Annotated in this window: 55 protein-coding genes (2 of these 55 running past the window's edge); 20 read left to right on the top strand and 35 right to left on the bottom strand. The window is 63.8% G+C overall.

Features of this window, described 5'->3' with window-relative positions; translation table 11 throughout:
• From HD842_RS17570 to HD842_RS17520, 11 genes are all read right to left on the bottom strand, one after another.
• Positions 1-1,996 carry the 5' portion of an HDOD domain-containing protein gene (locus tag HD842_RS17570; protein ID WP_183556053.1) on the bottom strand. Its footprint begins 176 nt before the window's first position, so 1,996 of the gene's 2,172 nt are visible here — the first part of the coding sequence; the start codon lies at positions 1,994-1,996; its stop codon lies beyond the left edge, outside the window.
• 287 nt (positions 1,997-2,283) lie between these two features.
• A complete protein-coding gene (locus tag HD842_RS17565) occupies positions 2,284-3,567 on the bottom strand; it encodes a multidrug effflux MFS transporter (protein ID WP_183556052.1) in 1,284 nt (427 codons plus the stop codon).
• Between the two features lie 14 nt (positions 3,568-3,581).
• The gene (locus HD842_RS17560) at positions 3,582-4,784 is read right to left on the bottom strand and encodes a THUMP domain-containing class I SAM-dependent RNA methyltransferase (protein WP_379730857.1); all 1,203 of its coding nucleotides are present in this window, start codon (positions 4,782-4,784) and stop codon (positions 3,582-3,584) included.
• Between the two features lie 241 nt (positions 4,785-5,025).
• Positions 5,026-5,439: a CopD family protein gene (locus HD842_RS17555; RefSeq protein ID WP_183556051.1), complete on the bottom strand. Its 414-nt coding sequence runs from the start codon at positions 5,437-5,439 to the stop codon at positions 5,026-5,028.
• Between the two features lie 25 nt (positions 5,440-5,464).
• Positions 5,465-6,730, bottom strand: coding sequence for a glutamate-5-semialdehyde dehydrogenase (locus HD842_RS17550; protein WP_183556050.1), 1,266 nt, complete (start codon positions 6,728-6,730; stop codon positions 5,465-5,467).
• A gap of 81 nt (positions 6,731-6,811) precedes the next feature.
• On the bottom strand, positions 6,812-7,825 hold the full coding sequence (gene holA, locus HD842_RS17545) for a DNA polymerase III subunit delta (RefSeq protein WP_183556049.1): 1,014 nt from the start codon (positions 7,823-7,825) through the stop codon (positions 6,812-6,814).
• 3 nt (positions 7,826-7,828) lie between these two features.
• Positions 7,829-8,398, bottom strand: coding sequence for an LPS-assembly lipoprotein LptE (locus HD842_RS17540; RefSeq protein ID WP_370660848.1), 570 nt, complete (start codon positions 8,396-8,398; stop codon positions 7,829-7,831).
• The gene (gene leuS, locus HD842_RS17535) at positions 8,398-11,040 is read right to left on the bottom strand and encodes a leucine--tRNA ligase (protein WP_183556047.1); all 2,643 of its coding nucleotides are present in this window, start codon (positions 11,038-11,040) and stop codon (positions 8,398-8,400) included. Before leuS ends, HD842_RS17540 begins: the two co-directional genes overlap by 1 nt.
• Positions 11,041-11,168: 128 nt before the next feature.
• Complete coding sequence (locus tag HD842_RS17530; protein ID WP_183556046.1) at positions 11,169-11,495, bottom strand: barstar family protein; 327 nt, start codon at positions 11,493-11,495, stop codon at positions 11,169-11,171.
• Position 11,496: 1 nt separating this feature from the next.
• The gene (gene dapB / locus HD842_RS17525; RefSeq protein ID WP_183556045.1) at positions 11,497-12,306 is read right to left on the bottom strand and encodes a 4-hydroxy-tetrahydrodipicolinate reductase; all 810 of its coding nucleotides are present in this window, start codon (positions 12,304-12,306) and stop codon (positions 11,497-11,499) included.
• An 8-nt stretch (positions 12,307-12,314) separates the two neighbouring features.
• Entirely contained in the window at positions 12,315-12,926 is a 612-nt protein-coding gene (locus tag HD842_RS17520) for an outer membrane protein assembly factor BamE (RefSeq protein WP_229424818.1), read from the bottom strand.
• Between the two features lie 79 nt (positions 12,927-13,005).
• Between HD842_RS17520 and fur the strand changes: the two genes are divergently transcribed.
• Positions 13,006-13,437 (top strand): ferric iron uptake transcriptional regulator, encoded by a 432-nt coding sequence (gene fur, locus HD842_RS17515; RefSeq protein WP_183556044.1) that lies wholly within the window; start codon positions 13,006-13,008, stop codon positions 13,435-13,437.
• A gap of 90 nt (positions 13,438-13,527) precedes the next feature.
• Here fur and hrcA read toward each other — a convergent pair whose 3' ends face one another.
• Positions 13,528-14,544 carry a heat-inducible transcriptional repressor HrcA gene (gene hrcA, locus HD842_RS17510; protein WP_183556043.1) on the bottom strand — a complete coding sequence of 339 codons (1,017 nt, stop codon included), beginning with the start codon at positions 14,542-14,544 and terminating at the stop codon, positions 13,528-13,530.
• 91 nt (positions 14,545-14,635) lie between these two features.
• Positions 14,636-15,397, bottom strand: a complete 762-nt coding sequence (locus HD842_RS17505) for an HAD family hydrolase (protein WP_183556042.1) — start codon at positions 15,395-15,397, stop codon at positions 14,636-14,638.
• A 19-nt stretch (positions 15,398-15,416) separates the two neighbouring features.
• On the opposite strand from HD842_RS17505, the gene HD842_RS17500 reads away from it, so the two are divergent.
• From HD842_RS17500 to HD842_RS17490, 3 genes are all read left to right on the top strand, one after another.
• Positions 15,417-15,557, top strand: coding sequence for a hypothetical protein (locus tag HD842_RS17500; protein WP_183556041.1), 141 nt, complete (start codon positions 15,417-15,419; stop codon positions 15,555-15,557).
• A 73-nt stretch (positions 15,558-15,630) separates the two neighbouring features.
• Positions 15,631-16,218: a hypothetical protein gene (locus HD842_RS17495; RefSeq protein ID WP_183556040.1), complete on the top strand. Its 588-nt coding sequence runs from the start codon at positions 15,631-15,633 to the stop codon at positions 16,216-16,218.
• Positions 16,219-16,238: 20 nt separating this feature from the next.
• On the top strand, positions 16,239-16,883 hold the full coding sequence (locus HD842_RS17490; RefSeq protein ID WP_183556039.1) for a hypothetical protein: 645 nt from the start codon (positions 16,239-16,241) through the stop codon (positions 16,881-16,883).
• Between the two features lie 377 nt (positions 16,884-17,260).
• Here the strand turns inward: HD842_RS17490 and rsmA are convergent, their stop codons facing one another.
• The 4 genes from rsmA to HD842_RS17470 form a co-directional block, all read right to left on the bottom strand.
• Entirely contained in the window at positions 17,261-18,037 is a 777-nt protein-coding gene (gene rsmA / locus HD842_RS17485; RefSeq protein ID WP_183556038.1) for a 16S rRNA (adenine(1518)-N(6)/adenine(1519)-N(6))-dimethyltransferase RsmA, read from the bottom strand.
• 10 nt (positions 18,038-18,047) lie between these two features.
• Positions 18,048-19,142 carry a 4-hydroxythreonine-4-phosphate dehydrogenase PdxA gene (pdxA, locus tag HD842_RS17480; protein ID WP_183556037.1) on the bottom strand — a complete coding sequence of 365 codons (1,095 nt, stop codon included), beginning with the start codon at positions 19,140-19,142 and terminating at the stop codon, positions 18,048-18,050.
• 3 nt (positions 19,143-19,145) lie between these two features.
• Positions 19,146-20,573, bottom strand: a complete 1,428-nt coding sequence (locus HD842_RS17475; protein ID WP_183556036.1) for a peptidylprolyl isomerase — start codon at positions 20,571-20,573, stop codon at positions 19,146-19,148.
• A gap of 75 nt (positions 20,574-20,648) precedes the next feature.
• Positions 20,649-22,925: an LPS-assembly protein LptD gene (locus HD842_RS17470; RefSeq protein WP_183556035.1), complete on the bottom strand. Its 2,277-nt coding sequence runs from the start codon at positions 22,923-22,925 to the stop codon at positions 20,649-20,651.
• 113 nt (positions 22,926-23,038) lie between these two features.
• Here HD842_RS17470 and HD842_RS17465 point away from each other — a divergent pair, with 113 nt between their 5' ends.
• From HD842_RS17465 to HD842_RS17450, 4 genes are read left to right on the top strand one after another with little or no spacing between them, the layout of a single operon-like run.
• The gene (locus HD842_RS17465) at positions 23,039-24,103 is read left to right on the top strand and encodes an aminoglycoside phosphotransferase family protein (protein ID WP_183556034.1); all 1,065 of its coding nucleotides are present in this window, start codon (positions 23,039-23,041) and stop codon (positions 24,101-24,103) included.
• A 10-nt stretch (positions 24,104-24,113) separates the two neighbouring features.
• The gene (murU, locus tag HD842_RS17460) at positions 24,114-24,836 is read left to right on the top strand and encodes an N-acetylmuramate alpha-1-phosphate uridylyltransferase MurU (protein ID WP_183556033.1); all 723 of its coding nucleotides are present in this window, start codon (positions 24,114-24,116) and stop codon (positions 24,834-24,836) included.
• Positions 24,833-26,179 (top strand): Xaa-Pro aminopeptidase, encoded by a 1,347-nt coding sequence (pepP, locus tag HD842_RS17455; protein ID WP_183556032.1) that lies wholly within the window; start codon positions 24,833-24,835, stop codon positions 26,177-26,179. The genes murU and pepP overlap by 4 nt, the downstream gene beginning before the upstream one ends.
• Complete coding sequence (locus HD842_RS17450; protein ID WP_183556031.1) at positions 26,176-27,324, top strand: FAD-dependent monooxygenase; 1,149 nt, start codon at positions 26,176-26,178, stop codon at positions 27,322-27,324. Before pepP ends, HD842_RS17450 begins: the two co-directional genes overlap by 4 nt.
• A 224-nt stretch (positions 27,325-27,548) precedes the next feature.
• On the opposite strand, the gene HD842_RS17445 is transcribed toward HD842_RS17450, so the two are convergent.
• The 5 genes from HD842_RS17445 to HD842_RS17425 all read right to left on the bottom strand — a co-directional run bounded on the left by HD842_RS17445 (position 27,549) and on the right by HD842_RS17425 (position 31,988).
• Positions 27,549-28,235, bottom strand: a complete 687-nt coding sequence (locus HD842_RS17445; protein ID WP_183556030.1) for a type 1 glutamine amidotransferase domain-containing protein — start codon at positions 28,233-28,235, stop codon at positions 27,549-27,551.
• 89 nt (positions 28,236-28,324) lie between these two features.
• Positions 28,325-28,918, bottom strand: a complete 594-nt coding sequence (locus tag HD842_RS17440) for a TetR/AcrR family transcriptional regulator (RefSeq protein ID WP_221290732.1) — start codon at positions 28,916-28,918, stop codon at positions 28,325-28,327.
• A gap of 144 nt (positions 28,919-29,062) precedes the next feature.
• On the bottom strand, positions 29,063-30,520 hold the full coding sequence (locus HD842_RS17435; protein ID WP_183556028.1) for an NAD(P)(+) transhydrogenase (Re/Si-specific) subunit beta: 1,458 nt from the start codon (positions 30,518-30,520) through the stop codon (positions 29,063-29,065).
• Positions 30,517-30,837, bottom strand: a complete 321-nt coding sequence (locus HD842_RS17430) for an NAD(P) transhydrogenase subunit alpha (protein ID WP_183556027.1) — start codon at positions 30,835-30,837, stop codon at positions 30,517-30,519. Before HD842_RS17430 ends, HD842_RS17435 begins: the two co-directional genes overlap by 4 nt.
• A gap of 38 nt (positions 30,838-30,875) precedes the next feature.
• Positions 30,876-31,988, bottom strand: a complete 1,113-nt coding sequence (locus HD842_RS17425; protein ID WP_183556026.1) for a Re/Si-specific NAD(P)(+) transhydrogenase subunit alpha — start codon at positions 31,986-31,988, stop codon at positions 30,876-30,878.
• A gap of 248 nt (positions 31,989-32,236) precedes the next feature.
• Here HD842_RS17425 and HD842_RS17420 point away from each other — a divergent pair, with 248 nt between their 5' ends.
• Positions 32,237-32,719, top strand: coding sequence for an NUDIX hydrolase (locus tag HD842_RS17420; protein WP_183556025.1), 483 nt, complete (start codon positions 32,237-32,239; stop codon positions 32,717-32,719).
• Positions 32,720-32,740: 21 nt separating this feature from the next.
• Positions 32,741-33,853 carry a tRNA 2-thiouridine(34) synthase MnmA gene (mnmA, locus tag HD842_RS17415; protein WP_183556024.1) on the top strand — a complete coding sequence of 371 codons (1,113 nt, stop codon included), beginning with the start codon at positions 32,741-32,743 and terminating at the stop codon, positions 33,851-33,853.
• A 7-nt stretch (positions 33,854-33,860) separates the two neighbouring features.
• Here mnmA and HD842_RS17410 read toward each other — a convergent pair whose 3' ends face one another.
• Positions 33,861-35,639 (bottom strand): sensor domain-containing phosphodiesterase, encoded by a 1,779-nt coding sequence (locus tag HD842_RS17410; RefSeq protein WP_183556023.1) that lies wholly within the window; start codon positions 35,637-35,639, stop codon positions 33,861-33,863.
• Between the two features lie 167 nt (positions 35,640-35,806).
• On the opposite strand from HD842_RS17410, the gene HD842_RS17405 reads away from it, so the two are divergent.
• The gene (locus tag HD842_RS17405) at positions 35,807-36,553 is read left to right on the top strand and encodes a GAF domain-containing protein (RefSeq protein ID WP_183556022.1); all 747 of its coding nucleotides are present in this window, start codon (positions 35,807-35,809) and stop codon (positions 36,551-36,553) included.
• Positions 36,554-36,559: 6 nt separating this feature from the next.
• Here HD842_RS17405 and HD842_RS17400 read toward each other — a convergent pair whose 3' ends face one another.
• From HD842_RS17400 to HD842_RS17375, 6 genes are all read right to left on the bottom strand, one after another.
• On the bottom strand, positions 36,560-36,958 hold the full coding sequence (locus HD842_RS17400; protein WP_183556021.1) for an ANTAR domain-containing response regulator: 399 nt from the start codon (positions 36,956-36,958) through the stop codon (positions 36,560-36,562).
• A gap of 33 nt (positions 36,959-36,991) precedes the next feature.
• A complete protein-coding gene (locus tag HD842_RS17395; protein WP_183556020.1) occupies positions 36,992-37,774 on the bottom strand; it encodes a 5'-3' exonuclease in 783 nt (260 codons plus the stop codon).
• 89 nt (positions 37,775-37,863) lie between these two features.
• A complete protein-coding gene (locus HD842_RS17390; protein ID WP_183556019.1) occupies positions 37,864-38,544 on the bottom strand; it encodes a glutathione S-transferase in 681 nt (226 codons plus the stop codon).
• 76 nt (positions 38,545-38,620) lie between these two features.
• Positions 38,621-38,881, bottom strand: coding sequence for a DUF6587 family protein (locus HD842_RS17385; RefSeq protein ID WP_183556018.1), 261 nt, complete (start codon positions 38,879-38,881; stop codon positions 38,621-38,623).
• 2 nt (positions 38,882-38,883) lie between these two features.
• Positions 38,884-40,764 (bottom strand): ferrous iron transporter B, encoded by a 1,881-nt coding sequence (gene feoB / locus HD842_RS17380; protein ID WP_183556017.1) that lies wholly within the window; start codon positions 40,762-40,764, stop codon positions 38,884-38,886.
• A 4-nt stretch (positions 40,765-40,768) separates the two neighbouring features.
• Complete coding sequence (locus HD842_RS17375; RefSeq protein ID WP_183556016.1) at positions 40,769-41,023, bottom strand: FeoA family protein; 255 nt, start codon at positions 41,021-41,023, stop codon at positions 40,769-40,771.
• Between the two features lie 248 nt (positions 41,024-41,271).
• Here HD842_RS17375 and HD842_RS17370 point away from each other — a divergent pair, with 248 nt between their 5' ends.
• Positions 41,272-41,481 carry a (2Fe-2S)-binding protein gene (locus tag HD842_RS17370; RefSeq protein ID WP_183556015.1) on the top strand — a complete coding sequence of 70 codons (210 nt, stop codon included), beginning with the start codon at positions 41,272-41,274 and terminating at the stop codon, positions 41,479-41,481.
• 251 nt (positions 41,482-41,732) lie between these two features.
• Positions 41,733-42,203, top strand: coding sequence for a bacterioferritin (gene bfr, locus HD842_RS17365; protein WP_183556014.1), 471 nt, complete (start codon positions 41,733-41,735; stop codon positions 42,201-42,203).
• 56 nt (positions 42,204-42,259) lie between these two features.
• On the opposite strand, the gene HD842_RS17360 is transcribed toward bfr, so the two are convergent.
• Both HD842_RS17360 and HD842_RS17355 read right to left on the bottom strand, forming a co-directional pair.
• Positions 42,260-43,195, bottom strand: coding sequence for a PfkB family carbohydrate kinase (locus HD842_RS17360; protein WP_229424817.1), 936 nt, complete (start codon positions 43,193-43,195; stop codon positions 42,260-42,262).
• Positions 43,192-43,809 (bottom strand): glutathione S-transferase N-terminal domain-containing protein, encoded by a 618-nt coding sequence (locus HD842_RS17355; protein ID WP_183556013.1) that lies wholly within the window; start codon positions 43,807-43,809, stop codon positions 43,192-43,194. The genes HD842_RS17360 and HD842_RS17355 overlap by 4 nt, the downstream gene beginning before the upstream one ends.
• 157 nt (positions 43,810-43,966) lie before the next feature.
• On the opposite strand from HD842_RS17355, the gene purB reads away from it, so the two are divergent.
• On the top strand, positions 43,967-45,346 hold the full coding sequence (gene purB, locus HD842_RS17350) for an adenylosuccinate lyase (RefSeq protein ID WP_183556012.1): 1,380 nt from the start codon (positions 43,967-43,969) through the stop codon (positions 45,344-45,346).
• An 84-nt stretch (positions 45,347-45,430) separates the two neighbouring features.
• Here purB and HD842_RS17345 read toward each other — a convergent pair whose 3' ends face one another.
• On the bottom strand, positions 45,431-47,413 hold the full coding sequence (locus HD842_RS17345) for a TonB-dependent receptor plug domain-containing protein (protein WP_229424816.1): 1,983 nt from the start codon (positions 47,411-47,413) through the stop codon (positions 45,431-45,433).
• Positions 47,414-47,560: 147 nt separating this feature from the next.
• Between HD842_RS17345 and HD842_RS17340 the strand changes: the two genes are divergently transcribed.
• From HD842_RS17340 to HD842_RS17330, 3 genes are all read left to right on the top strand, one after another.
• Entirely contained in the window at positions 47,561-48,109 is a 549-nt protein-coding gene (locus HD842_RS17340) for a cytochrome b (protein ID WP_183556011.1), read from the top strand.
• Complete coding sequence (locus HD842_RS17335) at positions 48,106-48,678, top strand: YceI family protein (protein WP_183556010.1); 573 nt, start codon at positions 48,106-48,108, stop codon at positions 48,676-48,678. The genes HD842_RS17340 and HD842_RS17335 overlap by 4 nt, the downstream gene beginning before the upstream one ends.
• A 144-nt stretch (positions 48,679-48,822) precedes the next feature.
• Entirely contained in the window at positions 48,823-49,392 is a 570-nt protein-coding gene (locus tag HD842_RS17330) for a YceI family protein (protein WP_183556009.1), read from the top strand.
• A gap of 102 nt (positions 49,393-49,494) precedes the next feature.
• Here HD842_RS17330 and HD842_RS17325 read toward each other — a convergent pair whose 3' ends face one another.
• Entirely contained in the window at positions 49,495-50,817 is a 1,323-nt protein-coding gene (locus HD842_RS17325; protein WP_183556008.1) for a hypothetical protein, read from the bottom strand.
• Positions 50,818-51,097: 280 nt separating this feature from the next.
• Between HD842_RS17325 and HD842_RS17320 the strand changes: the two genes are divergently transcribed.
• The 3 genes from HD842_RS17320 (at position 51,098) to HD842_RS17310 (ending at position 55,037) form a co-directional block, all read left to right on the top strand.
• Positions 51,098-51,367: a GlsB/YeaQ/YmgE family stress response membrane protein gene (locus HD842_RS17320; protein WP_123067791.1), complete on the top strand. Its 270-nt coding sequence runs from the start codon at positions 51,098-51,100 to the stop codon at positions 51,365-51,367.
• A 70-nt stretch (positions 51,368-51,437) separates the two neighbouring features.
• Positions 51,438-52,715, top strand: a complete 1,278-nt coding sequence (locus HD842_RS17315; RefSeq protein ID WP_183556007.1) for a phospholipase D-like domain-containing protein — start codon at positions 51,438-51,440, stop codon at positions 52,713-52,715.
• A gap of 162 nt (positions 52,716-52,877) precedes the next feature.
• Positions 52,878-55,037: a S46 family peptidase gene (locus tag HD842_RS17310; RefSeq protein WP_183556006.1), complete on the top strand. Its 2,160-nt coding sequence runs from the start codon at positions 52,878-52,880 to the stop codon at positions 55,035-55,037.
• A 399-nt stretch (positions 55,038-55,436) separates the two neighbouring features.
• Here the strand turns inward: HD842_RS17310 and HD842_RS17305 are convergent, their stop codons facing one another.
• Together HD842_RS17305 and HD842_RS17300 are read right to left on the bottom strand one after the other, a co-directional pair.
• On the bottom strand, positions 55,437-56,087 hold the full coding sequence (locus tag HD842_RS17305; RefSeq protein WP_183556005.1) for a CatA-like O-acetyltransferase: 651 nt from the start codon (positions 56,085-56,087) through the stop codon (positions 55,437-55,439).
• A 16-nt stretch (positions 56,088-56,103) separates the two neighbouring features.
• Positions 56,104-56,313, bottom strand: the final stretch of a protein-coding gene (locus HD842_RS17300; RefSeq protein WP_183556004.1) for an APC family permease. Its footprint extends 1,275 nt past the window's final position; 210 of the gene's 1,485 nt are visible here — the last part of the coding sequence; its start codon lies beyond the right edge, outside the window; the stop codon is at positions 56,104-56,106.

Below are 56,313 nucleotides of genomic sequence, written 5' to 3'. Positions count from 1 at the left end.
CGGGCGCGCCTTCCTTGCTGCTCTTGACGGGCATGAACAGGTTGGCCAGCACCTCGCGCGACAGGCCCGGGCCGTTGTCACTCACGCCCAGCTCCACGTACAGGTGGCGCTCGCGGTTGACGTGGCCGCGGTTGACGACCTCGATCCGGCCGCCGCTCTTGTGCTGCGGCCCGAATGCTTCGACCGCGTTCTTGACCAGGTTCACCAGGATCTGCTTGAGCACATCGGGGTCGCCCTCGATCGCGCTGTCGCCGTCCATGTGCGCCACGATCTGCACGCCGCCCGGCACGAAGCCGCTGGTGCGGAACAGGCGCAGCACATCGTCGACGACGCGGGCGGCATCGACCGGCCGCGGACCGGTCTCCGGCACCTGCGGTTCAGCCAGGGAGCCGATCAACTGGCCCACGCGGTCGATCTCTTCGTTCAGGATCGACAGCTCGCCGCCCACCGGTTCCTGGCGTGCCAGCTTGCCGTCCAGGATGCTCAGGTAATTCTTGATGATCGCCAGCGGGTTGTTCACTTCGTGCACCACGCGGCGCGACGCGTCGCGGAATTCTTCGGCCACGTTGGCCAGCTGGCGCCGTGCGTGACCACGTTCGAGCAGCAGGTTCTCGAGAGCGCCGGCGGCCTGCGCGCCGAAGGCCTGCATGAACCGCTCGCGGCGCTGGCAATGCGGCAGCTGCCAGGCCGGCACGCCGCCAACCAGCACGCCCAGGCAGCGCGCGCCGGCCACCAGCGGGACCACCACCAGGCTGTCGGTGCCCAGGATGCGCAGCAGCTGCTCTTCGGCCAGACCAAGCTGCTGGCGTTCACCGCCCACAAACGCGGGGCGGCGTTCCAGCGCGCTGCGCGCCACGGGACCGCCCTTGGCCAGCGACACCGAAAAATCGGCGATGCGCGCCACGCCCGGCGCCGGGGCGCCCGACAACAGGTGGCCGGTGGGGTTCTCGAGCAGCACGACGGCGCTTTCGAAATCGAACAGGATGCGGGCGGTGCGCGTCATCGCGTCGAGCAGGCCCGACTCGCCCTGCTGGCGCGCCAGGGTCTGGCCGACTTCGGACACCAGCACCATATTGCGCACTTCTTCATTCAGGCGCTTTTGCACCGGGTCGACCGCCGGCGGCGGCGCATAGGCCGATGGCTGCGGAATGTCGTCGGCGCCTGCCAGATCGATGCCCAGATGCGCGGCGGCCTGCTCGACCTGGCGCGCGGCGCCATCCATCAGGTGCGCCGTGCGCACGGCGTCGATCCCGCACAGCGCGCAGGCGTCGAGCACCATCGCCTCGTCGTGCGCGTGGCAGGTCAGCACATGCGCCAGGCGCACGATGCGGATCAGGGGATGGCTGCCTTCCAGGCGGTCGCCCGGCTCGTGGTGGTACAGCACCGCGTCGGCCAGGAACGAATCGAGCTGCCAGCGTTCGATCAGCCAGGCGCCTGCTTCGGCGTGGGTGATCTGGAGGGTGCGCTGCTCGACCGCGCACAGGTCTTCGTCATCGAGCGCGGTGAAGTTGAATGCGTATTCCTTGGGCGCGGCGGCCAGCAGCGCCAGGCGGCCGACATTGTGCAGCAGGCCCGCCAGATAAGCTTCTTCGGGATGCACGTAGTCGAGCATGCGCGCTGCATCGCGCGCGATCACGGCGGCGGTCAGGGAGTTTTTCCAGAACGCGCGCAGGTCGATGCTGCCGGCATGCGGGAAGCTGTTGAAGGTCTGGAATACCGAATCGCTGATCACCAACGTCTTGATCATGTCGGTGCCCAGCGCCACCAGCGACTGTTCGAGATTCGCGCTGCGCGTGCTGCGGTGGTAGGCGGAGCTGTTGGCGACGGCCAGCAGCTTGGCCGTCATGCCGGCGTCCTTCGCAATCAGCGCGGCGAGTTCCGGCATGCCGAGATCGTCGGCCTGCAGGTGCTCGATCAGCTTGACCAGGATCTGCGGCATGGCCGGCAGCCGGGCGATCAGCAAGCGATTGCGAATATCCTGATCGGATAGGAGCATATTATCAAGCACGGCCGCCACTTGTCGAAGGGTTCTGGTAGGTGGCGATCGCGCCCGAACAGGCATGCCACGTCGCCCTGCACTTCAGTGCATGGAACAGGCGAGAGGTTTGCCCACTGCTCCAGGAGATAAAAACGTATCGTAACATATATACATTTCTGATCAGGAACAATAGTTACGGGAATACTCGTTGCAATGGGCGTGCCTGGGGCGTAAACACGGGCACGCTCTAAAACTTGTTGTAACGATACGACTGTTTCCTCGATTCACACTCATCCGATGCAACGTCAGGGCGTCGCTTCGCCCCGGGCGCGCAGCTTGCGGCGATGGCGTCGCGCGGTATCCCAGCACAAGAGCGACAACAGCACGAAGAATGCCTGGCCGAGCGCCAGCGCCAGCACCGAATGCGACAGCGCCGGCGCGACGGCGCCGGCCACGACCGCGCCGAGCAGCGTCAGAATGAACGACTGGCACGACGCCACCGTGCCACGGATGCGCGGGAACAGGTCGAGCGCCAGCAGCGTCGCGCCAGGCGCGATCAGCGAACTGCCAAAGGTGAAGAAGAACATCGGCGCCACGGTCCACGGCAGGGCCGGCGGAAGGAACGCATGGTAGATCACGTTGAAGGTCACGGCGCCCAGCATGAAGAAAAAGCCCATGCGGATCTGGCGCGCAAAATCCATCTTGCCGGCCAGCCGGTTGGCAACGAGCGAACCAAAGAAAATGCCGCTCACGGTCGGCACGAACAGCCACGCGAATTGGGACGGGCCCAGGCCCAGGCTTTCGGGCAGCATGACGGGCGCCGCGGCGATGTACAAAAACAGGCCGGCGAAGTTCAGCGCCGTCACGCCGGCCATCGTCAGAAACAGGAACGAGCTGAAGATGGCGCCGTAGCTCTGCGCCAAAAAACGCGGATTGAACGGCTGGCGCTCGGTCGGGGGCACCGTCTCGGGCAGGTGCTTCCAGCAGAACCAGAACAGCAGTACGGTGTAGACGGATAGCGCCAGAAAGATCGCGCGCCAGTCGAGCAGCGTGACGATCCAGCCGCCCACCACCGGCGCGATGGCCGGGGCGATCGAGAAGATCATCGTGACCATCGACAGCAGACGCGCCGCCGCCGTATCCGAATACAGGTCGCGGATGATCGCGCGCCCCACCACCACGCCGGCCCCGGCCGACACGCCCTGCAGCACGCGAAACACCCACAGGTATTCCACCGACGACGCCGAGGCGCAGCCGAAGCTGCCAATGGCGAATACCACCAGCGCCACCAGGATCACGTTGCGGCGCCCGAACGCATCGGACAGCGCGCCATGCCACAGCACCATGACGGCAAAGGCCAGCATATAGGCGGTGAGGGTTTGCTGGACCTGCAGCGGCGTGGCGGCAAGCTGGGCCTGTATCTGCGGGAAGGCCGGCAGGTAGGCGTCGATCGAGAATGGCCCCAGCATCGACAGCGCTGCCAGCAGCGTTGCCAGCCCGCCTGCCGAGAGCATCGCGATCTTGTGCGGCGGCGGCGGCGGCACGGGGGTGACGGGGTCCTTAGGCAGATCGGATGGTTCTGGCAGCATCGGGCGGTTCCGGGTCAGTCCTGCTTTGGTTTGGCTTCCTCGCGGCGGTTGAAGCCCGCCACCATGTCGAAACGGAACAGGCGGCATTCGAGCGCGCCATTGAAGAACGGGGTCTTGCGCGACTCTTTCAGGCGCAGCATCTTCGGCAGGCCCAGGTCGGCCGTGAACAGATAGGCGGTCCAGCCGGCAAAGCGCTGCTTGAGCGTCGTGGAAAACGCGGCGTAGAAGCCGGCCGCCATGTCGTCCTGCGGCACGGTGCTGTCGCCGCGCACGCCGATCCGCTCGCCGTACGGCGGGTTGGTGAGCAGGATGCCCGGCTCGGTCGTCGGCGCCGACACGTGCTGCGCTTCGATCTGCTTGAGCGGCACGTCGAACAGGATGCCGGCGATCTTCAGGTTATGGCGCGTCATTTCGACCATGTCGCCCGAGATGTCCGAGCCGAAGATGGTCGGCTCCTGCGGCAGCACGTTCGGCTTGACCGCCGCTTTCATCGCGGCCCAGGCCTGGCGGTCGTGGTCGGCAAATTTTTCGAAGGCGAAGCTGCGGCGCGCGCCGGATGGAATCCCTTGCAGCATCTGGGCGGCTTCGACGAGGATCGTGCCCGAACCGCACATCGGGTCGAACAGCGGCACGCCTGGCTTCCAGCCCGAGACGCGCAGCAGGCCCGCAGCGAGATTCTCGCGCAGCGGCGCGTCGCCGGTTTCTTCACGCCAGCCGCGCTTGAACAGCGCTTCGCCCGAGGTGTCGAGGTAGACGATGAAATTGCGGGCGTCGAGGAAGCCGACGATGCGCATGTCGGGTTCGCGCGTGTTGACCGACGGGCGCTTGTCGTACTGGTCGCGGAAGCGGTCGCAGATGGCGTCCTTGATCTTGAGCGTGGTGAATTCGAGGCTGCGCAGCGGCGACTTGACGGCCGTGACGTCGACGCGGATCGTGTGATCGGGGCCGAACCAGTCTTCCCAGGTTTGCTCGAGCACCAGGTCGTAGATGTCGTTTTCGGTGGTGTAGCTGCGCTGGGCCATGCGCATCAGCACACGCGAGGCGATGCGCGAATGCAGGTTGAGCAGCCAGGCGTCCTGCATCGTTCCCGAGCAGTGCACGCCGCCCGGTACCTGGTTGTGCACCTTCAGCGTGGTGCTTTGTGCGGCGATTTCGCCGATTTCTTCGGCCAGTGCCGCTTCCATGCCGCGTGGGCATGGGCAAAAATAGGAAGCCATGAGGGGTACCCTTTGTCCGTTGATGATTCTGTGGAGATAACGCGTCAACCTTGAAGCTGGATGACCGTGAATTGTTTAAACCGCAAACTTCAAAACCGTCATTCCCGCGTAGGCGGGAATCCAAGTCATTAGCGCAGCCACAAGAGCATGCTTTTGGCTATGCAAGCACCTTGGATTCCCGCCTTCGCGGGAATGACGTTTGTCGGGCGCGGGCCGATGCAAGGCCCGCATCCTGCCCTGCTTAGAACGGCTTGACGGTCACCAGGATGACAATCGCCAGCATCAGCACGACCGGCACTTCATTGAACCAGCGATACCACTTGTGGCTGCGCGTATTGACGCCACGCTCGAATTTCTTGAGGATGCCGCCGCACATATGATGGTAGCCGATGGTCAGGAACACGAGCAGCAGCTTGGCATGCAGCCAGCCGCCCTGGATGCCGTAACCCATCCACAACCACGCGCCCAGCAGCACCGCCGGCACCGACAGGATCATCGAGAAGCGGTACAGCCGGCGCGCCATGCCCAGCAGGCGGTCACGCGCCGCAGGGTTGGTTTCCTCGGCCAGGTTGACGAACAGGCGCGGCAGGTAGAACAGGCCGGCGAACCAGGATGCAATGAAGACGATGTGCAGTGCTTTGATCCAGAGGTACATGCTTTCCTTGTGGTGAACGTTGAATTCAGTTGCGGACTTCGCCGTGCCCGAACACGACATACTTGAGCGACGTGAGGCCTTCCAGACCCACCGGCCCGCGTGCGTGCAGCTTGTCGTTCGAGATGCCGATCTCGGCGCCCAGGCCATATTCGAAACCATCGGCAAAGCGCGTCGACGCATTGATCATGACCGACGCCGAGTCGACTTCGCGCAAGAAACGCATGGCGCCGCTATGGTCTTCGGTGATGATCGATTCGGTGTGCTTCGACGAATACGCGTCGATATGGTCCATCGCCTCGTCGATGCCGGCTACCACCTTGATCGCCAGGATCGGGGCCAGGTATTCGGTCGACCAGTCTTCTTCCGTCGCCGCCACCAGATGCGGATAACCGGCCAGGATCGCGAACGCTTCCGGATCGGCGCGCAGCTCGACGTCCTTGGTCGCATACAGTTCGGCCAGGCGCGGCAGCACGGTCGGCGCGATGCCGCGCGCAACCAGCAGCGTTTCCATCGTGTTGCAGGTGCCGTAGCGGTGGCACTTGGCGTTGAATGCGATGGCCAGCGCCTTGTCGATATCGGCCTTGTCGTCGATGTAGACGTGGCAGATGCCATCGAGGTGCTTGATCATCGGAACCGTGGCTTCGGCCATCAGGCGCGCAATCAACCCCTTGCCGCCGCGCGGGACGATCACGTCCACGTACTGCGGCATCGTGATCAGCGCGCCGACGGCGGCGCGGTCGACCGTGTCGACCACCTGCACTGCCGCCTGCGGCAGGCCGGCGCCCACCAGGCCTTCGGCCACCAGCGTGGCCAGCGCGCGGTTGCAGTGGATCGCTTCCGAGCCACCGCGCAGGATCGCGGCATTGCCGCTCTTGATGCACAGGCCCGCCGCATCGACCGTCACGTTCGGGCGTGCTTCGTAGATGATGCCGATCACGCCCAGCGGCACGCGCATCTGGCCGACCTGGATGCCGCTCGGGCGTACCTTCATGTTCGAGATTTCGCCGACCGGATCGGGCAAGGCGACGATCTGGCGCAGGCCGGCGACCATCGTCGCGATCGCGGCGCTTGACAACGCCAGGCGGTCCATCAGTGCCGGTGCCAGGCCTGCCGCCTGGGCGGCCTCCAGGTCACGGGCATTGGCGGCGCGCAGCAGGTCGGCATCGCGCTCGATCGCATCGGCGATCAGGCTCAGGGCGCGGTTGCGGGTGGCGGTGTCGGCGCGTGCCATGGCGCGCGCGGCGGCGCGGGCCTGCTGGCCCAGCTGGTGCATGTGTGCGGTGATGTCCATCGTGTTTTCCATTGCATTAACCTGGCGCGCGCAAGGCGGTGCTGTCCAGCGGCGTCGAGCTAATGCTCTACTGCGGAAGGCTTACCGCGCCACCCGCAACGCCAGCTGCAACATCGCATCCCACGCGTCGCCCGCAAATTGTTTGGCGCGCAGACCCTTGACCATGCGGTCGACCTGCGCCGCTTGTTGCAGCGCCGCTTCGAGCGTCGCAAGCGACACGCGGCGCAGCGCCGGCTCCATCATCCGCTCGCGCGGCCCCCAGATCCGGTATTCCTTGAGCAGGGCATTCAGTGGCCTGCCCTGACTCATCCCGCTCTTCAATTTTAGCAGCGTGCGGATTTCCTCGGCCACCGCCCACAAGACCAGCGGCAGCGCCTCGCCTTCGCCCTTCAAGCCTTCGAGCATGCGCACCAGGCGCGCCGTGTCGCCCGTCAGCATCGCCTCGGATAGCTTGAACACGTCGTAGCGCGCCACGTTCAGCACCGCGTCATGCACCTGCTCGAACGTCAGCTTGCCCGGCTCGTGCAGCAGGCCGAGCTTTTGAATCTCCTGGTGCGCCGCCAGCAGATTGCCTTCGACGCGGTCGGCGATGAAGTCCAGGCTCTGGCGCTCGGCGCTCTGGCCCTGGCTTGCTAACCGGTTGCCGATCCAGGCCGGGAGCTGCGCGCGCTCGATGTTCGGGATGTCGATGTAGACCGCGGCCTGCTGCAGCGCCGTGACCCACGACGCCTTGGCCGTCTGCCAGTCAAGCTTGGGCAGCGTGATCAGGGTCAGGTTGTCGGGGCTGAGGTCTTTCGCATACGCCTGCAGTGCGGCGCTGCCATCCTTGCCCGGTTTGCCTGTCGGGATGCGCAGCTCGATCAGCTTCTTGTCGCCGAACAGCGACAGCGCCTGGTTCGCTGCCAGCAGCTCGCCCCATTTAAAAGTGCGCTCCACACTGAGCACATCGCGCTCGGTGTAGCCCTGCGCGCGCGCCGCCTTGCGGATGCGGTCGGCCGCTTCCAGCGCCAGCAGATGCTCGTCGCTGGCGATCACGTACAGCTGCGCCAGGTTCTTGGCCAGATGGCCGTCGAGCGCTTCGAGCCGCAGTTGCATCGTTTACGGCGTCGGCAAGGCGGCTGCCGGCGTCGCTGGCGCCGTCACGGGCGCCAGCGGCTTGATCGCCACCAGGCGGCGCAGGATCTGCTGCACCAGGTCGGACTGCATGTCGCGGTACAGCAGCGCTTCTTCGGATTCCTTGGCCAGCACCTGCGATTCATCGAACGCGATATTGCGGCGCAGGGTGATCTCGGTCGGCGCCAGCAGCTGGCGGTTGTTGGCGTCGCGTACCTGGAACACCAGCGTGTAGCTCAGCGAGTATTCACGCACGCGACCCAGGCTGTTGAGCGACAGGATCGACTTGCCACGCGACTCGCTGATCACATCGAACAACGCCTCGGCCTTGGACGCATCCGACTCGATGCGCAGGTTGTCGCCCGCGCGCAGATTGCGCTTGAGCTCCGTGCCCAGCGGCGAGGCTTCGTTGAACGACAGCCAGATGCTCTGGAACGGCACGTTGTACTGGCCGTCGCTGCCGCGCAGCTTGAAGCCGCAGCCTGCCAGCATCGCCACCAGCAGGACGGCACCGAGGGCACGCGCGAGGTAGTTGTTGTTCGAAGTGTTCATCATCAGACCACGATATTGACAAGTTTACCCGGCACGACGATGACCTTCTTCGGCGTGCCTTCGATGAACTTCTGCACCGCTTCGCTGGCCAGGGCAGCCGCTTCGATGGTCGCCTTGTCGGCATCCTTTGCGACCTTGACCGAACCACGCAGCTTGCCGTTCACCTGGATCATCATGTCGATCTCGGATTGTTCGAGCGCCTGTGGATCGACTTCCGGCCATGGGGCGTTGAGCAGGTCGCCGTGCACGTCCGCAAAGCCAAGTTCCTGCCACAGTGCGTGCGTGATGTGCGGCGCGACCGGGTTCAGCAAACGCAGGAAGATCGAGAAGCCTTCGGCGATGATGGCGTTGGACGCTGCGCTGTCATCGAGCTTGCCCGATTCGAGCGTGTTGAGCATCTTCATGCACGCCGAGACCACCGTGTTGTACTGGATGCGTTTCAGGTCGTAATCGGCCTGCTGCAGGATCTTGTGCACTTCGCGGCGCAGGGTTTTCTGTGCGTCGGTGTGCGTGCCCTGCACTTCACCGGTCAGTGCGGCGGCAATGCGCGCGCGCTGCGCGTAGCCGAAGGCCCACACGCGGCGCAGGAAGCGGCTGGCGCCTTCGACGCCGCTGTTCGACCACTCGAGCGTCTGCTCCGGTGGCGACGCGAACATCGTAAACAGACGCGCGGTATCGGCGCCGTACTGCTCGATCTGCGCTTGCGGATCGATGCCGTTGTTTTTGGACTTCGACATCTTTTCGGTGCCGCCGATTTCCACCGGCTGGCCGTCGGCCTTCAGCACGGCGCTTTGCGGGCGGCCCTTGTCGTCGAAGGTCAGCTCGACATCGGCCGGGTTGAACCAGGTCTTCTTGGTCGATGCGTCTTCGCGGTAGTAGGTTTCGTTCAGCACCATGCCCTGCGTGAGCAGGTTCACGAACGGCTCGTCGAATTTGACCAGCCCGAAGTCGCGCATCACCTTGGTCCAGAAGCGCGCGTACAGCAGGTGCATGACGGCGTGTTCGATGCCGCCGATGTACTGGTCCATCGGCATCCAGTAATCGTTGCGCTCGTCGACCATCGCGTCGTTGGAACCCGGCGACGTATAGCGCATGTAGTACCACGACGAATCGATGAACGTGTCCATCGTGTCGGTCTCGCGGCGCGCAGGTTTACCGCAGGTCGGGCAGTCACACTTGAGGAACGCTTCATCCTTGTTCAGTGGATTGCCGGTACCGTCCGGGACCAGGTGCTCGGGCAGCACGACCGGCAGGTCGGCTTCGGGTACCGGCACGATGCCGCACTCGGCGCAGTGGATCATCGGGATCGGCGTGCCCCAGTAGCGCTGGCGCGAGATACCCCAGTCGCGCAGGCGGAACGTGACCTTCTTGGCGCCCAGATCCTGGCTCGCCAGTTCACCCGATACCGCGTTGACGGCCGAGGTGTAATCGAGGCCGTCGTACTTGCCCGAGTTGATCGTGCGGCCGTTGTCCTTGTCGCCGTACCACTCCTGCCAGGCGTCGAGCGAGAATTCCTGGCCTTCGACGGCCACGACCTGCTTGATCGGCAGATTGTATTTTTTGGCGAAGCCGAAATCGCGTTCGTCATGCGCCGGCACGCCCATCACGGCGCCATCGCCGTAGGTGATCAGGACGTAGTTGCCGACCCAGACCGGGATCTGTTCTTGCGTGACCGGATGGGTGACGAACAGGCCGGTCGGCATGCCCTTCTTTTCCATCGTCGCCATGTCGGCTTCGATGACGGAACCGAGCTTGCATTCGGCGATGAATTGCTGGAGCGCCGGGTTGTTCTTTGCCGCGTGCTGGGACAGCGCGTGCTCTGGCGCCACGGCGCAGAAGGTCACGCCCATGATCGTGTCGGCGCGCGTGGTGAACACGTACAGCTTGCCGTCGTCGATCGGTGTGCCGGTGTCATCCTGGATCGTGTGCGGGAATGCGAAGCGCACACCCGTCGACTTGCCGATCCAGTTGGCCTGCATCGTGCGCACGCGCTCGGGCCAGCCCGGCAGCTTGTTGTCGACATGGTCGAGCAGTTCGTCGGCGTATTCGGTGATGCGCACGTAGTACATCGGGATTTCGCGCTTTTCAATGAGCGCGCCCGAACGCCAGCCGCGGCCATCGACAACCTGCTCGTTGGCCAGCACGGTCTGGTCGACCGGGTCCCAGTTCACGGTACCGGTCTTCTGGTAGATGATGCCCTTTTCGAGCATCTTGAGGAACATCCACTGGTTCCACTTGTAGTAGTCCGGCTTGCAGGCGGTCATCTCGCGCGACCAGTCGATCGCCAGGCCCATCGACTCCATCTGGCCACGCATGTGGGCGATGTTCGAATAGGTCCATTCGGCCGGCGGCACGTTGTTGGCCATGGCCGCGTTTTCTGCCGGCATGCCGAACGCATCCCAGCCCATCGGCATCAGGACGTTGTAGCCGTTCATCCGCAGGTAGCGGTACATCACGTCATTGATCGTATAGTTGCGCACGTGGCCCATGTGCAGCTTGCCCGATGGGTAAGGCAGCATCGAGCAGGCGTAGTACTTGCCCTTCGGGAAACGCGGATCGTGTTCGACGGCTTTATAGGCGTCGATCGATTTCCAGTAGGCCTGGGCGGCCTGTTCGACTTCGGCTGGACTATATTTTTCTTGCATGATTTCTGCAGACGTAATGTGGGAGATGGAACCGGTCATTATAACCTGTTGATTTTGCACTACGGCGTGGCGTGGTGCAGGAAGGATGGTGCAATGAGACAGCGTCCGCTGAACGCTGCCCGGGTAATTCAGCGCAGCACGAGTTTCAGTGCCGGCGTCTCGCCGTAATCCTCATACCGCTCGTTGATGCCACCAATACAAAAGGCCAGCTCCTCGAACAGATCCGGCGCGGCGGCCTTCATGGCGGCAGCGTCGCGGATGACGATCTCGAGCACTTCGTCCGGCGCCAGCTGGAAGCTGGTCATGTTTTCGTCGTCGCGCAGGTAGCTCAGGCAATCCACCCAGGCGTCGATGCTGTTCGCGTACGATGCCGGGAAGCCGAAGGCGGCCCGGCTTTGCGCATGAAACGACGCCTCGTCGACGATCCCGGCGCCGTTCAGTTGTGCAACGGCCATATCAGGCGCTCAAGCCCAGCACGTCCTGCATGTCGTACAGGCCGTGGGATTTGTCTGCCAGGAAGCGTGCGGCGCGCAGCGCGCCGTGTGCGTAGGTCACGCGGCTGCTGGATTTGTGGCTGATCTCGATGCGCTCGCCCGTGCCCAGGAACATGACAGTGTGGTCGCCCACGACGTCGCCACCGCGCACGGTGGCAAAGCCGATCGTCGACGGATCGCGCTCGCCGGTCACGCCTTCACGCCCGTACACGGCGCATTCCTTGAGGTCGCGGCCGATGGCGTCGGCAATCACTTCGCCCATCTTGAGCGCGGTGCCCGATGGTGCATCGACCTTGTGCCGGTGGTGTGCTTCGACGATTTCGATGTCGTAGCCTTCGGCAAAACTTTTTGCCGCCATTTCGAGCAGCTTGAGCGTGACGTTGACGCCCACACTCATGTTCGGCGCGACCACCAGGCCGATTTTCTCGGCGGCGGCGGCGATCTGCGCCTTGCCGGCGTCATCGAAACCGGTGGTGCCGATCACCATCTGTTTGCCGTTGGCGGCGCAATACGCGAGGTGCGCGAGCGTGCCTTCGGGGCGGGTGAAGTCGATCAGCACGTCGGCGTTGTGCAGGCCGTGCTTGATGCTGTCTTCGATCATCACGCCAGTGAGGAAGCCCCCGAAGGCGCCGGCATCCTGGCCGATGAACGGCGAACCGGGCATGTCGAGGGCGCCGGCCAGGCGGGCGTCGGGTGCGTACTGGATGGCTTCGATCAGCATGCGGCCCATGCGGCCGCTGGCGCCGGCTACGGCAATATTCAACATCGTCATGGCAATCCTTACTGCTGGGTTGCCGGGGCGGTCACCGTGATCGGTGCGACCGGACGGCTTTCCGGCTTTTCTTTCTTGCTCGGCACCTTGGCGGGGCCGGCGATACGGTCGATGTAATCGCGCTCGCTTGGCAGGTTGCCGCCTTCGAAGCGCTCGACCACGTCATCCTTGAAGAACACCGTGACGCGGCTGGTGGTCAGTTCGCCATTGCCGCGGGCCAGGTAGAACGGGTAGTCCCAGCGGTCGGCATGGAAGGCATCGAGCAACAGAGGCGAACCGAGCAGGAAACGCACCTGGTCGCGCGTCTGGCCGGCTTTCAGCTGGTTCAGCATCTCTTGCGAGACGAAGTTGCCTTGCTGAATATCCGGGCGGTAAGGCGAGAAGATCCACAGGAACTTTTGCAGGCGCGAAGCCTGCACGGTCTGCGCGCCGGCATTGGCGATGGCGGCCGATTTGTCGGCGTCGGCCGCGGTGGCCGCCGAGTCCGTTGCCACCGGTGGCGCCGGACGGGTCTGGTTGCGCCAGGACGCGCAGCCGGACAGCGTCAGCGTGCAGACGAGACCTGCCGCCAGCACCGCCTTGGCGGAAAATCGATGGGATACGGCTTGTTTGACGCGCATAGGTAACCTCAAATCGTTCGAGCGGGAGCTTTCAAAACGCTATATCATAAAGCACTCCGCCAATATGCGAGTAACAAACATGAGTAACAATCCGACCGACCTGAAGGCAAGCGGCCTGAAGGCCACGCTCCCGCGCCTGAAAATCCTGGAAATCTTCCAGAACAGCGCCGTGCGTCACCTGACTGCCGAAGATGTCTACAAGATCCTGTTGGCTGAAAACATGGACGTCGGCCTGGCTACCGTCTACCGCGTCCTGACGCAATTTGAGCAGGCCGGCCTGCTCAACCGCAACCACTTCGAAACCGGCAAGGCCATCTACGAACTCAACGCCGGCTCGCACCACGATCACCTCGTCTGCGTCACCTGCGGCCGGGTTGAAGAATTCTACGACGACGAAATCGAGCAGCGCCAGAAGATGATTGCCGAAACCCACGGCTACACGATCGTTGACCACGCGCTGGCGATCTATGGCAGCTGCCCGCAGTGCCAGGCGGCGCGTAAAGCAAGCTGACCATCAGCTGCCCGCAGGGCTGGCCAACAAAAAAGGGCGCACCGGAATTTCCTGTGCGCCCTTTTTGCATCTGGTAAGAGTAAAAAACTGTTAAGGCTGGCTCAGTGCGTTCGACAGCAGCTTGGCGGTGATGTCCACGATCGGAATCACCCGCTCGTACGCCATCCTCGTGGGACCGATGACGCCGAGCGTGCCGACGATACGGCCATCGACGGCGTACGGCGCAGTGACCACGCTCATCTCGTCCATCGGCACCAGATTCGATTCGCCGCCAATGAAGATCTGCACGCCCCCGGCCTTGCTCGACATGTCGAGCAATTGCATCAGGCCCGTCTTTTGCTCGAACATCTCGAACATCTGGCGCAGCGAACTCATATTCGACGACAGGTCGGTTACCGACAGCAGGTTGCGCTCACCGGAAATGACCACGTCGTCGCTCTCGGCCATCGCCTCGCTGCCGGCCTCGACCGCGGCATGCATCAGGCGTCCCATATCGTCGCTCAGCTGGCGCAGTTCGCCACTAAGGCGCTGGCGCACGCCGTCGAATGACTGGCCGGCAAAATTCTGGTTCAGGTAATTCGCCGACTGCGACAATTGCGTCGGCGTGTAGTCGACATCGGTCAGCAGCAGGCGGTTTTGCACATCGCCACGGGGATCAACGATCACGAGCAGGATGCGCTTTTCGGACAGGCGCAAGAATTCGATCTGCTGGAACACCGATTCGCGGCGCGGGCTTTGCACCACACCGGCAAACTGCGACAGAGACGAGAGCATCTGGGCCGCGTTGGCGATCAGCTTTTGCGGATGCTGCAGCGGCAGGCGCATGCGCTCGGCACCGACCGTCGTTTCATCGAGCTGCTTGACGGTCAACAGGGTATCGACAAACACGCGGTAGCCGCGCGGCGTTGGGATCCGACCGGCCGAGGTGTGGGGACTGGCGACGAACCCCATGTCCTCGAGGTCGGCCATGATGTTGCGGATCGTCGCGGGCGACAATTCCAGGCCCGACAGCTTGGACAGCGCGCGCGAGCCGACCGGCTGGCCGTCGGCAATATAGCGTTCGACAAGCGCTTTGAGCAGGGTTTGGGCACGGTGATCGAGTTGCATGGTTCCGGGAAGCGTCTTTTTCTGTGGTGCTGGGATGAGAATCAAATTGGGGCGCGGCACGGCAGCGCAAGGCCTGCAGTCCGTCCCAGTGTTATACGCGCATCCGCGCAGATCCGTGTGGCAACTCGTGCGGTGGCTCCTGTGGCGGCTCGTGCCCGGCATCGAGCCAGTCGAGCAGCGCATCGATGCTGTTCACCTCGACATCGGGCCGTACCTGGTCGGCCAGCTCGTTGATCTTGCCGCTACGGTTCATCCAGGCGGCGCGCAGGCCTGCCTGCTGGGCGCCCTGGACGTCGAGCAGCAAATCATCACCCACATACAGGGTGTCGGCCGGTAGCACCCCGAGTGCGGCGCAGCCGGCCAGGAAAATCCCCGGATCGGGCTTGGCCGCGCCAAAGTCGCGCGCCGCCACCGATGCCTGGAACTGGTCGGCCAGGCCGATCGTGGCCAGGTCGGCCACGCCGTTTGTGACCGAGCCCAGCAGCGCGCGCTGCCGGAGCCGCGCGAGGCCCGGTGCCACATCGTCATACAGCGTTACGGCATTGCGCGCAGCGACAAAGATGACCATGGCCTCGTCCACCCGGGCAACGTCCTCCCCTGCCTGCTCGAACGCGGCGATCAGGCCGGCGTGGCGCAGTGCGCTCAGGTCGATCCCATACTGGGGCTCGCGGGCCAGCAGTTCCAGGCGCGCCTGCCGCAGACTGTCGATCGTGAACCGCTCGGCCACGCGCGGCGCATGCTGCTGTAGCCATGTATACAGAACGGTTTCGGCAGCCCGGATCACGGGCACGATCGGCCACAGGGTATCGTCGAGGTCGAACAGTACGGCTTTGGGCCAGGGATGGCGGGTCATCGGCTTCCAGAGAACAGGCATGAAAAAACGCTACGCCAGCATAGCGATGCATACGCCCAAAAGCAAACCGCACGGCTTGCGCGTTGCTTATATGACATTGTGCTTACAACCTGATACACATGGAAATGGGACGCAAATGGACCGGTTGCCTAATAAATGAACTAAAATGTTGAGCGATTTTTTGATTCCAACCGCGCAGCCTGCGCTTTCCCGCTAGATTATTTGGAGAATATATGAAGAGTTCCTACCTGCGCGCAAGCGCAGCGCTGGCATGCGCGGTCGTGTTGACTGCTTGCGGTGGTGACGATGGCCAACTGCTGCTGAGTGGCACGATTTCCGGCGTCACCAAGCCGGGCATGATTTTGACCAATAACGGCGGCTCTGACTTTGAAGTCCCGGTGCCGGCGAACGGCACGGGCTTGACGCGGTTCATTTTCCCAAACCGGATTTCGTCCGACGACAAGTATGACGTGCGGGTCAAGAGCACCCCGACGAACGTCCAGGAGTGCAAGTTGTTCCAGAACACGGGCCGCGCTGGCTTCGATGTCACGACCATCGAGATCGTCTGCACCTTCAAGACCCAGGCCTTGGGCGGCACCGTGAGCAACCTCAAGAATGACCTGATTCTGGTCAACGGTTCGGACCGCGTCATCGTTCCGGCCGGCGCGACCGCGTTCACCATGGCCCGCGTGGCACAAGACGCACCGTATGGCGTCTCGATCCTCGCGAACCCTGCCGGCCAGAGCTGCACCGTCGCCAATGGCGTCGGCACCATGGGCCCGGCCGATGTGAACAACGTGACCGTCACGTGCGCACCTTAATTTTTTCTGGAGTCAAACGCATGAAGTCTTCCCTGATCCGCCCGGCGCTTGCGCTGGCACTGGCTGCAAGCCTGGCCGCCTGTGGCGGCAGCGACAAAGCCGAGTTCACCGTTGCCGGTTCGGTGACCGGCCTCGTTTATGATGGCCTGGTCCTGACCAATGCCGGCGTGCCATTGAAGGTTACACCGCCAACCGCGGCCGGCGCAGCGGTGCGCTTTGCCTTCCCCGACAAGCTGGAATACGGCGATACCTATGCCGTCACCGTCGCCACGCCGCCAGCGCACCAGAACTGCGAGCCGGGCGTTCCGGCAGGCGGCATTTATGCCAACAACGCCGACACGGCGGGCCGTCTGGTGACCATTGACATTGCCATTGTTTGCCGGATCAACACGCGTTCCATCGGTGGCACGATCACGGGCCTGACCGGCGCCGGCCTGGTACTGGCCAACGGCAGTACTGGGGGCTCCTACTCGGCCGCGACGCCGGAAACGCCGCCATCCACGACCCCGATCACCTATGCGCTGCCTGAAGTGCCATTCAACACGACCTATGGCGTCACGGTCAGCAAGCAGCCAGCCGGCCAGATCTGCACGGTCGCAAACCCGACCGGTACGATGGGGGACGTCGCGATCACCAACATCAACGTGACCTGCGTCGCTGCCTAGTCCTGGAGAGTTATACGTAATTCTTATGTCGAGTATGCGAAAGGAAAATTGGACTTATATGCTGTAACGCAGCATACTGATCCTGTCTCCTCCAACTCTCCTCAGAAAAGAATTGGATTTCGGCCCGCTCTTGTAGCGGGCCTTTTTTTTGGCTGTTGCTAGCTGCCTCACAATGAAAACTGTGATCGAATTTGCAATCGTAGGGTGGACGGCTTGCCGTCCGCGCGTTCAACCTAACATGGCATCACCCCGTTGCGAAATTGGTTTGAACGCGTGGGCGGGAAACCCGCCCACCCTACGGCTGATCGTGCATCCATAAAAAAAGCGCCCCGGAAGGCGCTTTGATCGGTGAAAGGCGGGCATGATGCCCGCAGCAACTAGGTCTGGCTTGGCAGATTGGCCAGCGCCACATACTGCGCCAGGCTCACGGCTTCGGGCCGTACGCTCGGGTCGATGCCCGCTTCCACCAGCTGCGCCTCGGTGAACATCCCCGCCACGCAATTGCGAATCACCTTGCGCCGCTGCGAGAAGGCCTTGGCCACCACGGCTTCAAGGCGTTTAGCGTCGCACGGCAGTTGCTGCTTGACCGGCACCATGCGCACGATGGCCGATTCGACCTGCGGTGGCGGATCGAACGCGGTCGGCGGCACGATGAACATCAGCGACATATCGTAGCGCCATTGCAGCATCACCGACAGGCGACCGTAAGTTTTGCTGCCCGGCTCGGCCACCATGCGCTCGACCACTTCCTTTTGCAGCATGAAGTGCTGGTCTTCGATCAGGTGCGCAAAGTCCGCCAGGTGAAACAGCAGCGGGCTGGAAATGTTGTATGGCAGATTGCCCACCACGCGCAGCTTCTGTCCCTCGGCCACCGGAATCGCGCCAAAGTCGAACTTCAGGGCGTCACCCGAATGCACGGTCAGACGTTCGCGCGGATAGGCTTTTTCCAGGCGCGTGACCAGATCACGGTCAAGCTCGACGACGTGCATGTGGTCGAGCTGCTTGAGCAGTAGCGCCGTCATCGCGGCCAGGCCCGGTCCGATTTCGACCATGGTTTCGCCCTGGCGCGGCGCGATGGCGTCGATGATGTCGGAGAGGACCTGCTTGTCGGTCAGGAAGTTCTGGCCGAAGCGCTTGCGTGCTACGTGTTTCATGAATGCTTTCTTAAATATTTGATGCGCGGGCCGCGCGCTGCGCCAGCACCATGTGCATGGCCGCGCCGATCGCTTCGATCATGCTGCCGCAATCGGCGAGGCCAAGGCCCTGCGCGGCCAGGTCGAGCGCGGTGCCATGGTCGACCGAGGTGCGGATCAGCGGCAGGCCGAGCGTGACATTGATGCCGCGCCCGAAGGTCGCGTGCTTGAGCACCGGCAGACCCTGGTCGTGGTACATCGCCAGCACGCAATCGGCGTCTTTCAGGTACTTCGGCTGGAACAGCGTGTCGGCCGGATACGGGCCGCGCGCGTCGATGCCACGCGCACGCGCTGCCTCGAGCACTGGCGTGATGACGTCGATTTCCTCACGGCCCAGGTAACCGTTTTCGCCCGCGTGCGGGTTCAGGCCGGTGACCAGGATGACGGGCGCGGCGATGCCGAACTTGGTGGTCAGATCGGCGTGCAGGATGTCGAGCACCTGGGTCAGGTTCTCGCGCGTGAGTGCGCCCGGAACATCCTTCAGCGGCAGATGGGTCGTGGCGAGCGCAACGCGCAGGTACGGTTGATCCCCGCCTGGCGCGCCGGCCAGCATCATCACCACTTTAGGCGTGCCGGTTTTCTCGGCCAGGTATTCGGTGTGGCCGGAGAACGCGACACCGGCATCGTTGATCGTGCTTTTCTGCAGTGGCGCGGTGACGATGCCGTCGAACCAGCCCCGCTCGCAGCCTTCGATGGCCAGGTCGAGCGTGGCCAGCACGGCGCGGCCATTTTCGGGGTCGAGCCGACCCGGCACCACGTGGGCGTCGAGCGGCACGTCGATGACGGCCAGCCGCGCGGGGCCGAAGTGCGGCAGGCCGCCGTTGCGCAGCGCCTGGGTCGACAGGGCGGCCAGGCGGATGGCAGGGTCGATCAGGCTGGCCGTGAGCGCCAGGAAGGCGGCGTCGCCCACCAGCACGCAGTTGGTCTCATCGCGCATGGCCCAGGCGGCGCGGATCGCGATCTCGGGGCCGATGCCGGCCGGCTCGCCGACCGTGATCGCCAGAATTGGGCGAACTGCGGGCCGATGTTGCGCCAGCGGGCGCACAGGCGCCTGCGGCGCGACCATTACTTACTGCTCCTCGCGGAATTCGACGTAGGCGCGGTCGCGCACCTGGCGCATCCAGTCTTCCATCGCTTCCTGCATCTTGCGGTCACGCAGGACCTGGCGCGCCACGTTGCGCTCTTTCTGCTGCGTCACGTCTTCGCTCTTGCGCTCGACGACCTGGATCAGGTGGAAGCCGAACGGCGACTGCACGATGTCGGACGTATCGCCCGGCTTCAGGGCATTCATCGCGGTCTCGAATTCCGGCACGGTGTCGCCCGGATACAGCCAGCCCAGATCGCCGCCCTTGCTGGCCGAACCATCCTGCGAGTACTGGCGCGCCAGATCTTCGAAGGTGCCGGCGTTATTGGCCATCTTCTCCTTGATTTCGAGCAGCTTGCGCTTGACCTCAGCCTCGGTCATGGTCGGCGTGACCTTGAGCAGGATGTGGCGTGCGCGGGTCTGCTCGACGACGGCCTTGTCGGTCTCGCTGGCCAGCGAACGCTTGCCGGCCAGTTTCAGGATGTGAAAGCCGACGTTGGTCTTGAGGATCGGCGTGACCTGGCCGGCTTCCAGCTTGCGCAGCTCGGTCGAGAAATTCGGTGGCAGACGGTCGGCATCGCGCCAGCCGATGTCGCCGCCCTTGAGCGCGTCCGGCGCATCGGAATAGGTTGAGGCCATGCGCGCGAAGTCGGCGCCGGTGCGCAGCTGGCGCATCACTTCTTCGGCGCGCGCGGCGCGGGCAGCGATCTGCTCGGGCGACGCGTTTTCGGGCACGCGCACCAGGATCTGGGCGATGTTGACTTCGATGCGGTCGGCGGCGGCGGCCTTGGCGGCAGCCATATAGGTGTCGATCTCGGCTTCCGAGACTTGCACCTTGCTGTCGACTTCGTGCTCGCGCAGGCGCTGCATCATGATTTCGTTGCGGATGTCTTCGCGGAAGCGCGAGAAGGGCATGCCTTCTTTTTCCATCTGGTTACGCATGTCCTGCACCGACAGCTTCTGGTTCTCGGCAATGCGGCCGATCGTGGCGTCCAGCGTGCGGTCGTCGACCTTGACGCCCATCTCCTTGGCCAGTTGCAGCTGGGCGCGCTCGACGATCATCGCCTCGAGCACCTGGCGTTCCATCGTGGCGGTGTCGGGCATCTGGGCGTTACGCGCCTTCATGTTTGCCGTCACCTGGACCATGCGGCCAGCCACTTCATTGCGCGTGATGACTTCATCGTTGACGACGACCTGGATCGAGTCGACCACCTTGGCGTTGGCCGAGGCAGGCGGCAGGAAACCCGAGCTGGCGGCCGGCGCTCCGGCGGCCGGCGTGGCAGCGGCTGGCGTCGTGGCGGCCGGCTTACCGGCGGCCGGCGCCGCGGCCTGGGCCAGGACCTGGCCTGCGCTCATCGCGCACAGCAGCGCGGCTGCCAACTGGAGAGACTGCAAACGGGTAGTACGCATCATCTGGAAAGCACTCATTTGAGGATTGTTCACGTCAGGTTGGACGACGAAGTATGGACACCGAGTCTGAAATTTGACTTAGGGCCGGCCGAGGCCAGCGTTCAGTCGCGTATAACCCGGGACGCTCTTGTTAAACGACTCGAGCGGATTGCCCAGGCCCAGGCGCGACAAGCCATTGAGCTCGAGCTGGAAGAAGATCGGCGTCGACGTCGTCTGGGCCGCCGTCACGAAACGCTGCGCGCCCATCCGGAACACCCAGCAATCGGCCTGGTATTCGAGACCGATCAGGCTCTCGATCAGCTTGCTGCCGGTGGACGGATTGACGGCCTGCCCCACGCCATACGAGCGCAGCGCGTAGCTGACACGCCCGACGCCATACCAGCGTCGCGAGATCGGATACTGCGCCGACAGGTCGACATTGCGGAAGCTGTCACGCTGATAACGATACTCGGCATTCACGGCCTTCATCTTCCCCGGACGCCACTGCACGCTCACGTTCGAGCTGTACAGACTGCTTCCGGCCGCATCGTATTGTACGCCGCTATCGAAGGTCCAGGACTCGGAAATGGTGCCGCCGGCGGCCAGCAGCAGGTCGTACCGGCTTTGCTGCGCCGCTTCGCCCGCGATGCGCACGCGCGGCTCTTCGAAGTACAGGCGCTGGCCGATGGCCAGGCGCAGGCGCTCGGCGCCGTCTTCCTGGATGAAGCGCGACACCAGTGCCGCCGTCAGCTGGTTGGCGTCGGACACGCGGTCCAGGCCAACATAGCGGTTCTCGGAAAACAGCTGGGCGTAATTGAAACCCGAGCGGCCCGTATCGAACAGCGGGACATCGTCCTGGTTCTCGTACGGCGTGTAGACATAGAACAGGCGCGGCTCGAGCGTCTGCGTGGTGGACTTGCCAAACAGCGAAGCATCGCGTTCGAACACCATGCCGCTGTCGAGTGACACCGTTGGAATCGAGCGCGTCAGCTTGGTCGGCTTGCCCGGGCGCGTCGCGTGATCGTCCAGATCGTACTGGGCCGCGTTGTACATCAGCTTGGGCGTGACGAACCAGCCCGGGCGCACGATCGGATAGCTGACCTGGCCCTGGACCACGGCGCGCGAGCCACCCACGTCCGTGGGGTGGGCGAAGCGGGTCGCCTCGGCGTCGACCGCCCAGTCGAAGCCCGCCACGTCGTAGCGCGCTGAACGGAAGTTAATCTGCGGCAGGCGGTCATACGGCCGCGGCACCGTCAGGCTTTGATTGGTGGCGGCCGCCGGGTCCTGCAGCACCTGGTAATTCTGGGCGCGCGCGGACAGGCTCCAGTACTGGCCCGAGTAATCGGTGCGCAGTTCGCGCAGCAGCTGGCGCTCGGCGCTGGCGGCAACGGTGCGCGAAAAGTCGGACGGGTATTCATCGTCCGATGCGCCATGCAGGTTCCAGCCATACGACCAGTTCGGTTTGATCGCGCCGTTGTGCAGCGAGTCGGCGCGCCAGCGCGTGGTGCCCGTCTGGCGGTCGTCCGGCAGCACTTCGACGTGGGTTTCACCGTTGTAGGTGCTGCCCAGGTAACGCCCGGTGGCACCCAGCTGGAAACCACGGTCGAACATCATGCGCGGGTACAGCGTCAGGTCGCGGTTCGGTGCGATGTTGACGTAGTACGGCACCATGACTTCGGCCTTGCCCTGCGAGCCGAAACCGACGGTTGGCGGCAGCCAGCCCGAACGGCGCTGACCGGACAGCGAGAACGACATCGCAGGCGTGCCCAGGATCGGCACGTCCTTGAAATAGATGACGGTCTTGCCGGCAGTGCCGACATCGCGGCCCTTGTCCAGGCGCAGCGTGCTCGACTTCAGGTACCAGTCGGGATCCGGTCCTTCGCAGGTGCTGTAGGTACCGTCGCGCACGACGGCCTGCTGCTCACCCAAAAAGTCGATCCGGCTCGCCTGGCCCTGGGCATTGTTCGCTGCCATGAAATACGTCGGGTTGAGCAGGTAGCCCTTGCCCGTTTCGAGGTTCAGCTGCAGCTCGTCGCCCTTGTAGCGATCGCCAAAGCGCCACATGTCGACGTTGCCGGTGGCCGTGACCTGGTCTTCGACGATCAGGTAGCAGGCCGTGTCGGCGGTCATGCCGGTCTGGCCGCGCGTGATCTCGACGTTACGGGAGAGGTCGAGCCGGCGGTCGGGCCGGCCGGCGATATCCTCGGCCTTGACGGTGACGGGAAGCTCGTCCTCGGCCTGGGCCGTTGGTGCAGGGGCGGTGACGTTGACGGTGGCGGGCGTCTGCGCGAACGCAGGCATCGCAGTGACCGAAGCCATTGCATACAGTGCGAGCACGTGTCGTGGTGGGAATGGTTGGGCCGAGGACCAGCTCATGGAAAATCGCAGCTCATGGAGAATCGACGTGCGCCATAAAGGGCGGTTTTTTTGGGATGAATCCCTTATTATAGGGGAATTAGTTCAACCAACCGGATTCATCAGGCCGCTTCATGTCATCTTTGTCTCAAAACCTTTCCGCCTCCGCCGACGCAGTGCCAGATACCCGGCTGTCGCAACTGAACGAATGGCTGGCCACGACCGGCCTGGTCGACGTCGCGTCCGGCCGCCGCGCCTCCGTCGACGCCAGTTTCCGGCGCTACTTCCGCTACGACGTCGTGGCCGACATGCAGGCCAAGCTGGGCGCAACGCTGGTCGCGATGGATGCCCCGCCCGAGCGTGAGAACGTGCCGGCTTTCATCCATGTGCAGGGCTTGCTGCTCGAGGCAGGCGTCAGTGTGCCGGCGATCGCCGCGCGCAATGTCGAACAGGGCTTCCTGCTGTTGTCCGATTTGGGCAACACCACCTACCTGTCGCGCCTGTCCATCGACAATGCCGCCTTCATGTATTCGGACGCCGTCGACGCGCTGCTCAAGTTCCAGATGGCCAGCCAGCCGGACGTGCTGCCCGAGTTCGACCGCGCTTTCGTCATGCGCGAACTGGGCATCTTCCCCGAGTGGTACCTGGGCAAGCACCTGGGCGTGACGCTCGACGACAAGCAGCAGGCGCAGCTCGACAAAGTATTCGAAGCGATTGCCGCCAACGTGCTGGCGCAGCAGCAGGTGTTCATGCACCGCGATTTCCATTCGCGCAACCTGATGTTCCTCGACCAGCACAACCCGGGCGTGATCGACTTCCAGGACGCCGTGTATGGCCCGGTGACGTACGACCTGGCGTCGCTCCTGCGCGACGCTTACATCCAGTGGGACGAAGACATGGTGCTCGACTGGGTGGTGCGCTACTGGCAAAGCGCCAAAAGCGTCGGCCTGCCGGTCAATCCGGACATCGACGCGTTCTACCGCGACTTCGAATACATGGCCCTGCAGCGCCACCTGAAAATCCTCGGCATCTTCTGCCGCCTGAACTACCGCGACAACAAGGCCCACTACATGGGCGACCTGCCGACGGTGCTCGACTACGTGCGCAAGACCGCCAACCGCTACAACGAACTCAAGCCGCTGCTGCGCCTGCTCGACGCAATCGACGACAAGCCGCAACAGTTCGGCTACACCTTCTAAGGCAACCATCATGAAAGCGATGATTTTTGCCGCCGGCCGCGGCGAGCGCATGCGGCCACTCACCGATACCTGCCCGAAGCCCCTGCTCAAGGTGCGCGGCCGGCCCCTGATCACCTGGCACGTGCTGAACCTGGTGCGCGCCGGGATCGTCGACATCGTCATCAACCACTCGCACCTGGGTCACATGATCGAGGCCGAGCTGGGCGACGGCAGCCGCTACGGCGCGCGCATCGTCTACTCGCACGAACCGAGCCCGCTCGAGACGGCCGGCGGCGTGGCCAATGCGCTGCACCTGCTGGGCGATGAACCATTCCTGGCGGTGTCGGGCGACATCTACGCGCCCTACTTCGACTTCACCGAAGCGCTCGATGCGCTCAAGGACAAGGACGCGGTGGGCCAGGTCTACGCGGTCGACCAGCGCGACATCGCCTGGCTGTGGCTCACGCCGAACCCGTGGCACAACCCCGAGGGCGACTTCGCGCTCGACATGTACACGCTGCGTAACGAGGGCGACATCAAGTTCAATTTCGCCGGCATCGGCGTGTACCGGCCCGAGATGTTCGACGGCATCCGCGCGGGCGAGTTCGTCAAGTTCGGGCCCCTGATGCGCCAGTACATCGAGCAGGGTCGCATCGGCGGCGAGGTGTATCACGGCCAGTGGGTCAATGTCGGCACCGTCGGCCAGCTGGAAGAACTGAACGCGCCGCTGCGGCCGGCCAAGTCGGCGCCATGATGCCGGCCGGCGCCGTGCATGCGGACAGGCGCGCGCGCGTGCTGGCGCAGATGCCGCCAGGCGCGGTGGCGGTGCTCGGCACGGCGCCCGAGGTCATGCGCAATGGCGACAGCCCGTATCCGTACCGGCACGACAGCTATTTTTACTACCTGAGCGGATTCGCCGAGCCTGACAGTGTCCTCGTGCTGGTGGCGGCGCTCGATGCGCGCCCTGCGCGCGCGATCCTGTTCTGCCGCGCGAAAGACCCCGACCATGAAATCTGGGACGGCTTTCGCTACGGGCCCGATGCGGCGCGCACGGCATTCGGGTTCGACGAAGCTTATCCGGTCGACGAACTCGATCACCGCATGGTCGGCATGCTGTCGAATGCACCGGCGCTGTACTACGCGCCGGGCCACAGCGCGGCGCTCGATGCGCAGACCACCGGCTGGCTGAAAGGCGTGCGCGCATTGGGCCGCACGGGCGTGACAGCGCCGGCAACGACGCACAACTTGCTGATGCTGCTGGACGAGATGCGGCTGGTCAAGGATGCGCACGAAGTGGACCTGATGGCACGTGCCGGCGCCATCTCGGCTGCGGCGCATGCACGCGCGATGCGCGCCACGCGGCCCGGCATGATCGAGTACGAAATCGAGGCGGAGCTGCTGCACGAATTTCGCCGCAACGGCGCGCAGGCGCCGGCGTATTCGTCGATTGTCGCATCGGGCCCGAATGCCTGCGTGCTGCACTACATTGCGAATGACCGCCGCATTCTCGACGGCGAACTGGTACTGATCGACGCCGGCTGCGAAATCGATGGCTACGCGGGCGACATCACGCGCACCTATCCGGCCAATGGCCGCTTCACGGCGCCGCAGCGCACGCTGTACGAACTGGTGCTGCGCGCCCAGGCCGCGGCGCTGGCGGCCGTCCGGCCCGGGCAACCGTACAGCGGCATCCACGCGGCAGCGGTGCGGGTGCTGACCGAAGGGATGCTCGACCTGGGCCTGCTCGACAAACGCAAGGTCGGGTCGGTCGACAACGCAATCGACACGCGCGCGTTCGCCCAGTTCTACATGCACGGCACCGGCCACTGGCTCGGGATGGACGTGCACGATGTGGGCGTGTACCGCGATCTGGCGCTGTCCGACAAGCCATCGCGCGCACTGCAGCCGGGCATGGCGCTGACGGTAGAGCCGGGCATCTATGTGCGGCCGGCCGACGGCGTGCCCGAAGAATACTGGAACATCGGCATCCGGATCGAGGACGATGTCGTCGTCACCGATACGGGTGCGCGCATCCTGACGGACGGCGTACCGAAAGACGTGGCGGAGATTGAAGCATGGATGAAGGCAGCACGATGACGAACCAAACTTACGACGTCGATGTGGCGATTTGCGGCGCGGGGCCAGTGGGCCTGGCGCTGGCGGGCTTCCTGGTCCGGCGTGGCATCGCCGGGGCGCGCATCGCGCTCATCGACGGCAAGTCGCTGGGCCAGGCGATTTCGGATCCGCGTTCGATCGCGCTGTCGTGGGGCAGCGCGCAACTGCTGCAAGAGGTGGGCGCATGGCCGCTGGCCGCCACGCCGATCCACGAGATCCACGTCTCGCGCCGCGGCCAGCTGGGCCGCAGCCTGATGCAGCGCGAAGACCATGACGTGCCGGCGCTGGGCTATGTGACGCGCTACGGCGCCGTCGTCGACGCACTGGCGAAGGTGGGCGAGCAGGCCGGCGTCTTGATGCTGCGCCCGGCGCGCGTGACGTCGCTCGATGAACAGCCGGATGCAGCGCTGCTGCACCTGGACGACGGCAGCACGGTGCGTGCCGGGGTGGCGGTGCAGGCCGAAGGCGGCCTGTTTGGCGCGCAGGACCAGCGCGCCCGCAGCCGCGACTACGAACAGAGCGCCGTGATCGCGCGCGTGACGACCGCGCTGCCGATCGCGCACCGCGCGTTCGAGCGCTTCACCGACGAAGGCCCGCTGGCGCTGCTGCCCGAAGACGGCGCCGATGGCCACCAGTACGCGCTGGTCTGGTGCATGCGCCCGGAACGCGCGCAGGCGATCCTGGCGCTGGACGACACGCGTTTCCTGATGCAGTTGGGCGACGCGTTCGGCGCCCGCCTGGGCGCCTTCACGAAGGTATCGCCGCGCAGCGCGTTCCCGCTCGGCCTGAATGCCGAAGCACGCGCCACGGCGCGCACGGTCGCCATCGGCAATGCCGCGCAGACGCTGCACCCGGTGGCCGGCCAGGGCCTGAACCTCGGCCTGCGCGACGCCGCCGTGCTGGCACGCCAGCTGGCGCGCGGGACGGACGCCGAAGCAATCTCCCGTTTCACAGAAGACCGCGCAGGCGACCGCCGCACGACCATTGGCCTGACCGACACGATGGCGCGCGCCTTCACGATCACCGGCCCGCTGCAACCGCTGCTCGGCCTGGGCCTGGCCGCCCTCGACCTGACCCGCCCCGCCCGCACACTGCTGGCGGACCTGATGATGTTCGGCCGCCGCTAACCCCAAGCAATTACCCAACAATTGGGGTCAGAGTCGAATTGTTTGACAACGTTTTGTTAAATGGCCGCCAATACATTGCCAACGGCGATGTATTGGCGGCCATGTCTGCCACTCGCGTAGGGTGGACGGCTGCGCCGTCCACGCGTTCAAATCCATGTGATGTCGTGGCGCGCAACAGTTTGTTGAACGCGTGGGCGGGAAACCCGCCCACGCGTTCAACTGATTCAATTCGACCGCGACAGCGCTTCCAGCAATTTGGTAGCCGTGGCTGCCGACGAACCCGGATTCTGACCGGTGATCAGCAAGCCATCGGTGACTACATACGAACCCCAGTCGTCGGTGCGCGAATAGTTGCCGCCTTTTGCCTTGAGCTCGTCTTCTACCAGGAACGGCACGATGTCCGTCAGTTCGACTGCGGCTTCTTCGGTGTTGGTGAAGCCCGTGACGCGCTTGCCCTGCACGAGTGGCGTGCCATCGGCATTCTTCACATGACGCAGCACGCCCGGTGCGTGGCAGACCAGCGCCACCGGCTTGTTCGCGGCAATGAACGACTCGATCAGCGCGATCGAGTTGCGGTCTTCGGCCAGGTCCCACAGCGGGCCGTGGCCGCCCGGGTAGAACACGGCATCGAAGTCACCCTGCGTGACGGTGTCGAGACGCACGGTCGCAGCCAGTTGCGCGTTCGCCGCAGCATCCGCTTTGAAGCGGCGGGTGTCATCGGTCTGGGCCGATGCATCATCACTCTTCGGGTCGAGCGGCGGCTGGCCACCGGCAGGCGAGGCCAGCACGATGTTGGCGCCAGCTTCCTTCAGCGCGTAATACGGGGCGGCCAGCTCTTCGAGCCAGAAGCCGGTCTTGCGGCCGGTGTTGCCCAGGGTGTCGTGCGAAGTCAGTACGATCAGGATGTTCATGGTGTGGCTCCTTGTTGTTGATGTTAATAGACCAGTCGTCTAGATTGTGTGTCAAAAAAACGCTTCTTGTGAAGCGTTCGATATTCGTGTTATCCCGGCAATTGCAACAGGCGCCGCGTGGTCGCCAGCGCCGCATCGAACGCCACCGCATCGCGCGCGATCTTGGCCATGAGGCTGGCGCCCAGCCACAGCTGGTACAGACTCTGCGCCACCTGCCCTGCTTCGCCCTCCACCTTCAGCGAACCGTCGGCAATGCCGCCTTCGATGGCCTCGGCCAGACGAGCAACAATGCCAGCAGTACCTTGCTTGAGCGTCAGGCGCATCGGCTCGGACAGATCGACCACCTCAGCGCCCAGCTTGACGGCCAGGCACTTACCCTGACAATCATCAAATGACTGGTTCGTGCGCCATTTCCCGAAGTAGGTCAGCAATTTGCTGGCCATCGTCGCATCCGGATTGCGCAGCGTGACGTCCATCTCCGCCAGATAGGCCTCGAAATACCTGGCCAGCAGCGCTTCGCCAAAGGCATCCTTCGAGCCAAAGTAATGGTAGAAAGATCCCTTGGGCACGCCGGCCGAGACCAGAATCTCATTCAGGCCCACGGCCGAGAACCCTTTGCCGGCCATGATGCGCTGCCCGACGTCGAGGATAGTGTCGCGAACGCCGGACGATTCAGAGTTCAATGCTTTTGCCATGGACCTACTATACATCAAATTAGACCAGTCGTCTAGAATCGCACTCAAGCGAATCGCCGGGCTGGATTAGCCAGCATTCCTGAAGGCTATTAGCCAATAATTCGACTCTGACCCTAATTGTTGGGCTATTGCTTAGTCGACGGCTTTGACCATCGCTTCGATGACTTTTTTGGCGTCGCCGAAGACCATCATCGTGTTGGGTTGGTAGAACAGGTCGTTGTCCAGGCCCGCATAGCCGGAGGCCATCGAGCGCTTGTTGACGATGATGCTTTTGGCCCGGTAGGCTTCCAGGATCGGCATGCCGGCAATCGCCGACTTCGGGTCTTTTGCGGCCGGGTTCACGACGTCGTTGGCACCCAGGACCAGCACCACGTCGGTCTGGCCGAATTCACCGTTGATGTCTTCCATCTCGGCTACCTGGTCGTACGGTACTTCGGCTTCCGCCAGCAGCACGTTCATGTGGCCCGGCATGCGCCCGGCCACCGGGTGGATCGCGTAGCGTACCGTTACGCCGTGCGCGGTCAGCTTGTCGACCAGTTCCTTGACCGTGTGCTGCGCGCGCGCCACGGCCAGGCCGTAGCCGGGGACGATGATGACCGACTCGGCATTCTGCAGGATGAACGCGGCGTCTTCGGCCGAGCCAGATTTGACGGGCCGCTGCTCTTTCGCGCCGCCCGCGTCGGCCACCGCTTCGCCGCCAAAGCCGCCCAAGAGCACATTGAAGAACGAGCGGTTCATCGCCTTGCACATGATGTACGACAGGATCGCGCCGCTCGAGCCCACCAGCGAGCCGGCGATGATCAGCATCGCGTTATTCAGCGAAAAGCCGATGCCCGCCGCCGCCCAGCCCGAGTACGAATTGAGCATCGAGACCACCACCGGCATGTCGGCCCCGCCGATCGGGATGATGATCAAGACGCCCAGCACGAACGCCAGCGCCGCCATCACGATGAACGCGCCCCATGCAGGCTCGAGGCCGTCGGCGAAGCAGAAGACCAGCCCCAGCGCGCCAATCGCGATGGCGACCAACAGGTTCAGGATGTGCTGCCCCGCAAAGCGCACCGGCGCGCCCTGGAACAGCCGAAACTTGTACTTGCCCGACAGCTTGCCGAAGGCGATCACCGAGCCCGAAAACGTCACCGCACCGACGAACGTGCCGATGAACAGTTCGAGCCGGTTCCCGAATGGCAGCGGTTCGCCCTGCGTCGTGATGTTGAAGGCCCACGGCTCGGATACCGCCGCGATCGCGATGCAGACGGCGGCCAGCCCGATCAGCGAGTGCATCGCCGCGACCAGTTCCGGCATCTTGGTCATCTCGACTTTTTTCGCGGCGGTCGCGCCGATCGCGCCGCCCACGACCACGCCCAGCAGTACCAGGCCAAATCCCAGTCCCCCGCCCTGCTGCAGCCGCTCCTGCAGCTTGAGCATCAGCGCGATCGTAGTGAGCACCGCGATCGCCATGCCGGCCATCCCGAATGCATTGCCCAGGCGCGCGCTCGATGGTGAAGACAGACCCTTGAGTGCCTGGATGAAGCACACCGAGGCCACCAGATAGAACAGCGTGACCAGGTTCATGCTGATGGCGTTCATGCCGCGTCCTCCTGCTTCGGCGCGGCCTTGGGCGCCTTCTTGCGGAACATCTCCAGCATGCGCTGCGTGACCAGGAAGCCACCGAACACGTTCACGGCCGCCAGCGCCACGGCCAGCGTGCCGGCCACGCGCCCCGTCACGCCTTCGGTCAGGCCCGCGGCCAGCATGGCGCCGACGATGACAATGGCCGAGATCGCGTTGGTGACCGCCATCAGGGGCGTGTGCAGCGCCGGGGTGACGGTCCAGACGACGTGGTAGCCGACGTAGATCGCCAGCACGAAGATGATCAGGTTGATGACGGTGTGGCTGATGTCCATGGTGTCTCCTGTCCGTTCTTGTCAACGATGCCAACGTCTTAATTGCGCAGCAGCTCTCCGGCGCTGCACATCAGGGTCGCGCGCACGATCTCGTCGTCGCGGTCGATATGAAACTGGTCGTCGGCGTCGATCACCAGCTTGAGAAAATCGAGCACATTGCGCGCATACAGGGCCGAGGCATCGGCCGGCACCAGCGTGGCCAGATCGGGCTCGCCAATGATATGCACGCCGTGCTTGACGACTGTCTGCCCCAGCTCGCTCAGCACGCAGTTGCCGCCCTGCGCCACGGCCATGTCGACGATCACCGATCCCGGCTTCATGGCCCGCACCGTGTCTTCGCCGATCAGCACCGGTGCGCGCCGGCCCGGAATCAGGGCCGTGGTAATGATGATGTCGGCCAGCTTCGCGCGTTCGTGCACGAGCTGCGCCTGGCGCCGCATCCAGTCGGCCGGCATCGCGCGCGCATAGCCGCCGCTGCCGGCCGCGATCTCGCGCTCTTCGTCGGTTTCATACGGCACGTCGATGAACTTCGCGCCCAGCGACTCCACCTGCTCTTTCACCGGCGGGCGCACGTCGGACGCTTCGATCACGGCGCCCAGCCGCTTGGCGGTGGCGATTGCCTGTAGGCCGGCCACGCCGACGCCCATGATCAACACGCGCGCGGCCTTGACGGTGCCGGCGGCTGTCATCAGCATCGGCATGAAGCGCCCATAGGTATTTGCGGCCAGCAGGATGGCCTTGTAGCCGGCGATGTTCGCCTGCGACGACAGCACGTCGAGCGACTGCGCGCGCGTGATGCGTGGCGCGGCTTCCAGGGCAAAGGCGGTGATGCCGGCGGTGGCCAGCGCGGCGAGATTCTCACCATCGAAGGGATCGAGCATCCCGACCAGCACCGCATCGCGGCGCATCATGGCCAGTTCGCCGGCGGCGGGACTGCGCACCTTGAGCACCATGTCAGCGCCAAACGCGCCAGGGGCATCGACGATGACGGCGCCGGCGGCTTCGAACGCGGCGTCTGGCGCCGCCGCATGCAGGCCGGCGCCGGCCTGCACCACGACCTCGTGGCGCGCGGCCAGCTTTTTCACGGTCTCGGGGGTGGCTGCAACACGGGTCTCGCCCGGCCGGGTTTCGGCCGGAATACCAATTCTCATGGATCCCTCCATTCGTTGAACTGCCGCGCCAGCAAATCTATCACGTCTTTACAGTGATTGTTCAAATATTAAATTTGCGTGGCCGATTTGATCCTCCGTAGACGCGGTGCAGGGCGCACCGGGCCATGATGGTTGTTTTTGCGTCAGATCAAGCCCGATTAACCACATGCCAACGTTGCAGGAAGCGACCGGCTGAGCAAACACGGGCCTTGTCAAGGTAGAATACCGGCTCATTTTCAAGGACAGGCATGAGCGATATCTTCAAACCATCGGTTACCGTGGCAGCGATCATCGAGCACGACGGCCGGTTCCTGCTGATCGAAGAAGAGACGAGCGAAGGTATCAAGCTGAACCAGCCCGCCGGCCATCTCGACCCGCACGAATCGCTGGAACAGGCGGTGGTGCGCGAAGCGCTCGAAGAAACGGCGCACGAGTTCATCCCGCGCTCGCTGGTGGGCATGTACATGTCGCGCTACCACTCGAAGTCGCGCAATGCCGACGTCACCTACCTGCGCTTTACCTTTGCCGGCAGCGTCGGGCGCCAGTTCGACCAGCCGCTCGACGAGGGCATCCTGCGCACCATGTGGATGACGCGCGATGAAATCGCCGCCACCGTCGACCGCCACCGCAGCCCGATCGTGCTGCGCTGCGTGGACGACTACCTGGCCGGCCAGAGCACACCGCTCTCCCTGCTGCACACCCACCCTTCGGTGTTCGAAGGCGGGATCTGAAGAATTCATTACGGACGTAACATGCGCAAGAAAAAAGTCGTGATCGGGATGTCGGGCGGAGTCGACTCCTCGGTCGCGGCCTGGATGCTCAAGGAACAAGGCTACGACGTGGTCGGCCTGTTCATGAAAAACTGGGAAGACGACGACGATTCCGAATACTGCTCGACGCGCCAGGACTGGATCGACGCGGCCAGCGTGGCCGACGTGGTCGGCGTGGACATCGAGGCGGTCAACTTCGCCGCTGAATACAAGAACCGCGTGTTCGCCGAGTTCCTGCGCGAATACCAGGCCGGCCGCACCCCGAACCCGGACGTGCTGTGCAACGCCGAAATCAAGTTCAAGGCATTCCTCGACCATGCGATGAAGCTGGGCGCCGACCTGATCGCCACCGGCCACTATGCGCGCGTGCGCGAAAACACGGCCAGCGGCAGCTTCGAGCTGCTCAAGGCCTTCGACGCCACCAAGGACCAGAGTTATTTTCTGCATCGCCTGAGCCAGGCGCAGTTGTCCAAGTCGCTGTTCCCGCTGGGCGAAATCCCGAAAACCGAGGTGCGCAAGATCGCCGAAAAACTCCAGCTGCCCAACGCGGCCAAGAAGGATTCGACCGGCATCTGCTTCATCGGCGAGAGGCCGTTCCGCGACTTCTTGAACCGCTACCTGGCCTACAAGCCGGGCCCGATCCGGCTCGACGACGGCACGCAGGTGGGCGAGCACGTCGGCCTGTCGTTCTACACGCTGGGCCAGCGCAAGGGGATCGGTATCGGGGGCCTGAAGTCACGCAAGACCGCTGACGGCATCAGCGAGCCGTGGTTCGTGGCGCGCAAGGACATCGAGGCCAACACGCTCTACATCGTGCAGGGCCACGACCATCCATGGCTGCTGTCGAACCGCCTGGAAGCCGGCCAGGCCAGCTGGATCGCCGGCCACGCACCGGCAGCCGGCGCGCTGTCGGCCAAGACCCGCTACCGCCAGGCTGACATGGCCTGCCGCGTGCTGGCCGATGGCGACGCGCGCTTCGCGCTCGACTTCGATGAAGCCCAATGGGCCGTCACGCCGGGCCAGTCGGCCGTGCTGTACGACGGCGACGTGTGCCTGGGCGGTGGCATCATCGACGTGCGCTCAAGCGCCGCCTGACGACACGTCAAGGCTGGCGCGCCGCCAGCCACTCCACCAGCACGGCGGGCGCCAGCGGCCGCGCGTGCAGGTAACCCTGGACCTCGTCACAGCCGGCCAGGCGAAGAAAATCTTCCACTTCCACCGTTTCGACGCCTTCGGCCACGACCTTGTGACCGAGGTCGTGCGACAGCTTGATCATCGTGCCCACCAGCGCGCGGCAGCGTTCGTCCTGGACCAGGTTGCGCATGAAGCTCTGGTCGATCTTGACCACGTTGGCCGGCAGGCTTTGCAGGTACGACAGGCTGCTGTAGCCGGTGCCGAAGTCGTCGATCGCCAGTTGCACGCCGGCGCGCCCGAGGCGCTCGAGCGTGGCTTGCGCGACCTTCGGATTGCGCATCAGCGCGCTCTCGGTCAGCTCGATCACCAGGCACGATGGCGCCAGGCCGTGGTGCTGCAACTCCATCAGCACGCGGTCGCAGAAATCCGGCTCTTCCAGGTTCACGGCAGAGACATTCACCGCCACCTGCAATGCCAGACCATCCCGGCGCCAGGCGACCATCTGGCGCAGCGCCGCGCGCAGCACCCACTCGGTGGTGGCGCGCGCCAGTGACGTCGTCTCGATCACCGGCATGAATTCGCCGGGCGAAATCGCGCCGGCCGTCGGATGGTTCCAGCGCAGCAGCGCTTCGACGCCGACGCAGGCGCCGTCGAGCAGGCTGACCTTGGGCTGGAACATCAGATGCAGTTCGTCCTCGCTCGCGAGCGCGGTGCCGAATTCGGTCACCAGCCAGAAGCGGCGCTGCAGGATCGCGTCGTGATGGGACGAGAACACGCGCACGCAGCGCTCGGCCGCCAGCGCATCGTGCGCGGCGCTGTGCATATTGCGCAGCAGGTCGAGGCCTTCGGTCTGGCCGACCGTGAACGGCGCAATGCCCACCGTCGTCGTCGTGATCAGGCGCGCCTGGCCATAACTGGCGCGCGCGTCGAGCCACGACTGCATCTGCTCGCAGAACGGCTCGATCGACAGGCCGCGTGGCGCGAAGAACGCGAACTGCGTGCTGCCCACATGATAGATCTTGCCGGCGCCGCCCAGGCGCAGCTGCGGCACCGTTTCACGCACCATGTCGTCGAGATAGCTCGACCCCATGACGCGCTGGGCATCGCTCAGTTCCTGCGGGCTGGCCAGGCTGATCAGGGCGGCGATGCGCACCTCGCCATTCGGCTCATACAGTTCGAGATCGTTGAAGTCGATGATGAACTGGTTGCGGTTCGGCAGGCCACTGACCGGATCGACGCGCCCGAACGCATGCTGCAGTTCGATCTGCGCCATCACCATGGTCGCCAGGTCCGTCAGCGCCTGGCGCTCGGCCAGGCTGACCTGGCGCGGCTCGGTACCGAGCACGCACATCGCGCCCAGGCAAAAGCCTTCGCTGGTCGTGAGCGGCGCGCCGGCATAGAAGCGGATCCCGCCGTCCGCCAGCGGGCTGTCGCGAAAATACGGGTCTTCCAGCAGATCGGGCACGACCAGTACCGCGCGCTCGTCGGCCACCAGGGCGCACGGCGCTTTCATCCGCGGAATCGTGTCGTGGGTGATGCCGACCTTCGACTTGAACCATTGACGGTTGGCGTCGGTCAGCGAGACCGCCGCGATCGGCAATCCAAACAACTGCGCAGCCATGCGCGTGATGCGATCGAACGCTTCGCTGGGCGGGCTGTCGAGCAGCTCCAGACGACGCAGGGCATCGAGACGGGCAGTCTCGTACTGAGGCGACGCACAGTGCGGTTGAAAGAGCGGAGGATTCATGAAGAGACGACGCGCCGTTGCGCGTAAATATGACGAATATGACGGACAGAATCTATTGTTGCTAATAACAAACTTAAGGTCAATCATTATTTTCAAGCGAATCGTTGTATTCGTCATTTTTAGTTGCTTCGTGTAAAATAAAAGCAGCGAATCACACGAACGATGTCATGAAAACACATGAATTTAACGATCCGATACTGACTACCCGCGAAGCAGCGCAGTTGCTTGGTGTTGCTGTCAGTACGGCCCAGGTATGGATGGAGAGCGGTGATTTGCCGGCCTGGAAGACGCCGGGCGGCCATCGCCGTGTGCGCTACAGCGCCGTGATGCGCCTGGTGCGCGAGCGCGTGGCGTCAAAGGATGAGGTCAAGGCAGCCAGGCCGTCGGGTACTGCGGAACTGGCGACCGAGTTCTTGCCGGCGGCGGCGCCGGACTACCCGGTCCCGGCCAATGAGGCACAGCGCCTGACGGCACTCGCGCAAAGCGGCCTGATGGATTCGGAAGATGACGCCGCCTTCGATCGCCTGACGTGGCTCGCCGGCCATGCCACGGCCTGCCCGATGGCGCTGATCACCTTGCTGTCGGCAGAGCGCCAGTGGTGCAAGTCGCGCGTCGGGGTGGAAAACCGCGAGACCACGCGTTCATCGGCCTTCTGCAGTCACGCGCTGATGCAGGACGAGCCGTTCGTGGTCGAGGATGCCAGTGCCGATCCGCGCTTTGCCGACAACCCGATGGTCACCGGCGCGCCGTTCATCCGTTTTTATGCCGGCTACCCGGTACGCACCGCCGACGGGCTCGCGCTGGGTTCGCTGTGCGTGCTCGATACCGAGCCGCGCCGCCTGCGCGAGCGCGAGATGCGCGCACTGCGTGAACTGGCCGTGCTTGCATCGGACGAAGTGCAGCGCCGCGCATAGCCTGTATCAGCCCGGCTTGCCCGGCGTCTGCTGCTGCTGCTTGACGAAGGCAATGACGGTATTGCGGATCGTCTTGAGCACGGTGTCGGCCTTGAACGGCTTGACGATGAAGCCGTGCACGCCACGCGCCAGTGCGCTCTGGACCGCAGCGGCGTCGAGCGTGCCTGACACCAGAAACACGAGCGTCTTGGGCAGCGTCGCGCGCAGCTGCTCGACCACGTCGCTGCCGTCCTCGACCTGTTCGCGCGCGATGCAGATCACGTGCGGGTGGTGCTTGACTGCCAGCGCCAACCCCAGCGCGCTGGTGTGCGTGGCGCCGACCACGTCGTAGCTGCCGTCGGCCAGCACGGTGCCGAGCGTCGAGCGCGAGACGGCGTTTGCATCCACGATGACCGCTTTGAGCATAGCTTCACATTCCTTGTCAGTGCGCTGAAAAAATCAGCCTTCGTACGCCAGTGTCTTCCATGTCACGCCCAGGCGCACGTCCAGTTTCAGCGACACCAGACAGCGTGACATCTCCAGTATCTCACGCTCGGCGCGCAATCTCTCGCCGAGTGGCGTCTTGAGGATGCCGGCGCCGGCCATCACGGCCTCGAGATTGCCATACGCACCCAGCAGGCGCGCCGCCGTTTTCATGCCGACCTTCGACACACCCGGCACGCCATCGGTCGGGTCGCCCATCAGCGCCAGCAGGTCGTGCAACTGCTCGGGCGCCACGCCAAAGCGTGCACGGACCCAGGCGTCGTCATGCCACTCGTTCTTGAAATGATCCCACACCAGCGCGCCGTGCGCGATCAGTGGATGCAGATCCTTGTCGGTGGTGGCCACGACCGCCGTGCCGCGGCCTTCGGACAGCCAGCGCATCACGCCGGTAGCGATCACGTCGTCGGCTTCGACCTCGGGCACCATCAGCACATGCAGGCCAGCCGCGCGCAGGCGGTCGTGAAATTCGGGCAGCGCCGCGCGCAGTTCGGATGGCATCGCCGCCCTGCCCTCGCGGTAGCGCGGATACAGCGCATGGCGCCAGGTCGGGCCACCATGGTCGAACGCGGCCAGCACGTGCGTTGGCGAATGCGCCTCGAGCACGTTGCGAAACGACGAGAACGCATGGCGCAGCGCGATGCTGGCCTTCAGGTCGGAATCGGGCTCGGGGCTGGCTTCGTAGACGCGGCGCACGATGTTCAGGCCGTCGATCGCGAGCAGCTTTCCCGGGTTAGACATGTGATGTGGTCATGAAGAGACGTGAAGGCGCCCATCATAAACCGGTTGCACGGTCGCGGGAAGGTGGCGACCGTGGTGGGGACTGGGCCTTACTTCGCGTACGCGTACTCGCCACCGCGCTCGAGCGCGCGGCGGTACGCCGGCCGCGCATGGATGCGGGCCAGGAAATCGGTCAGGTTCGGGTACTTGGCGTCGAGCCCGCCGCGCGAGGCAGCGGCTTCGAGCGGGAAGCTCAGCTGGATGTCGGCGGCGCTGAATTCTTCGCCGGCAAACCACGGGTGCTTGCCCAGTTCGGCTTCAAGATAAGACAGTTGCAGCGCGATCTGCGGCAGCACGAAGGTGCCCTTGACCTTCTGCGCGATGCCGCGCGCGATCGGCTTGGCAAAGAACGGCATCGGCGTGCTTTCGATCTTGTCGAACACGAGCTTGAGCAGCAGCGGCGACATCATCGAGCCTTCGGCGAAGTGCAAAAAGTGCGTGTAGCGCAGACGCGCCGGCGTGCGGGCGGCGGGCACCAGGCGTGGCGCATCCGTGTCCGAGGCGCGCGCGGTCAGGTACTCGACGATGGCGCCCGATTCGGCCACCACGAGATCGCCATCGGTGATCACGGGCGATTTGCCCAGCGGGTGCACGGCCTTCAGTTCAGGTGGGGCCAGCATCGTCTTGGGATCGCGCTCATAGCGCTTGATCTCGTACTCGAGTCCGAGTTCTTCGAGCAGCCAGAGGATGCGCTGCGAGCGCGAATTGTTCAGGTGGTGGACGACGATCATGGCGTGGACAGGAAAGTGGAGATGGCGGCCAGCTTAGCACCGTTGGCCACGCACCTGCAGCCCGCTAGGGCTAGGGCTAGCGCTGGTGCAGCTTGATGACGCGGTGCTTGCCCGCGCCCTGCGGCGCCGGCGTCGCGGCTTTCGGGGCGCAGCTGCCGCAGCTGCCGCCACCGCAGGCGCCACCGCTGCTGGTATCCAGCCAGCGCGCCAGCGCCGACTGGCGGCCGCCCTTTGTCAGCAGCAGTACCGCGCGTGCGCGCAGCGGGGCCGGCAGGTACTTCGCGCCCAGGTACAGCGCGGCGACGGTAACGATGACGATGACAGTCAGTTCTTGCATGGTTAGGCTCCGGTGAAGGCCAGCGTGACGCGGTAGACGATGAACGCCGCCACGTAGGCCAGCGCGAACATGTAGCCGGCCATGATCCAGGCATATTTGCGGCTGCCCGTTTCGCGCGCCACGGTGGCGAGCGTCGGCAGGCAGTGCGGCGCATAGACATACCAGGCCAGCAGCGACAGGCCGGTGGCCAGCGACCACGACTGGGCGATCAGCGGCGCCAGCGTGTTGCCGACTTCATCGCCGCCCGACAGCGCGTACACGGTGCCCAGCGCGCCGACCGCCACTTCGCGCGCGGCCATGCCCGGCACCAGCGCGATGGCGATCTGCCAGTTGAAGCCGATCGGGGCCAGCACGACTTCGAGTGCGCGGCCGATCATGCCCGCCACGCTGTAATAGATCGGCGGATGGGTCGCGCCTTCCGGTGCGCCGGGGAAGCTGGAGAACAGCCAGAGCAGGATCATCATGGCCAGGATCAGGGTACCGACGCGCATCAGGAAGATCTTGGCGCGTTCGAGCAGGCCCGAAGCCAGGCCTCGCGGATGCGGCCAGTGATAGGCCGGCAGTTCGAGCATCAGCGCGTGCTGCTTGTAGCCGTTGCGGCGCTTCATGAACCAGGCCACCGCCATCGCCGACAGAATGCCGGCCAGGTACAGCACGAACAGCACGATGCCCTGCAGGTTCATGAAGCCGCCCACGACGCGGTCGGGAATGAACGCGGCGATCAGGAGCGCATACACCGGCAGGCGCGCCGAACACGTCATCAAGGGCGCGATCATGATCGTCACCAGGCGGTCGCGCGGATTCTGGATCGTGCGCGCAGCCATCACGCCCGGGATGGCGCAGGCAAACGACGACAACAGCGGCAGGAACGAACGGCCCGACAGGCCCACGCTGCCCATGATGCGGTCGAGCAGGAACGCCGCGCGCGGCAGGTAGCCGACGTCCTCTAACAACAGGATGAAGAAGAACAGGATCAGAATCTGCGGCAGGAACACGAGCACGCTGCCCACGCCGGCGATGATGCCGTCGACGATGAGGCTGTGCAGCATGCCCTCGCCGATCCATGAGCCGACCATCTGGCCAAAGGCGCCCATGCCCGCTTCGATCAGTTCGATCGGTGCGTCGCCCCAGCTGAACACGGCCTGGAAAATCACGAACATCAAGAGCGCCAGGATGATCGGACCGGCGATCGGGTGCAGCACGACGCCGTCGATCTTTTCGCTCAGGTTGCCGGTGTCCTTCGCCGACGAGACAGCAGCGGCCAGTATGCGGCGCACTTCGCGCTGGGTGTCTTCGACCGACACTTCGTCGATCGCCGACAGCGGCTTGGGCGTCACCGGCACGCCGAACGGCATGGCGTCGAGCTGGGCCAGCAAGGCCTTTTCGCCGCCGGACTGGATCGCGACCGTCTCGACGACCGGCATGCCCAGCTCTTGCGACAGCTTGGCGGTATCGATTTCGATGCCGCGCTTTTTGGCCACATCGACCATGTTCAGCGCCAGCACCATCGGCAGGCCGAGACGGCGCAGCTCGAGCACCAGGCGCAGGTTCAGGCGCAGGTTGGTGGCGTTGACGACGCACAGGATGGCGTCGGGCGGGACTTCACCGGCGCGCAGGCCGGCCACCACGTCGCGCGTGATGCCTTCGTCGGGCGTCTGCGCATTCAGGCTGTAGGCGCCCGGCAGGTCGAGCACGCGAAACGCGCGCCCGGCAGGCGACGTGAAGCTGCCCTCCTTGCGTTCAATCGTGACGCCGGCGTAGTTGGCGACCTTCTGGCGCGCGCCGGTCAGGCGGTTGAAGAGCGCGGTCTTGCCGCAGTTGGGATTGCCCAGCAGTGCGACCAGCGGCGTGCGTGACGCGACTTGCGATTCCATGACTCCCATGCGACTAGTCCGCCTGGATCGAGACGAGGGCGGCTTCGAAGCGGCGCAGTGCAAAGGTGGATTCGCCGACCTTGACGGCCAGCGGACCGCCCATCACGCGCTTGAGCACGCGAATGCGCTCGCCCGGCACGAAGCCCAGCTCCATCAGGCGGCGCTGGACGTCGATGCCGCCCTCCTGCGCACCGGACGCAAGATGGACAACGGTGGCGCTCTGACCCGTCTTGAGCGAGTCGAGGGTAGGCAATGCGGCGTGGGTCATGGCGGCTTCCGAAAAATTGTGGCGCGTATGAGACAGCGACTGGAACGATCCCGGTATCATAAACCTAAATAGGAATTATTTCTATTTGCAGCTTGTCATTGCCAGACGGTCAAGTCCAAAAAAAGTGCGTTTGAACCGAAAATTTCGCTTGCGTTCACGGTCGAGTTTACAGAAAATAGCAACGCAAATGAGAATGATTCGCATTTTATAGACTAAACTGCAATGGTTGTTTCAAAAGGGTTGCTCCAATGATCGTCTGTGTCTGCAATAACATCTCCGACCGTGAAATCCGCCAGGCCGCTGAACTGGGCATCTCGTCGATCGCCGAACTGCGCAAGGAACTGGGCGTGGGCACCATGTGCGGCACCTGCGTCAGCTATGCACGCGAAGTGCTGCACGAGCACATCGACAGCAAGACCACCGTCACCGAAGTGCGCCGCCTGCCGCAAGCTGCCTGAGCCTTCTTTGCTTGCAAGTACTGCTGGCCTCGCAATCTGTGCGGGGCTTTTTTTCGTCGATTGCGATGCTCTGACCGGGTAGTGAGAACCGTTCGCACAGTGAACTGAGAACGGTTGCTATTACGCCCAAAAATGGCACATTTCGCGTTATTTAATGCGCTTTTTTACCCATTTTCGCGCAATTTCTAGCGTTTTAATGGCTCTCTGTTTGCTATCATGGAGGTCATTCAACACATTACCGAGGGCACCCCATGAAAGGCGATCCAAACGTCATCCGTCTGCTGAACGCACAGCTGACCAACGAGCTGACCGCGATCAACCAGTACTTCCTGCACGCGCGCATGTATCGCCACTGGGGCCTGGACAAGCTGGCGAAGAAGGAATACGACGAGTCGATCGGCGAGATGAAGCACGCCGACAAGCTGATCGAACGCATCCTGATGCTCGACGCGCTGCCAAACCTGCAGGCGCTGCACAAGCTCATGATTGGCGAGTCGACACAGGAAACGCTCGAATGCGACCTGAAACTCGAACGTGCTGCGCACGTGACGGTCAAGGAAGGCATCGGCGCCTGCGAAGCGGCGGCCGATTACGTGTCGCGCGACCTGCTGTTGATGATTCTCGAAGACACCGAAGAGCACATCGAGTGGTTGGAGACGCAGCTGGACCTGATCGTCAAGATCGGTATCCAGAACTACCTGCAGACCCAGATCGGCGAGTAAGCTTTGCCGGCCGGACGCCCGCCCGGGAGTCCGGCGCTTCAGGCACTAGCGCACCCTCAGCGCCAGCGCGTCATCCACTTGTCGTAAAACCCCATATCCCTTGGCACCGCACCCGGTATCGCGCAGATCGCACCGGCGAATTCGTTCGCGCGCGCGAGCGTGACGTCCAGCGGCCAGCCGCGCGCCGTACCGAGCAGGAAAATGGCCGAGAAGGCGTCGCCCGCCCCCACCGTGTCGATGACGAACGGCGGCGCCGGTGTGTCGTGGTTCTTGATCGCGCTGCCATCGCTGCCGAAGTACACCGAGCCGCGGTGGCCCAGCGTGACAATCAGCGCGTCGAGCGAAAACATTGTCAGCAAGGCCTGGCATGACGCGCGCACTTCGTCGGCCGACAGCGCCGGGGCATCAGGTTGGATCTGGCAATACCAGCCGAACAACGCCTGCAATTCTTCTTCATTGACCTTGACGATGTTGGCCGCGTCCAGCGAGCGGGCCACGCCGCGTTCGTCGTACTGGCCGTCGCGCAGGTTCAGGTCGAGAAAACGTGGCGCGCTGCTGGCCGCCAGCACTGCCGTCAGAGCGGCGCGCGACTGCAGGTTGCGCTGGGCCAGCATGCCGAAATAGACCATGGCCGGCTGCACGCCCGCCAGCGTGGCGCCAGCCGTGGCGGCGTCGATGAAGTCGTAGGCCTGGTGCGGCAGGATCGTGAAGCGGTGGCCGTGCGGACCGCGCTCGACCAGCACGCGGCCGGTTTCTTCGATCGGATCGACCTGCAGCCCGGCGTCGCTCATGGCGAAGCGTTCGAACTCGGCGCGCACCAGCTGGCCGCTGCGGTCGTCACCGATGCGCGTGATCGCCAGGCACGGCGCCATGAAGGCAGACAGGTGACGCGCCACATTGAACGGCGCACCGCCGACGATCTGCTCGTTGTTGAAATCGTCGACGAGCGCTTCGCCGAAGATGACTGTCGTGGACGGGTTGTTGTCCATCATGCGGCGACGACAGGCACGGTGTCCTTGAACGACTGGCGCTCGGCCAGTTTGTCAAACAGGCGCGCCAGGTTGGGGTAGTCGCCGCGCCAGTCGATCTCGGGGAAGCGGAACGCGAGCCAGCCCAGCGCGCAGCCCACGGCGACGTCGGCCAGCGTGTACTGGTTGCTGCGGCAGAAGGCGCCCTCGCCCAGGCGCTCGGACATCACGCGAAGGCCGGCAGTCACCTTGCCCATCTGGCGGGCGATCCACTCGGGACTTTGCTGCGCTTCGGGCCGCAGCGTTTTTTCAAGGCGCACCAGCACGGCCGCATCGAGCACGCCATCGGCCAGCGCTTCCCAGACCTTGACCTCGGCCCGTTCGCGCCCGTTCGGCGGCAGCAGCTTGCACACCGGGGTGAGCGTGTCGAGGTATTCGACGATCACGCGCGAATCGTACAGGGCGCTGCCGTCATCCATCAGCAGGCATGGCACCTTGCCCAGCGGGTTGGTCTGCGCGATGGTGGTGTCGGCCGACCAGACGTTTTCGAGGATGAAGGCGCAGTCGAGCTTTTTCTCGGCCAGCACGACGCGCACCTTGCGCACGTAGGGGCTGGCAACGGAACCGATGAGTTTCATGGATGTACGCAAGTGGAAATTGGTCTTCAGTATAGCATCGGGCCCAACTGCAAAACCTGCACCGGCGCCGCTACAGTGCGCTGCAACATCGCAGCATCGGCAAGGGGCGGACGGCCGGCCAGTGGTAAAATCCGCGTTTTTGACCGACACGCCCGCCATGACCTCTACTGCTCTGTCGCCGACCCTGTCGGCCCTGTCCCCGCTCGATGGCCGTTACGCCACCAAAACCGACAAGCTGCGTCCCATCCTGTCGGAAACGGGTTTCATGCACCACCGCGTGAAAGTGGAAATCGCGTGGCTGCAGGCGCTGTCGCAGGCCGGCTTCGCCGAGATCAAGCCATTTTCAAACGAAGCGATCGCTCACCTCGACGGCATGGCGGCCAACTTCGGCGAGAAGGACGCGGCCCGCATCAAGGAAATCGAAGCGGTCACCAACCATGACGTCAAGGCGGTCGAGTACTGGCTCAAGGAGCAGGTCAAGGACGTGCCGGAACTGGTCGCGGCCAGCGAATTCATCCACTTCGCCTGCACCTCGGAAGACATCAACAACACGTCGCACGGCATGATGCTCAAGGCGGCGCGCGATGGCGTGATGCTGCCGGCGCTGCAGGCGATCATCGCCAAGCTGACCGAGATCGCGCACACCAATGCGGCGCTGCCGATGCTGTCGCGCACCCACGGCCAGACGGCCAGCCCGACCACGCTGGGCAAGGAGATGGCCAACGTCGTCGCCCGTCTGCAGCGCGCCATGAAGCGCATCGCTGACGTCGAAATCCTGGGCAAGATGAATGGCGCGGTCGGCAATTACAACGCGCACCTGTCGGCCTATCCGGGCTTCGACTGGCCGGCGTTCTCGAAGGACGTCATCGAGACGCGCCTGGGCTTGACCTTCAACCCGTACACGATCCAGATCGAACCGCACGACTACATGGCCGAGATGTTCGACGCGTTTTCGCGTGCCAACACGATCCTGCTCGACCTGAACCGCGACATCTGGACCTACGTTTCGCTCGGCTACTTCAAGCAGAAGCTGAAGGCCGGCGAAATCGGCTCGTCGACCATGCCGCACAAGGTCAACCCGATCGACTTCGAAAACTCGGAAGGCAACCTGGGCCTGGCTAACGCGCTGCTGCGCCACATGGCCGACAAGCTGCCGGTCTCGCGCATGCAGCGCGACCTCACCGATTCGACGGTGCTGCGCAATATCGGCGTGGGCTTCGGCTACACGCTGCTGGCCTACGACAGCTGCCTGCGCGGCCTGAACAAGCTGGAAGTGAACGCGGCGCGCCTCGAGCAGGACCTGGACGCGAACTGGGAAGTGCTGGCCGAGCCGGTGCAAACCGTGATGCGCCGCTACGGCATCGAGAACCCGTACGAGCAGCTCAAGGAACTCACGCGCGGCAAGGGCATCACCCGCGACGCACTGCGTGAATTCATCGGAACGCTGGCCGTGCCGCAGGAAGCGAAAGACCTGATGCTGGCAATGACGCCGGCAAACTACATCGGACTGGCCGCCAAGCTGGCGGCAGAGATCTGATGTCAAGCGCGATGCCGCCACACGGCGGCATCGCGCATGCATCTGCATCTGCATCTACATCCATGATGCGCCGGCCCCGGCGCGTCAGTAATCCCACCGGACTTTGACCCCCACACGCCGCTCGAACTCTGCCCAATACGTGGTCGAGCCGAATTCCGCGTGCCCGCCATTCAGGTTCTCGCCATACACCGACAAGGCCACGCCCGGCCGCAAGCGCCAGCCGAAGCGTGCATCGAGCGCCGTCGACGACGCAATGCGCGACGCCGGCATTTCGCCGGTGCGGCGCAGCGTGACGTCGATCTCGCGCGCATCGTCGATGTTGTAGTGCGACCGCAGTTGCAGCGTATGGGACGGGTCGCGCCGCGCCGCGGCCACGCCTATCACGTCGTTGCCTCCCGGTTTGAGGGCCAGGCGCTGGTGCAGGGCCGTCCAGCCGGCCGACAGGCGCCAGCGCGGCAGTGCCTGCCAACTGCCCCAGGTTTCGATGCCGCTGGCGCGGCCTTTGAGCAGACTGGCAAACTCGACATAACTGAATGTGGGGTCGACCTGCTGCCCGCGCAGGTGGTCGTAATCGTGGTGGTACAGCACGACCGTGTACGACAGCCCCGCCGCCGGCTGGGCGCGGTAGCCCAGTTCGAGCACGCGCGCCACTTCGCTGCGCACCTGCGGCCCGCCGCGCAGGATGAACGGCGCCTGGCCGGGCACCCAGGCATCGACGTCCAGCCGCGCGGGCGAGCGCACCGTGCGCGCCGCCGACGCCCACAGCGCTTGCTGGGGCGAGAGGCGCCACGACAGGCGCGCGCTCGGCAGCCATTCGATGCCGGTGTAATGGTTGTATTCGACGCGCCCGCCCAGCGTCAGGCGCCAGTCGTCGTTCAGAAAGATGTCGTCCTGCACGAACAGACTGCCCCAGCGCAGCAAGGTGCGCGCCGGCAAAAACGCGACCCAGCGGCTGTTGGTGACGCGATCACGCGTGCTGCGGTAGTTGGCGCCCCACATCAGGTTGTGACGGCCTTGCGTGGCCAGCGTGTGCTGGAACTGTACGTCAGCGGTCGTGAGGCGCTCGGCAAACAGCGGCGGCGATTCGCGCACCGTGTGATCCAGATAGGCTTGCAGCGACACGCTGGCGCCCGCGTCAAGCGTGCGCTGCCAGCGCGCCAGCAGGTTGGCGCCGTCCGAGCGCACGCGGCCAAATGTGGACGGGCCGAACGGCGTGGCCAGTTCACCCGGCGCCGGCTGATCGAGGCGCCCGCGATTGACATTGCCCACGACCGAGATGGCATCGTCGCCCTGCTCCCAGTCGGCGCGCACGCCCACCAGCGCGCGCCGGTAGCCGTCGTCGATGCGCCCATCGCCAATGCGCTCGCTGTCGCTGCGCCGCGTAACCTTGCCATACGCGCGCCAGGCCACGCCGCCATCGCTCGTGCCGCCCTGGCGAAACGCGGCGCCGGCCGCGCCATCGCTGGCGCCATGCAGCGCCACCATGCCGCCCTGCGTATCGAAGGCCGAACGCGTGCTGATATTGATGACGCCACTGACGGCATTCAGGCCCCACATCACGCCGCCCGGCCCGCTGACCACCTCGATGCGCGCGATATCTTCGAGCAGCACGTCCTGCGCATCCCAGAACACGCCCGAAAACAGCGGCGTATACACCGAGCGGCCATCGATCAGCACCAGGATCTTGTTGGACAGGACACTGGGCCCGCTGTTCATGCCGCGCGCGCTGATCGAATAGGCGTAGCCATTGATACGTGCCACATGCAGATTGGGCGCAAGGCGCAACACCTCGGGCAGCGAATCGGCGCCGGAGCTGCGGATGTCGTCGGCGGTGATGACGAAGACTGCCGCCGATGCGTCCTGCAGGCGCTCGGGGCGCTTCGAGACCGACGTCACCTGAATATTGGCCAGTTCTTCAATCGACAGGTCGGCCAGATCGGCCAGATCGACAGGATTGGCCTGGCCATGGGCGAGCGCCAGAACCGGCGCGGCGCACACAAGAGCAACCCAGACAGCAGCAACACGAAGGCTGGCGGCAAACGGCATGCAAGGTATGAATGCGCTCATTACCAGATATTACATTCGGCAGAACGTGGTGGTGTATCTTTTGCAATCCCGTGTGGTTTGTTGGGCGTGAAAAGCGTGTCAACACCACGACGGCCTTTTTTGCTATAGTGAGTTAGTTCTAGCCCGTACTAATTACTTATAAGAAAAATGCGCCGCTATTCGATTCCAGCAATCGTGCTGCACTGGCTGATGGCCATCGCGATCATCGGCACCTTTACCCTTGGCCTCGTGATGACCGACATCCAGGGCATCAGCATGGCCAAGCTGCGCTATACGAGCTGGCACAAGTGGGCCGGCGTGACGATCCTGGCGCTGGCTGCGCTGCGCCTGTTATGGCGCCTGTTCAACAAGCCACCTGCGTATCCTGCCGGGTTGCCGCGCTGGCAGCATGGCGCCGCCCACGGCCTGCATCTGGCGCTGTATGTGCTGATGTTCGCCGTGCCGCTGTCCGGCTATTTCTTCAGCCTGGCGGCCGGCTACCCGGTCGTCTATTTCAGCAAGTTCCCGCTGCCGGTGCTGATCGGCCCCGATCCCGTATTGCGCGAGACGCTGCGCGGCCTGCATTACTGGCTCAATATGCTGCTGGCCGGCCTGGTGGCGCTGCACGTGCTTGCCGCGCTCAAGCACCTGCTCATCGACCGTGACGGCATCATGCAGCGCATGCTTCCCATCCCTACCCCGAAGGAAAAATCATGAATTCCATCAAGGCCCTGCTGCTGGCCAGCCTGGTTGCCGGCAGTGTCGCTGCCGTGCAGGCCGCGCCACTCAAGACCGACATTGCTGCCAGCGGTGTCTCGGCTGTCTTCAAGCAGATGAACGTGCCAGTGGAAGCACCGTTTCGCACGTTCGCGGCGCAGATCGATTACGACGCCGCCAAGCCGGCGGCGGCCAGCGCCAGCGTCGAGATCACGACGGCCAGCTTCGATATCGGCGACGCCATGTACAACAAGGAAGTGGCCAAGAAAGAATGGTTCAATTCGGCGCAATTTCCGAAGGCCACCTTCGTCTCCACCAGCATCGCACCGGCCGGCGCCGGCAAGCTGACGGTGTCGGGCAAGCTGACCCTGAAAGGCAAGAGCGCCAATGTCACGTTCCCGCTGACGGTCAAGGCGGCCGGTGCGAAAACCGTGTTCGAAGGCCAGTTGCCAATCAAGCGTCTGGCGTTCAATATCGGCGAAGGCGAGTGGAAAGACACGAGCATGGTCGCCGATGAAGTTGTCATCAAGTTTCGCGTTACCGCAGCACCAGCTACTCCAGCAAAATAAACTGTTTCACCACCACGTAGCGTGGACGGGTTCCCCGTCCACGCGTTCAACGAAGCTTGATCAGTTTGAACGCGTGGGCGGCACAGCCGCCCACCCTACGCAGAAAAAAACCGTCCTTTCAACTTTTCTACAGGAATCGCACCCATGAACATCAAGCACCTGATCGCAGCCGCCGCCGCCTTTGCCGCCACGTCGGCCTTCGCCGCACCAGTCACGTACGACATCGAGCCGAACCACACCTACCCGAGCTTCGAAGCCGACCACATGGGTCTGTCGGTATGGCGCGGCAAGTTCAACAAGTCGAGCGGCAGCGTCACCATCGACCGCGAAGCCAAGACCGGCTCGCTGGACATCACCGTCGACATCAACAGCATCGATTTCGGCCACGAAAAGATGAACGAGCACGCGAAAAAGCCTGACATCTTCGACGCAGCCAAATACCCGACCGCCACCTTCAAGTCGAAGGCGATCAAGTTCACGGGCGACGTGCCGACCTCGGTCGACGGCGAACTGACCCTGCACGGCGTGACCAAGCCACTGACCCTGCAGATCAACAAGTTCAAGTGCATCATGCACCCGATGCTCAAGAAAGAAGCATGCGGCGCGGACGTGGTCGGTACCTTCAAGCGCGACGACTTCGGTATCAGCCTCGGCCTGCCGAACTTCTCGCCGGAAGTGAAGCTGGCAATCCAGGTTGAAGCAGTCAAAAAGTAATCTGGTTCGACCATGAAAAATCCCCGCCGGTTCGCACCGGCGGGGATTTTTTTTGATCAGCGCACTGACGAATCAGTGCTGCTCAGTGCTGCTCAGTGCTGATTAGCGGCCATCACGGTCGAAGTCGCCCGGGATTGCGCGCTCGACACGGTGCCAGCCGGCGCGGGTGGCCGACTTGGCCTGGTCCCAGCTCAGGCGCGAATTGCCTTTCGAGCGGTCCCATTCGGTCGACAGACGACCTTCGTTGGCATCGTAGCCACCGTCGTACTTGTCGTAGTTGTTGTAGCCCAGTGCGTAGGCTGGCTCGTAGTCGTCATAGGTGTAGCCTGGCGTGTAGTAAGGCTGGGTCTGGTACTCGTTGCGCCAGTAATCATTCTCGGCCTTCGGATTGACCACGTGGCCTACGCCCTTGCCTGCTGCGCCGCCAACCATGCCGCCGATCGCCGCGCCTGCCGCCACGCCCAGTGGGCCGGCTGCTGCACCGATCACGGCGCCAACCGTTGCGCCGCCACCTGCACCGACGCCTTGCGCCAGGTTATGGTCGCTCAGTTCGTCGGTCGCTTTTGGATTGACCACTTCGCCTGCACCGCGGCCGGCTGCACCGCCTGCCAGGCCGCCGACGACAGCGCCTGCTGCCATGCCGATCGGACCGCCGACAGCACCGACCAGTGCGCCTGCTGCTGCGCCCGAACCTGCGCCCACGCCCTTGGCCAGATGGTGCTCGGACAGGTCGTCATTCGCTTTTGGATTCACCACTTCTGCTGCGCCCTGGCCGGCGATGCCGCCAGCGATGCCGCCGACAACCGCGCCTGCTGCCATGCCGATCGGACCAGCAACGGTGCCGACAGTCGCGCCCAGTGCCGCGCCGCCTGCCACGCCCAGGCCAGCGCCCAGCACGTGCGAACCACCCTGTTCGGTCCACGATTTGTGGATGTGCGCTGCATCTTCATCCGAACGTGCATTCACGCCCAGCAGGATGCCGCCGCCCTTGATGCCTTCTTCATAGTGCTGTGCGCGTTCTTCCGGAATGCCGGCGCCGATCAGTGCGCCGATCAGGCCACCGGTGATACCACCCGCGCCAGCACCGGCCAGCGCCGCTGCCAGAGGACCGGCGACGACCAGGCCCAGGCCTGGCAGCACCAACGTGGTGCCCACTGCTGCGATACCGGCCAGCACGGCGCCGATGGTGCCGCCGATACCGGCGCCAATGCCCGCGCCTTCAGCCGCCTTGGTGCCCAGTTCGGTGTCCGTGTCGGCGAAGTGGGTTTGACGGGTGGAGTCGGACATCATCAGGTTGACGTCATCGCGGTTGTAGCCGCGCTCGGACACGGTGCCATACGCACGCTCGGCGCTGGCACGGTCAGGGAACAGGCCAGTGACCATGCGCTGGTTATCCGTGGTGCGGGTGGTATCGAAGCTGCTCATGATGAATCCTTTGCTGGTTGGTTTCGGCAGCCGGCTACGGATGAGCTGTTGCTGCCAAGGACCTTCACCATAGGCCCCGTCTTCGCATGACTCTGTTCGATGACGCACGTTCGGATGACTGACGGCATCTTGCTGCAAAGAATTTTCACGACGATGCAAATTCGTCATCGAAGGTACGCTGCCGCACCGACCCGCGTTTGTAGCGTCTTTAGACTTTTTCACATGGTCACGGCATTCGTTGGCCCTGGGGATCTGTCTTTTTACTTAAGGAGGAAGCACCATGTTATTCATTATCTGGATCGTCGTTGGCGGTATTCTGGGTTGGCTGGCCAGCATGGTCATGAAAACCGATGCCGAGCAAGGCATCATCCTGAACGTTGTGGTCGGTATCATCGGCGCCTTCCTGGGCGGCTGGTTGCTCTCGCCACTGTTCGGTACCGGCACCATCAATTCCGACGACTTCAGTGTTGCTTCGCTCCTGGTCTCGTTCCTGGGTGCAGTCATCCTGCTGGCCATCGTGAATCTGCTGCGTCGCGGTCGCGTTCGCTAATATGGTGGTTCGCCACCCATAAAAAACCAACGCCCTGTGCGTTGGTTTTTTTTCCTCTGCGATTTTACTGATGAGCTCAAAAAAGTTCTGGACACTGTTGCTGACAGTGGCCGCCACCCTCGTTCTGGGGGTGCTCGCATTGAATTTCATGCCGGGCGAAAAACAGATCGAACGCCAGCTGACACGGCAATACGATACGGCCGATCCACAGTTCCGCCGCTCGCTCGGCGTCTTGCTGGGGCCACCGATCATCGAAGGCAACCAGGTCGAGGCGCTGCTCAATGGCGACCAGATCTTCCCGGCGATGCTCGAGGCCATTCGCGGGGCGAAAAAAACGATCACGCTGGAAACCTATATCTACTGGTCGGAATCGATCGGCACCGAGTTTTCCGAAGCCCTGGCCGAGCGCGCACGCGCCGGCGTGAAGGTGCACGTGATGCTCGACTTCATGGGCAGCATGAAGATGGACAATGCCCAGGTCGACAAGATGAAAGCGGCCGGCGTGCAGGTGCAGCGCTATCACAAGCCGGTCTGGTGGAAGCTGGCGCGCATGAACAACCGCACCCACCGCAAGCTGCTGATCGTGGACGGCACGGTTGGCTTCACGGGCGGCGTGGGCATTGCCGACCAATGGCGCGGCAACGCGCAGGATGAAGATCACTGGCGCGACAGCCACTTCCGCGTCGAAGGCCCGGTCGTCGGGCAGATGCAGGCCGTGTTCAACGACAACTGGACCAAGGCCACGGGTGTCGTGCTCGATGGCCCGGCGTACTTCCCGCCGCTCCAGGCGAAAGGCACAATGCCGGCGCAGATGTTCTCCAGCTCGCCCACGGGCGGCAGCGAGAGCATGCACCTGATGTACCTGATGGCGATCACGTCGGCGCGCGAGACGATCGATCTGTCGGCCTCGTATTTCGTGCCGGATGAACTGACAGTGCGCACATTGATCGCCGCCGCCAAACGCGGTGTGAAAGTACGCCTGATCACGCCGGGCCACATCATCGATTCGGATCTGGTGCGCGCCGCCTCGCGCGACCGCTGGCCCGAGTTGCTGGCGGCCGGCGTGCAGGTCTCGGAGTACCAGCCGACGATGTACCACGTCAAAACGCTGATCGTCGACAAGCTGCTCGTGTCGGTGGGGTCGACCAACTTCGACAACCGCTCGTTCAGTATCAATGACGAGGCGAATCTGAACGTGCTCGATGCCGGGTTTGCGACGCAGATGACGGACGTCTTTGACGCCGACTGGAAGCTGGCCAAGCCGGTAACGCCGCATGCACTGGCCAAGCGGCCATGGTGGGAACACGTGAGCACCTGGTTCGCGTCGCTGTTCGAGGCGCAGTTGTAAGCGCCGTCGCTGGCGCCGTTGCAAAGGAGCCCGCGCCGGGACAGGCGCGGGCTTTTTCATTGGGGTGGCTGAAATACAGGTTGACGATCCGATAGCGGATTAACCATACTCACGAACACTCCCCGGAGTCCGTCATTTCCCTTCCCAACCAGACCAAAGCGCATGAAAAAGACCCTTCTCTCGCTCGCCATCCTGACCAGCTTCGCCGCCCAAGCGGACGAAGGCATGTGGATGCCGCAACAGCTGCCACAAGTAGCCAAGCAACTGAAAGCCGCCGGCCTCAAGCTGGATCCGGCAAATCTGACCAAGCTGACTGAATTCCCGATGGGCGCGATCGTGAGCCTGGGCGGCTGCTCGGCGTCGTTCGTCTCGCCGCAAGGTCTGGTCGTGACCAACCACCACTGCGTCTACAACAGCATCGCCGTCAACTCGACGCCCGAGCGCGACCTGCTGGCCAACGGCTTCCTGGCCAAGACCATGGCCGACGAGCTGCCAGCATCGCCCGGCAGCCGCGTGTATGTCACCGACGAAGTGGCCAATGTCAGCGCCCAGGTCATCACCCCTGAAGTCGCCAAGCTGACCGGCAAGGCCCGCATCGACGCCATCGAAAAGAACCAGAAAACCCTGGTGGCGGCCTGCGAAAAAGATGCCGGCTACCGCTGCACCGTGGCCAGCTTCTACGGCGGCCTGGAATTCTATCGCCTGAAACAGCTCGAGATCCGCGACGTGCGCCTGGTGCATGCGCCGGCCTCGGGCGTCGGCAAATTCGGCGGCGACACCGACAACTGGATGTGGCCACGCCACACGGGCGACTACGGTTTCTACCGCGCGTATGTCAGCAAGGATGGCAAGTCGGCCGAGTTCTCGAAGGACAACGTGCCTTACCAGCCGAAGCACATCATCAAGATCGCCAAGGACAACCCGAAAGAAGGCGACTTCGTGATGGTGCTGGGCTACCCGGGCCGCACCAACCGTCACCGCCTGCCGTCCGAGGTGGCGTTCACGTTCGACTGGAACTACCCGGCCTTCATCCAGGCCTCGAGCGAGACGCTGGCCATCATCGACCGCGAAACCAAGACCGATCCGGCTGCGCGGCTGAAATACGCGGGCCAGATCGCTGGCGTGAACAACTACTACAAGAATCGCAAGGGCATGCTGGTGTCGTACCAGGGCAGCGACTTCCTGCAGCGTAAAACGGCCGAGCACAATGCGCTCAAGGCCTGGGTCAATGGCGATGCCGCGCGCAAGGCGCAGTACGCAGCCGACATCGACACCGCTGAAACCCTGATCGCCGAACGCGATGCAGGCACTAAGAAAAGCTTCTTCCAGACCTACGCGCAACCGAAGTTCCTGTCGTCGGCACGCACGCTGTACCGCCTGGCCAACGAGCGCACCAAGCCGGACGCCGAGCGCAAGACCGGCTACCAGGAACGCGACCTGCCACGCCTGACGTCGGTCGTCGAAGGCCAGGACCGCACCTACGACGAAAAAGTCGACAAGGCGCTGGTGCTGAACTTCCTGACCAAGTACAACGCGCAACCGGCCGCCGAGCACGACGCCGCGTTCGACGCCGCACTGGGCATCCGCGCCGGCATGAGCGAGGCCGAACTGAAGGCCGCACTCGACCGCATCTATGCAGGCTCGAAACTGGCCGACAAGGCAGCGCGCACCGCGTGGCTGAAAAAAACGCCAGCCGAGTTCAAGGCATCGAACGACAGCTTCATCAAGGCAGCGGTCGCGATGTACGACGCCGACATGAAGGACGAAGAAAAGCAGGAAGAGTCCGCCGGCAAGATCCAGCAAGCCTACGGCAACTACATGAAGGCCAAGATCGCCTACATGAACAGCCGCGGCCAGGCCGTCTACCCGGACGCCAACAGCACGCTGCGCGTCACCTTCGGCAAGATCGCCGGCCGCCCGCAAGGCGCCGACGGCACCACCGGCTGGACCGCGTTCACCACCGTGGCCGGCGTCACCGCCAAGCACACGGGCGAAGGCGAGTTCGACGCACCGGACAACCAGCTGGCCGCCATCCAGGCGAAGAACTTCGGCAAGTACGTCGACCCGAAACTGAAAACGCTGCCAGTGAACTTCCTGGCGACGCTGGACATCACGGGCGGCAACTCGGGTTCGGCTGCACTGAACGCCAAGGGCGAGCTGATCGGCCTGGCATTCGACGGCACGCTCGACTCAATCATTTCGGATTGGGACTTCAACAAAGCCATGACCCGCTCTATCCAGGTCGATACCCGCTACATGCTGTGGAATATGCAGTATGTCGACAAGGCCGATAACCTGCTGAAAGAAATGAACGCGCTGTAAATCCCGCGTCGTTAATTTTGCCGAAGGCCGCGCTACCGCAAGGAGCGCGGCCTTTTTAATACCCCAAACAAATTCCCAACAATTAGGGTCAGAGTCGAATTGTTTGACAACTTTTGCGGATGAGCCGTTAATGCGACTCTGACCCTAGTTATCTCTGGGGCAATTGGCCAATAATTCGACTCTGACCCTAATTAATTTTTAGTCAAATTTGGCCGGTTTGGATAGCTGCAGGAAATTAATGCCGCGAGTATTTGAATGTGCCGTAATTTCTAGCAAACTTAAGCAGAAAAACACCGCAAAAACAATTAGGGTCAGAGTCGAATTGTTTGACAACTTTTGCGGATGAGCCGTTAATGCGACTCTGACCCTAGTTATCTCGGGGGCAATTGGCCAATAATTCTACTCTGACCCTAATTGAAGGATGGTGGTGAGTTCGGCGGTGATTTGGGTGGCCAGGCGGTGGATGTGGAGGCCGTCGACGAAGCCGTGGTGGGCCTGGACGGAGAATGGCAGCGTCAGTGCTCCGTTCGGCGCGTCGCGAAAGCGCCCCCAGGCCAGGGACGGGATGTCGGGCTGCGCCAGCGTGGCGGTCGGGTGCTGGATTGAGGTGAAGTCGAGCCAGGGGATGCAGGTGACGAAGACTTGCTCTTTCGCTGCGCGCGGTGACAGGGCGGCGTACTGCGTGTTCAACGCGGTCATGCCAGCGGCTTCGGCGCCGGCGGCGCGGCTGCGGGCGACGAACGTGTGCAGGTCGTCGGACCACGCGAACATCGCGAAATTCAAATCGTCGTTGGCGTTCGTGACGGTGAATGACGGATTCAGGCGTTCGATGCGAATGACTTCGCCGTCCACGATGCGGTAGCAGAAGTTCTCGATCTTCAGCACCGCGCGCAGCGTGGCGCACAGCAGCACGTGGAATGGCGCCAGGCCCTGCGCGCGGCACCAGGGACGAAAGTCCGGCAGCGTCAGCGTGAAGCACAGGTTCAGCGCCGGGCTGTCCATGCTGTCGAACAGCGCGAAGCGGTCGCGCCGTTGTTCGAACTTGTCCATCGTGATCGCCAGCCGCTTACGCCTGCGGTTTGTTCAGGCGGCTGTTGCGCATGCTGTAGACGAAGTAGGTCACGACCGCCACGCCCATCCAGATGAAGAACACGCGGAACGTCGTGCTCGACAAGTCCTTCATGATGTACAGGCAGGCCAGCACCGACAGGCCCGGCACCACATACGGACCGAACGGCACGCGGAAGCCCGGTGGCGCGTCAGGACCCTGCTTGTG

The sequence above is a fragment of the Massilia aurea genome (assembly GCF_014200505.1).
Taxonomy (GTDB): Bacteria; Pseudomonadota; Gammaproteobacteria; order Burkholderiales; family Burkholderiaceae_D; genus Telluria; species Telluria aurea_B.
The sequence above is the reverse complement of the archived record's forward strand: the minus strand, read 5'-3'. Positions and strand labels throughout refer to the sequence as shown.

Bases quoted from the DNA above. Each gene is read 5' to 3' on its own strand.
- HD842_RS17565 (WP_183556052.1), bottom strand. From the start codon at position 3,567: ATGCTGCCAGAACCATCCGATCTGCCTAAGGACCCCGTCACCCCCGTG.
- HD842_RS17560 (WP_379730857.1), bottom strand. From the start codon at position 4,784: ATGGCTTCCTATTTTTGCCCATGCCCACGCGGCATGGAAGCGGCACTG.
- HD842_RS17555 (WP_183556051.1), bottom strand. From the start codon at position 5,439: ATGTACCTCTGGATCAAAGCACTGCACATCGTCTTCATTGCATCCTGG.
- HD842_RS17550 (WP_183556050.1), bottom strand. From the start codon at position 6,730: ATGGACATCACCGCACACATGCACCAGCTGGGCCAGCAGGCCCGCGCC.
- holA (WP_183556049.1), bottom strand. From the start codon at position 7,825: ATGCAACTGCGGCTCGAAGCGCTCGACGGCCATCTGGCCAAGAACCTG.
- HD842_RS17540 (WP_370660848.1), bottom strand. From the start codon at position 8,398: ATGATGAACACTTCGAACAACAACTACCTCGCGCGTGCCCTCGGTGCC.
- leuS (WP_183556047.1), bottom strand. From the start codon at position 11,040: ATGCAAGAAAAATATAGTCCAGCCGAAGTCGAACAGGCCGCCCAGGCC.
- HD842_RS17530 (WP_183556046.1), bottom strand. From the start codon at position 11,495: ATGGCCGTTGCACAACTGAACGGCGCCGGGATCGTCGACGAGGCGTCG.
- dapB (WP_183556045.1), bottom strand. From the start codon at position 12,306: ATGACGATGTTGAATATTGCCGTAGCCGGCGCCAGCGGCCGCATGGGC.
- HD842_RS17520 (WP_229424818.1), bottom strand. From the start codon at position 12,926: ATGCGCGTCAAACAAGCCGTATCCCATCGATTTTCCGCCAAGGCGGTG.
- fur (WP_183556044.1), top strand. From the start codon at position 13,006: ATGAGTAACAATCCGACCGACCTGAAGGCAAGCGGCCTGAAGGCCACG.
- hrcA (WP_183556043.1), bottom strand. From the start codon at position 14,544: ATGCAACTCGATCACCGTGCCCAAACCCTGCTCAAAGCGCTTGTCGAA.
- HD842_RS17505 (WP_183556042.1), bottom strand. From the start codon at position 15,397: ATGACCCGCCATCCCTGGCCCAAAGCCGTACTGTTCGACCTCGACGAT.
- HD842_RS17500 (WP_183556041.1), top strand. From the start codon at position 15,417: ATGAAAAAACGCTACGCCAGCATAGCGATGCATACGCCCAAAAGCAAA.
- HD842_RS17495 (WP_183556040.1), top strand. From the start codon at position 15,631: ATGAAGAGTTCCTACCTGCGCGCAAGCGCAGCGCTGGCATGCGCGGTC.
- HD842_RS17490 (WP_183556039.1), top strand. From the start codon at position 16,239: ATGAAGTCTTCCCTGATCCGCCCGGCGCTTGCGCTGGCACTGGCTGCA.
- rsmA (WP_183556038.1), bottom strand. From the start codon at position 18,037: ATGAAACACGTAGCACGCAAGCGCTTCGGCCAGAACTTCCTGACCGAC.
- pdxA (WP_183556037.1), bottom strand. From the start codon at position 19,142: ATGGTCGCGCCGCAGGCGCCTGTGCGCCCGCTGGCGCAACATCGGCCC.
- HD842_RS17475 (WP_183556036.1), bottom strand. From the start codon at position 20,573: ATGATGCGTACTACCCGTTTGCAGTCTCTCCAGTTGGCAGCCGCGCTG.
- HD842_RS17470 (WP_183556035.1), bottom strand. From the start codon at position 22,925: ATGAGCTGGTCCTCGGCCCAACCATTCCCACCACGACACGTGCTCGCA.
- HD842_RS17465 (WP_183556034.1), top strand. From the start codon at position 23,039: ATGTCATCTTTGTCTCAAAACCTTTCCGCCTCCGCCGACGCAGTGCCA.
- murU (WP_183556033.1), top strand. From the start codon at position 24,114: ATGAAAGCGATGATTTTTGCCGCCGGCCGCGGCGAGCGCATGCGGCCA.
- pepP (WP_183556032.1), top strand. From the start codon at position 24,833: ATGATGCCGGCCGGCGCCGTGCATGCGGACAGGCGCGCGCGCGTGCTG.
- HD842_RS17450 (WP_183556031.1), top strand. From the start codon at position 26,176: ATGACGAACCAAACTTACGACGTCGATGTGGCGATTTGCGGCGCGGGG.
- HD842_RS17445 (WP_183556030.1), bottom strand. From the start codon at position 28,235: ATGAACATCCTGATCGTACTGACTTCGCACGACACCCTGGGCAACACC.
- HD842_RS17435 (WP_183556028.1), bottom strand. From the start codon at position 30,520: ATGAACGCCATCAGCATGAACCTGGTCACGCTGTTCTATCTGGTGGCC.
- HD842_RS17430 (WP_183556027.1), bottom strand. From the start codon at position 30,837: ATGGACATCAGCCACACCGTCATCAACCTGATCATCTTCGTGCTGGCG.
- HD842_RS17425 (WP_183556026.1), bottom strand. From the start codon at position 31,988: ATGAGAATTGGTATTCCGGCCGAAACCCGGCCGGGCGAGACCCGTGTT.
- HD842_RS17420 (WP_183556025.1), top strand. From the start codon at position 32,237: ATGAGCGATATCTTCAAACCATCGGTTACCGTGGCAGCGATCATCGAG.
- mnmA (WP_183556024.1), top strand. From the start codon at position 32,741: ATGCGCAAGAAAAAAGTCGTGATCGGGATGTCGGGCGGAGTCGACTCC.
- HD842_RS17410 (WP_183556023.1), bottom strand. From the start codon at position 35,639: ATGAATCCTCCGCTCTTTCAACCGCACTGTGCGTCGCCTCAGTACGAG.
- HD842_RS17405 (WP_183556022.1), top strand. From the start codon at position 35,807: ATGAAAACACATGAATTTAACGATCCGATACTGACTACCCGCGAAGCA.
- HD842_RS17400 (WP_183556021.1), bottom strand. From the start codon at position 36,958: ATGCTCAAAGCGGTCATCGTGGATGCAAACGCCGTCTCGCGCTCGACG.
- HD842_RS17395 (WP_183556020.1), bottom strand. From the start codon at position 37,774: ATGTCTAACCCGGGAAAGCTGCTCGCGATCGACGGCCTGAACATCGTG.
- HD842_RS17390 (WP_183556019.1), bottom strand. From the start codon at position 38,544: ATGATCGTCGTCCACCACCTGAACAATTCGCGCTCGCAGCGCATCCTC.
- HD842_RS17385 (WP_183556018.1), bottom strand. From the start codon at position 38,881: ATGCAAGAACTGACTGTCATCGTCATCGTTACCGTCGCCGCGCTGTAC.
- feoB (WP_183556017.1), bottom strand. From the start codon at position 40,764: ATGGGAGTCATGGAATCGCAAGTCGCGTCACGCACGCCGCTGGTCGCA.
- HD842_RS17375 (WP_183556016.1), bottom strand. From the start codon at position 41,023: ATGACCCACGCCGCATTGCCTACCCTCGACTCGCTCAAGACGGGTCAG.
- HD842_RS17370 (WP_183556015.1), top strand. From the start codon at position 41,272: ATGATCGTCTGTGTCTGCAATAACATCTCCGACCGTGAAATCCGCCAG.
- bfr (WP_183556014.1), top strand. From the start codon at position 41,733: ATGAAAGGCGATCCAAACGTCATCCGTCTGCTGAACGCACAGCTGACC.
- HD842_RS17360 (WP_229424817.1), bottom strand. From the start codon at position 43,195: ATGATGGACAACAACCCGTCCACGACAGTCATCTTCGGCGAAGCGCTC.
- HD842_RS17355 (WP_183556013.1), bottom strand. From the start codon at position 43,809: ATGAAACTCATCGGTTCCGTTGCCAGCCCCTACGTGCGCAAGGTGCGC.
- purB (WP_183556012.1), top strand. From the start codon at position 43,967: ATGACCTCTACTGCTCTGTCGCCGACCCTGTCGGCCCTGTCCCCGCTC.
- HD842_RS17345 (WP_229424816.1), bottom strand. From the start codon at position 47,413: ATGAGCGCATTCATACCTTGCATGCCGTTTGCCGCCAGCCTTCGTGTT.
- HD842_RS17340 (WP_183556011.1), top strand. From the start codon at position 47,561: ATGCGCCGCTATTCGATTCCAGCAATCGTGCTGCACTGGCTGATGGCC.
- HD842_RS17335 (WP_183556010.1), top strand. From the start codon at position 48,106: ATGAATTCCATCAAGGCCCTGCTGCTGGCCAGCCTGGTTGCCGGCAGT.
- HD842_RS17330 (WP_183556009.1), top strand. From the start codon at position 48,823: ATGAACATCAAGCACCTGATCGCAGCCGCCGCCGCCTTTGCCGCCACG.
- HD842_RS17325 (WP_183556008.1), bottom strand. From the start codon at position 50,817: ATGAGCAGCTTCGATACCACCCGCACCACGGATAACCAGCGCATGGTC.
- HD842_RS17320 (WP_123067791.1), top strand. From the start codon at position 51,098: ATGTTATTCATTATCTGGATCGTCGTTGGCGGTATTCTGGGTTGGCTG.
- HD842_RS17315 (WP_183556007.1), top strand. From the start codon at position 51,438: ATGAGCTCAAAAAAGTTCTGGACACTGTTGCTGACAGTGGCCGCCACC.
- HD842_RS17310 (WP_183556006.1), top strand. From the start codon at position 52,878: ATGAAAAAGACCCTTCTCTCGCTCGCCATCCTGACCAGCTTCGCCGCC.
- HD842_RS17305 (WP_183556005.1), bottom strand. From the start codon at position 56,087: ATGGACAAGTTCGAACAACGGCGCGACCGCTTCGCGCTGTTCGACAGC.